The organism is Roseibium algicola, from assembly GCF_001999245.1.
Classification (GTDB): Bacteria; Pseudomonadota; Alphaproteobacteria; order Rhizobiales; family Stappiaceae; genus Roseibium; species Roseibium algicola.
Window position 1 is genome coordinate 390,798 of record NZ_CP019630.1, and the last position, 57,671, is coordinate 448,468.

Here is a 57,671-nt window from a genome sequence, read left to right on the forward strand (position 1 = left end):
TTCAACTCGATACCTGCTTCCAGCGTATCTTCGATTTCGAAATTGAACCGGGCTTTCCGGTTGTCGGAAATGATTGTCCGCCCCGGATCGCCCCCTTTTCTCGGAGCCATTTTTTTCCTTCCGGCGCCAGCGCCTTGAAGTTCGGTTCGTCTCGAAAGGGCAAACAATCGAGACGAACGTCAGTTCCCGGCAGCCAGTGCCATTCCTTTTCCGGTCAGTTGATCAGCCCTGCGTGTGCCATTGCAGCTCGGATCTCGGCTTGTGCTTCTTCCGTCACCGGCAGAAGAGGCAGCCGCAACTCTTCGTCCACCTTGCCAAGCAGGGAAAGCGCATATTTTGCACCGCCCGGGCTCGGTTCCAGGAACATGGCCCGGTGTAGCGGCGCGAGGCGGTCCTGATATTCCAGCGCCTTCTTGTAGTCACCAGCAAGCGTGGCAGCCTGGAACTCGGCACACAGGCGCGGTGCCACGTTTGCGGTTACCGAAATGCACCCGACACCGCCGTGAGCATTGAAAGCAAGTGCGGAGATATCTTCACCGGACAGCTGGACGAAATCCGGTCCACACAGATGGCGCTGACGGCTGGCCTTTGCCATGTCAGCCGTTGCATCCTTGACACCCTTGATGTTCTCGCAGGTTTCAAACAGCTCTGCCATCGTTTCCGGCAGCATGTCGACAATCGACCGGCCAGGAATGTTGTAGATGAAGATCGGGATGCCAACGGCATCGTTGACGGCCTTGAAATGGGCCTTCATGCCAGCCTGGTTCGGCTTGTTGTAGTAAGGCGTCACGACCAGCAGCGCATTGGCACCGGCCTTTTCGGCGTGTTGCGCGAAGTCGATTGCTTCGATCGTATTGTTGGAACCTGCGCCCGCCATGACGGGAACGCGGCCCGCGGCCGCTTCTACACACAGTTCGACAACGCGCTTGTGTTCATCATGGGTCAGCGTCGGGCTTTCGCCGGTCGTGCCCACTGGCACGAGACCGGAGGAACCTTCAGCGATCTGCCAGTCCACGAACTCCTGAAACCGTTTCTCATCGAGCGCTCCGTCCTTAAACGGGGTAATCAGCGCTGGAATTGAACCTTTAAACATCTCGGTTTCCTCTTGGATGACTGTCGTGGTTCCGACGGGCGGAAGGGCATCTGTTTCAGATGGAGGCGCAACATACTCATCTGCCGAACAAGGAGCAATGGTTCCAATGCTATAGAACTGCTGCTTTTCGACTTTTCTTGCCTTAACTGCGCTCTTCCAGCGACACCTGGCCTCATCTTTTCAATGCCTGATACGAAGTCTTCCTATTGGCACCCGCCCGCAATCCACTCTATCTTTGAAAAAAACAACTTTTGGATGGAAACGTTACGGGAGACACCCATGACTTCTGCGCCGCAAGAAGCGCTTGTCAGCTCCAGCACCGCCCCGATGCCGCCAGTAGTAGACTTTACCTGGAAGAGCCCGGATGGCCTTACTTTGTCAGGCTGCGAGTGGCCGTCTGCCAAACCGGCATCAGACGAGGCAGCGTCCCCAATTCCCGTTCTCTGCCTGCCGGGACTTTCCAGAAATACGCGAGATTTCAATGAGATCGCGCGTTTCCTTCAAACTTGCGGCCACAGGGTCATCGCCCTCGACTACAGGGGACGAGGCAAGAGCGACTGGGATCCCGATTGGCGCAATTACGCCTTGACCGTTGAAGACAAGGACATCGATGCTGCCATTACAGAACTTGGACTGGACCGTTTTGCCGTTCTTGGAACTTCACGGGGTGGCTTGCATGCCCTGGCAATGGGCTTACGTTATCCCGCATCCCGAATGGCGGCCGTGATCTTCAATGACATTGGTCCGCATATCGAGATGCGCGCGATCCACCGGATCGCCGCAACACTCGGCCACCACATGAAATGCGCCTCCCATGAAGACGTCGCAGCCAACCTGGAACACACGCTCGGATATCAATTCCCTGCCTTCGGAAAGGCTGACTGGCTCAAGCTGGCCGGCCAGCTTTCGAGCGAGCAGGACGGACATGTGATGATGGACTACGACCCCGCCCTCGCCCATCAATTGGCAAGTCTCGATGATGCCACGCCCACACCCGACCTCTGGCCTCTTTACGAAAAGCTGACCGACAGACCGGTTCTGGTGCTTCGCGGCGAACATTCGGATCTGCTGAGCCCGGAAACATGTCAGCGGATGACGGACAACCACCCGAACGCCACAGCAAAAACCATTCCCGGCCAAGGGCATGCCCCTGTCCTGTGGGATGGTGAGACGCACAAGACGATTTCGGATTTTCTGAAAAGCGTTTGAATCTGGCGGCCACCTGGCCTTGTTCCGCTTAGCTCTTCTGAGCTTCTGAGCTGCTGAGCTGCTGAGCTGCTGAGCTGCTGAGCTGCTGAGCTGCTGAGCTGATGCGACACTCTGTACGTCGCATTTTACAGTTCTTTTTGCCAGACAAGACAAAAGAAAACCCGGCGTTTCCGCCGGGTTTCCCATCAAACCTCGAGTGAGGATTGATTAGAAGGTGCGCTGCATACGAACACCGAAGAGGAGTTCGTCAACGTCAGATGCGTTGTCCGGGTCGGTGTTGGCGTAACCAACGTCAGCACCCATTACGAAGCCAGAGACCGGCTCCCACTGTACGGAACCGTCGATTGCCCAACGGGACAGGTCGGTTGCGCCGTTCGGCTGATCGATGTCCATGTAAGAACCGTCGAGAGCAAGACCGATCGTGGAAGTTGCCTGGATGTAAGCACCAGCCGACAGGGAGTAGCCGGTGGAGGTGCCGCTGGTCGGGCCGTAATCGGAGACTGCTACGCCGCCAACGGTGCTGCCTGCGCCGATGTAGGACAGAGCGCCGTCTGCGTAGAAGCCCTGGAAGAAGATGTTGGAGCCCGGGGAAGCCATCGGGATGTTGACAGCAACACCACCGCCGATTGCCCAACCGAAGGAATCGTCAGCACCGTTGTTGGTTGCGCCGGTCTGGTGTGCGTTTGCACGATCCGGGTAAACCTGGTGCAGAGCACCGGACAGCTGTGCAGAACCCCAGCCCTGGGAAACGCCGAGAGCAGCGACCAGGTCCGGTGCACGAGTGCCGCCGTAGGTGCCAACTTCACGATGCGAACGATCTTCCAGAGCGATCGTAGCGGAGAAGCCGTTGCCGAAAGCTGCGGTGTAAGCGATCTGGTTGACCGTCTGGTCGGACCAGTTACGGCTAACAACACCCATGAAGGTCTGACCGGTGAAGATGTCGAAGTTCGAGGTCAGAAGACCTGCGGTCAGGCCGCCCCACTGGATGTAGGCGTTATCGAGGCTGGCAGAGTTAACTGCGTTCGTAACGGTCGAGTACATGGAGACGTATGCACGCAGGGTACCGAATTCGGTTGCAGTGCGAGCGTCCAGGTACAGGTAGCCGCGAGACAGCCAGGAGTAGCCGTCAGAATCACGGTTGCCCCAAGCGCCGTTGTCCAGCGTGTTGTTGACGATTACCTGGGTACGAACACGGCCGCCAACGCGGAGGCAGGTTTCGGTGCCCGGGATGTAGTAGAAGCGTGCGCCGTAAGCGTCACAGACGCGAACGTAATCAACCGGCTCCGGAGCAACCGGAAGATCGGCTGCCTGTGCGGTGGTGGCAGCAGCAGCAGCTGCAGCGCCGAGCATCAAGCTCTTGAGTTTCATATCTGACCTCCAATCAGTCATTTCAATTGGCACCAAAGAAAAGCGCCATTGTCCCCGCGAATTGTTTCTGAGTTTGCCACCGACCGGAGGTTGGACGTCCGAGGCAGACAAATCAGTGCGGCTCGAAGCCGCTCGCAAGGATGACCATACGCATCCAATTTCCCGGTTCAATACAGAATACGGTTTGCACCTACCGCAGCGGCTGTTTTCAAAAACCGGTGTTGCGCGAATGTCACAAAATCAGATCGGAAATTTAGAAACTGTTAGGAAACTCGGCAAAATCGCCGGTTTGACCGGTACTTGACCGGGAGGCTAGAGGCCTCGCCCCATGCGGATTCTCGGGGAATCAAAATGGGGACGGCCCGGCAGATTGAAGCCTGCCGGGCCGCGTGACTGACTGGAGTTCAGAGGATCACAGCCAGAAATCTAATCAGATGATTAGAAAGTGCGCTGCATACGAACACCGAAGAGGAGTTCGTCAACGTCAGATGCGTTGTCCGGGTCGGTGTTGGCGTAACCAACGTCAGCACCCATTACGAAGCCAGAGACCGGCTCCCACTGTACGGAACCGTCGATTGCCCAACGGGACAGGTCGGTTGCGCCGTTCGGCTGATCGATGTCCATGTAAGAACCGTCGAGAGCAAGACCGATCGTGGAAGTTGCCTGGATGTAAGCACCAGCCGACAGGGAGTAGCCGGTGGAGGTGCCGCTGGTCGGGCCGTAATCGGAGACTGCTACGCCGCCAACGGTGCTGCCTGCGCCGATGTAGGACAGAGCGCCGTCTGCGTAGAAGCCCTGGAAGAAGATGTTGGAGCCCGGGGAAGCCATCGGGATGTTGACAGCAACACCACCGCCGATTGCCCAACCGAGGGAATCGTCAGCACCGTTGTTGGTTGCGCCGGTCTGGTGTGCGTTTGCACGATCCGGGTAAACCTGGTGCAGAGCACCGGACAGCTGTGCAGAACCCCAGCCCTGGGAAACGCCGAGAGCAGCGACCAGGTCCGGTGCACGAGTGCCGCCGTAGGTGCCAACTTCACGATGCGAACGATCTTCCAGAGCGATCGTAGCGGAGAAGCCGTTGCCGAAAGCTGCGGTGTAAGCGATCTGGTTGACCGTCTGGTCGGACCAGTTACGGCTAACAACACCCATGAAGGTCTGACCGGTGAAGATGTCGAAGTTCGAGGTCAGAAGACCTGCGGTCAGGCCGCCCCACTGGATGTAGGCGTTATCGAGGCTGGCAGAGTTCGCACCGTTAGTGACGGTGGAGTACATGGAGACGTATGCACGCAGGGTACCGAATTCGGTTGCAGTGCGAGCGTCCAGGTACAGGTAGCCGCGAGACAGCCAGGAGTAGCCGTCAGAATCACGGTTGCCCCAAGCGCCGTTGTCCAGCGTGTTGTTGACGATTACCTGGGTACGAACACGGCCGCCAACGCGGAGGCAGGTTTCGGTGCCCGGGATGTAGTAGAAGCGTGCGCCGTAAGCGTCACAGACGCGAACGTAATCAACCGGCTCCGGAGCAACCGGAAGATCGGCTGCCTGTGCGGTGGTGGCAGCAGCAGCAGCTGCAGCGCCGAGCATCAAGCTCTTGAGTTTCATATCTGACCTCCAAAAGTCAATTTTCATTGGAACCGAACCTGACCCTCAAGGACCTGGCGGGCTCCATCCCCGCGATTTCGTACAAAAACAATTCAGTCGAAAAAGTCCGAACTATTTTTTCTGGCGATTACTCGCCGTCGCAGGGCTTAAGAACCAAACTCGAGTTGGCACAGCAAGTCCAAACTGCTGACTGGCAGCACTGTCAGGCAGCTGTGTGTTTTTTCTGCAACATGCTGTTTTGCAACCAGTTTTCCATTACCCAAGGGAACCATCAAACAAAAATTCGCGGAAAATCCCGGGAAAATCACTATTTCGCGATGAGACACCCCAACCCCATCCCTCCGAAACACAACACAGAAAAACAAAGAACTTCTATCTAAAAAGATAATACTCAATCAAAAAATAGATCATACTTCTAAAATAGAATATACATGTCTTTCTTATTTAAGATATTTTCTTAATTTATACTTTATTAACACCTGAAAACAAGTTCAATGGAGAATTTGAACACCCTTCCCTTAAGGAAAATACGACACCACTCAGACGAGTAGAGAAAATCCGCTAAAACCTCGCCAAGGTAGGTGTTTCTTGTCTTCCACATACTTTGTCGCGGGATTCGATGCTGAAAGATTCGCCCCACGGCGATGAAAACCGCATGTTTTTCGGAAGATTCGCTCATTCCATGCGAACTCTCGCAAAACAAGCGGATGCGCAGGCGGGGCGTGTCGATCCGCATCTTTGATGCAGACCGGTCGGCAGGCCTTTATGTGATGCCGACAATGAAAGGGTTCGATTTGGAGCGCTGTTGTGCGATTAGCGCAAGAGTACCGTTATTCCTGCACTGTTGCCGTTGGCATCGAGCACCGTCACATCCGCAAAACCAGGCGTGTCCGGCTGCCAGACAAGTTGCCTTTCCCGCTGCCCTGTGTGGAGGGGGCGTCCGTTGACAAGGAAGGAGAACGGCCCTGCACCGCCCTTGAACTTGACGACCAGAGGCTGCGCCGACTGTTCCAACGAACTGTCCCGTGCGAACCCAAGATCCAGCTCGGCTCCGTCCGGCGGATAGGATATCTGCAAGGTGTCACCCGTGCGAACCGTGCCGCGGTTTTGTGGCAAGCGGGCAAAGCGAAGCGGTTCGGGAACCTGTTGCCCGGCGACACTCATGGCTTCCGCCGGACCGTCCGGAAGCGGAACCCTGTCGGGTCCCAGTATCTGAAACGCCTCGAAGAGAATAGGTACGGCGACCGAAGCTCCCGTCGCCCCGGGCACTGGCGTGCCATCCGGGCGCCCCGACCAGATCGCCACCACATGATGACCGTCATAACCGACAGCCCAAGCGTCACGATAGCCGTAGGCTGTGCCCGTCTTGTAGGCGACGTGGTGTGTTTCTGCACTTTGCGGCTGCGGCAATCCGGAAAGAATATCGCCCACCATCCAGGAGGCCTTTTCCGAAAGGACACGGGCTGAAGACACCGGCGCCGTACCCTCTTCGCAGTCTTTGCGGCACACGGACAGGGCTACCGGTTCGCCACCTCGAGCCATTGCGGCGTAGGCCTGGGTCAGGTCCCGCAAGGTCATGCCGAGACCGCCAAGGCTGATGGCAAGCCCCGGTGCGATGCCTTTCTCCATGACGGGATTGGCACCGGCACGTTTCAGTCGGGCAATCAGCCGTGCCGGCCCGACCGCTTCCAGCAACTTCACGGCCGGTGTATTGAGCGACAACTGAAGGGCTTCGCGCAGGGTGACCGTGCCCTGGTAGGACTGGTCGAAGTTCGTCGGCTGGTAGCCACCAATGTTGGTCGCCCGGTCTTCAATGAAACTTTCCGGCAGACCGACACCTTCTTCAAAGGCAAGGCCATAGATGAACGGCTTCAGCGTTGATCCGGGCGAACGTGTGGCGCGGGTCATGTCGACATGCCCCTGGCGGCGCGTGTCCAGAAGGTTCGGCGCGCCAACGCTTGCCAGAATTTCTCCGCTCTGGTGATCGGCGACCAGAATGGCCAGGGAAACTGGCGATGGCATCGTCTCGCTCTTCCGTCTCGCCAGGGATTCGATCGCACGCTGAAGCTCAAGGTCGATCGTCAGCCGGTGGACAGGCAAGAGAGGCGCATCGGCACGCGCCTGCCGGCTTTCGTGCGGCGCCAGGAATGGCATTGCATAACGTATCGTCCGGACCGGTTCATTCGCAGCCGACGCCGCATCCTCTTTGCCGAGGACACCAGCCACTGCTGCGCGGTGCAAGACACGGTTGCGGGCCTTGCGCGCCTGCTCTGGAAAACGGTCCGGCCGCCGCGCCTCCGGGCTTTGCGGCAATGCCACCAGCAGCGCAGCTTCCGCCGGCGTGAGACGCCCAGGTTCCTTGCCGAACCAGGTAAGGCTTGCCGCCCGAACCCCCTCCAGGTTGCCGCCAAACGGCGCCCTGAGAGCATAAAGCCGCAAGATATCTTCTTTCGAAAACTCCGCTTCCAGCTGAACGGCCCTGAGTAGCTGCTCGTATTTACGCTCAAGCGACTTCGTCGGCTGCTCTTCCAGCAACCGCGCAACCTGCATGGTCAGCGTAGAACCGCCGGAAACTATGCGGCCGTTCCTGAGACTTTGCAGGGCAGAGCGAGCAAGCGCCAGCGCGTCAAACCCGCCGTGTTCGTAAAACCGCTTGTCCTCGAACGCCAGCAGCATCCGGAAATAAAGCGGATCTATTTCTGGCAATTCCACCGGCAAGCGCCATTTGTCGTCCTGGCTGGTGAAAGCCCGCAGAAGGCGGTCGTTCCGGTCCAGAACGACGACAGACAGAGGCAGGTCGCCGACACGGGGCGGCGCGGACAGCGACGCATAGTCATGCCCGACCTTTGTAATCAGGCAGACAGACAGCGCGGCGGCACCAAGACCGGCGGCAGCGAACCACCGCCGGATCATGAGCCAATTCCGCCGCGCCAACGTTTTCATCGTACGGTCGCCTTACCGTGTCGGGCCGAGAACAACCAACCTGCCGGTTGCCGTGATGGCGCGACGGTCCGGACGATACATATCCTCTACCGACGCCGGCGGGTGCGAATAGTCGCCCGGGGTTGCAGCCCTTGCAAGATAGGCAAAGGTCAGTTCCTTGCTGCTCCAACGGGTCTGGTCCACGGCCACTTCGAAACGGTCCCTGTAGAACGCCGAATATTCCGGCTGATCAACCGTATCGAGGAACGACAGGCCACCGATATCGCCGGAACGCACAAGCCGCGGATTGTCGATCACCAGGCCGGCAGGCAGGCGGTCAACGACCATCAACCGGCCCGGATGATCCGTCAGGGCCCGTACTGTGACGACCACAGCAAGCCGGGTGTTGACCGGAACCGCGGCCGGATCGATCGGATTGCCGTCAAGGTCGTAGACCGTGCGTTCAACCGCATAGTCCTTGCCACCTGCGGGCTCGGGAACCAGCGGCTGGCCCGCCACCGAAACAAGAAGCTCCGTTCCAGCGTCACCGTTGTTCTTCACCTCCACCGGGAAGTCGGCAACCTCGCGGCCAGCCAGCGACCAGGCGAGCCGTCCGGGCGTTACTTCACCACGAACGGAGATCCGGGCGTCTTGCGCGGATTCGTTGAGCGCATTCGCTGCCAGGAGCATCCAGGCCATATCCTGTGTCGACCGGTATGGCTTGTTGGCCTGGGCAGTTTTCAGGAAGTCGATGGCTTCCGTCTTCAGACTGTCTTCCATGGACGCCGAAACGACATAGTCCGTCACGCCCGCGCTGTCGCGCAGGACGGAGCCGTAGTCGTCGCGATAGTACTTCGGAGCCTCCTTCGGCAGAGCGGCAAGAGCCGCCCGGAAACCGGTGGCCGCCCGGTCACGCTCGCCATAAAGGGCAAGCCCGGCAGCAACCTGTGCCTTGGCAAGCGGTGTTGCGAAGTTCTGCAGCTTGGCATCCAGGTAGTAGCGAAGATCGCCCATGGAGGCGCGGCCGTTGCGGGCCAGCACGTAGAGCGCATAGGCGATGTCTTCGCCGCCATCCTGGAAGTCGGAGGAATAGGCCAACCTGTTTTCCAGATTGTCCAGTGCCGAAGTGAACGCAAGATCAGGCACCAGATATCCCTTTTCGCGTGCACGGGTCAGGAAGTCGGTGACATAGGCATCCAACCAGGTATCACCGCCGCCATAGCTGTTCCAGAGACCGAAATCGCCGGAAGAGGACTGGTTCGACAGGATCTTGGCAATGGCCTTGACCACCCGTTCCCGAATGGCACTATCGCCACCAAGCCCCGCAGCCTCGGCAACTTCACTGAGGTAAAGCAGCGGCAAGGCACGACTGGTCGTCTGCTCGGTGCAGCCATAAGGATAGCGGTCAAGTGCCGCCAGCAGGCCGGCGACATCGATGCTTGCTGCACCACCGGCAGACAAGGTGATGTCAACCGTATCCGCCCGCAGGCCGTCGAAGGTGTCCGCATCCAGCGAGAGGCTGTCTCCGGATGCCAGTGAGAAGCTGGACTGACGGACAACTTCAGGCTGGGTATCTTCAACCTCGAGGCTGAAACGCTTGACGAAAACTTCGCCCTGCGGCCCGGTCAGCGACGCCACGACTTCCGACTTCGTCAGCATGTCTTCTGCCGAAACCGAAAGCAGCACCAGGGCTTTCTTGCCGTTTTCCAGATCCAGCGTACGCGACTGATCCGTGCTGCCGCCTTCCAGTCGAAGGCCGTCAGCGACCGAGACTTCGAGCGCATAAGAACCGGAAGGGCCATCGACGTTGTCGATTTCCAGGGAAATTCGCGACTGGTCTCCCGGTGCAAGGAAGGCGGGTGCGCTTGCCGTCATCACGACTGGTGAACGCACTTCCACTTCCTGGTCGGCATGACCGACGCCATCCTTTGTCCAGGCAACCACCATCAGTTTGACGGCGCCGTTGAAGGCCGGGATATCGAAGGAGACAGTTGCTTCGCCAGTATCGCCCACGGTTACAAGTCCCGAGAACAGGGCAAGCGGTTCTTCATCCGGCGGAGGTGCATCGAGCCGCATGCCTGCGGCATCTCCTCCGGAACGGACGCGCCCGCGGGTTCCAGCCATCCGGTCGATCAACTGGCCGTAAAGATCACGGAAGTCGGTGCCGAGACGCCGCTGGCCGAAGTACCATTTCTCCGGATCCGGTGTCTTGAAGCCGGTCAGGTTCAAAATGCCGACGTCAACCGCGGCAATCGTCAGATACGCCTGGTCTCCTGCTTTCAGGTTCGCGAGTTTCACCGGAACGTCCAGTGTCGTCTCGGGCAGGATCCGGTCAGGCGCAGACAACTGCACGTCAAGCGCCCGGTCACCCGGGTCGACCTGCAGCCAGGACAGACCGACTGCCCGTGACGGCATTCGCTTCTGGTCCAGGTCCATCGGTCGGTAGAGGCTGGCCGTGATATAGGCCCCTGCCCCCCAATCGTCGCTGACAGGAATCTCGACCTCGGTTTCCTCGGCAGTCACTTCAACGGTCTTGCTGGCCAGCAATCCGCCGGAAACAACATTGACCACGGCAATACCGGCTATCTGCGGCTTGAGGCGCAGCTTGGCGGTGTCGCCGGGCCGGTAGCTGGTCTTGTCGAGGCCAACGTCCAGATAATCAGGCGTATCGGAGGAGGCATCGGCAGAATACCAGCCGGCATTGAAGGTGACCCGCGTCGAGGTCTGCAGCGTTCCGCTGCCTTCAACGTCGAGACGGTACTCACCCCATTCGACCGGAAGGGAAAGCTGTGCCGGCTGTCCGGCGGTCACCTGCACGGTGCCGGTGGCAACACGGCGGGTGGTGGTGATCGGCTCATAGGACCAGTTGCCGTCATAGCGGTACCATTGATACCGGCGATCGACCTTGGACAGGGTCCAGCCGATGTCCGTTCCGTCGACTTCCTTGCCGTCTTCATCGATGACGATTACGGAGAAATCGGCCGGACCGCCTTCATCGACACCGCCGTCGAAGGCGGGTTTCACGCCAATGCGTGGTCCGTCGATGGCAACAGGCAGGTCCATGTCCCGTTCAACGTAGCGGCCCCCCGCCTCCACCAGGCGTGCGATCAGCTCGCCAGTATAAAGCATGGTCGTCTCGGGAAGTTCGGGCATGAAGACGTCGAAGGTAAGCTTGCCATCTTCATCGGTCTTCAGGCCCGACGACAGGGAGCCACGCTGTGTATAGGCATCCGCATCGGCAATGCCGAACTGATAGCCTGGGTGGGCTTCAAGCGTGCGGATGGGCCGCACGATGACATCACCTTCCAGCGTCTGGCCGCTGGCCGGAGAGCCGTAGAGATACTTGGCGTCCAGCGATACTGCTGTCGGTCCGGTACGGTTGAAGGCCTTTGCATCTGTTTCAAGTTCGAAATCGACTCGCTCGGGCTGATAATCTTCCACCAGGAAGGTCTGCTCGGTGAGCGCCCTGCCCTTCGGATCGGCAAAAACCTGCCAGGACCAGATACCCTGCTGAGCCGACGCTGCCAGCGTCACATCCTGAAGGTGGCCACCAAGCCCGCCGTCGTTCACGGTAAAGCGGGCGTGCTCCACACCGTCAGGCCGGTTGAAGATGAAGGTGAGCGGAAAGTCTTCCTGAGCGGTTGCGCTTGCATTGCGCAGCAGAGCCTGTGCGTGAACGGTTTCGCCAGCCTTGTAGATACCACGATCGGTCCAGGCAAAAACGTCTAGCGGTCCCGGTGCTGCACGTCCTTCAACACCACGGTCGGACAGATCGAACGCCGGTTTGCGCAGGTCGAGGAAGGAATAGTCGCCCTCGGACGTTTCAGCCACGAGAATACCGGGGGCCTGACCGCCTCTGCCACGGGTGAGGCCGACGGCAAATTCCGCAAAGCCTTCCGCGTTACTGACAGCTTCACCGAGAATGTCATTGTTGACGGCCAACAGGCGTACGGTCACGCCCTCCAGTGCCTCAGCGCTTGTGAGAGACCGGATATTGGCGGCAATGCCGTTATCGCCTGAAAGGGCCGTCAGGCCCAGATCGGACACCAGGAACCATTGCGTTGCCAGCGTGCCCCAGCGGTTCTTCTGATCGAGCTTGGACCGTGCAGTCATGGCATAGACGCCCGGTTTCAGCTCGATGCCGGTTTCCGAAATCGGTATGGCGGTCGTGATGTCCTGGTTCAGGTCGTTGCCGGTCTCGACGATTCCGGACCAGACCTTCTGACCCAGTTCGTCCTCGATCTGGTCTGCCCGCCAACTGTCGAGCTGCCGCAGGAAGCGGTTGTCACGCAGAATGTCGGCGATGGAGCGGTTGCCGATGCGGTAGATCGAGGTCTCGACTTCGGAGGTGTTCACGGAAACGATCGGAATGGTGGGGTCGCCACCAGCAGGAAGAACGTAGGAACGGCTCAAAAAGCTGACGGAAGGAGACCGGTCCTTCACATAGACAGTCAGGTCCGCGGTCTTTTCCAGCTTCTCGCCATCGGCTGCCGGCAAGCCGCTGCGTGCGGTGATCTGATAGCGGCCGCCATGCTTGAGACCGTCCGCACAGATTTGGCTGCCTTCCGCCTCGATCGCGAAAGTACCCTCGCCGCTTACGCTGACATAAGGGCTCATGTCTTCGCCAAGCGGCAGTTTTTGCGAGAAGACCAGACAGATCCGTGGCGACGCGCTGTCGGAATCGACTTCGTGATCAACGATCCGGAAGCCGTGCTCGGCAACCAGATCCGCGTATTGCCGACGGACGCTGGAATTTTCCTCGACCGCCAACGATGCCCGCAAGGCCTTGATCGCGGTCTTGTATTCGCTGCTGCGGGTCATCGCGCGGCCCACAAGTTCAAGCGCCAAGGCACGCTCAGGTGCGCTGACCGACCGCAGATAGGCATTGATCGAAGCTGATATCGCGTTCTTGCGCTTGGTTTCCCTGTCCTGCCAGTTGTCTGGATCCTGCAGCAGCAGGGCGGTGGTGAGCTGGGTCCAGGCATCAAATTCTCCCGGTTCCAGCTTGATCAGCTGCAGGAAGTCGGCTTCTGCAAGTGCGCCGTTACGCTCGCCGAGTGCGTCCTGACCGTTCCGGCGCAGCTGATCCGCAGTCTGCCCGTTCGGGCGCACCGAATTTGCAATGCTGAGGGAATAGGTCTGTGCGCTTTCCAGCTGGGATTTGGGAATAAAAACCAGCTCTGCCTTTCGGTCTGCGCTCTGGTCGGCGCGTGGCGCCTTGACTTCAACGACCCGTCCGGCGATCGCACCGGCAAAACTCTGCAGTTCGCCATAGTCGGTCTTCAGGAAACACCAGCCCGCAGAGGTGTTGAAGGTGAAGGCGCGGCACTGATTGTCGCTGAGGCAGACGGATTTGCACCCGTCCAGATCCACGTCTTTCACGGTGCGATAGTCACCACCGAAGAAATCCGCATCATCGATGGTGACAATACGCCGGTCCTGCGCGACTGCTGCGGTGGCCATGACACCGGCGAAACCGGCGCTTGCCACAAGAAGCAGCGTGCTTTTGGCAACCTTCTTGAAACGATGCTTGAAATTGAGGGAAAGCTTTTGGGAAACAAACGAAAAAACGAACATGGCCAATCCTCCGGGGCCTATAATTTCCCCTATCAAGTCACTGGATCGTGACAAGGACAAGGCAAAATAGTTTTTAGAGTGAACTCTCCTGACACAAGGGCGTGGTCTCGCAAATGCAGACGAGATGGTCTGAGAGCTCAGCCGATCCTGCTGACCAGTTCCTCGATCAGCAACGCAACTTCCTGGGCCGCCTTGCTGGATGGTGCGTCCTCGGTCACGGCGCGGCCTCTGCCCATTGCAGAGGCAAAGACGGTCCGGTTGCCCAGGCGGGCATTGAGCGCGTCATATCCCGAAGCGGCAATGGCGTCCGCCATCTCGCCTGTCAGGGACGCGCGGGGCGGCACGCGGTTGAGCACCAGAAGTGCGGGTGTATCTTCACGCGCAGCCATCTCGATCGTCTGCGAGGTAGCCCAGAGATCGACCGGCGTCGGCTGAATCGGAACGATCACGAAGTCAGCGGCGTCGATTGCCGGCTTGGCATCACTGTCGGTCTTGGGCGGTGTATCGATGACAACGTACCCATGGGACTTTGCGAGCGAACGCGCCTCACGCCTTGCGCCCCAGCCTGACGCGGTGCGGAATTCAAGACCGGTATTGTCTTCACCAAAGTTGTCTTCGCGTGCCTCGAACCAGGTCCCCAAAGAGCCTTGCGGATCCACGTCGAGGATTGCCACCGGTTCGCCGGACTTTTTGGCAAGCGCAACGGCAAGATGGGCCGCAAGGGTTGTCTTCCCCGACCCGCCTTTTTGCTGTGCAACCGTCAGAATCCGCCCGGACATGCCTAAACCTCCAGAATTTCGCCAATATATTGCGCTGATGTTTTTCGCAACGCAACAAATCTATGTCTTATCCAAATGAATTTACGTTGCGTTTCCGGAATTATGGCTATGATCACCAGTGGTATTTTTTAATAACTGCCGTCAAGGGAGGCGCACCTGAAGGAACTGCAAGAGCGAAGCTGGGCCTTGCGATGGCGCAATCCGGCGTTCTGCAAACGCCTTTTGTATGACGCGCTGAAACGGCAGCCGGAACCGGATCCCGGCAACCGTCCCCTTCAGTTCAATCTTGCATGGCTGGAGCGTTGGTCCGGTCATTTCGATGCGGCGGCAAAGCTTGCAGACAAAGCCTTCTCGATGATGGATCCCAGGCAGGATCCCGAAGGCTGGTCCGAGCTTCTGGTTATCAAGTCGGTTTGCGTCTACAGCCTCGGTGAACTCAGCCAGGCCGATGCCATTCTGGGAGAAAGCCTGGAGATCCTCGGGGCGGCAACTCACGGACGCGCCGGTATCGAGCCGCTGACCGTGCTCGCCAACATGTGCGCCTATTATCATGACTACGAAAAGGCACAGTCCAAGCTTCAGGAAGCCATGGACATCGCCGATCGGCTGGGCCTTGTTTACGAGCGTTCACACATCCTGCAAACCCTATCGCGCACCGAATTGCGCTGTGGCAGTCCCGAGGCAGCCGTCGAAGCGGCAAAGGCGTGCCTGGAAGATGCCCTGGAGCATCGCAACGCCGTGAACCTGCCTTACGCTTATGAAGTGCTGGGAGCGGCGCTGGTGGAAACCGGGGCATTGAAGGAGGCGCGCGCCTGCGCCGCCAAGGGCCTGGCAGCGGCACAGTTCAGCCAGGATCACCGGGTCGCCTGCCACCTTTACTACGTGCTCGGATTGAGCCTTTTCGAAGAGAAGCGCTATGACGAAGCGCGTGCCGAACTGGAAAACGGTCTGCTGAACGCTGCCGGTGCCGACTATCACCACTGGACACGAAACTTCTACCTCAAGCTCTCGCAGACCCACGAAGCCCTGGAAGAACACCGCAGTGCACTCGACTATCTGAAGGCCTATGTGAAACTTCAAAAGAAGATGTTCACCGAGGAAACGGAACGCCAGAGCAACGATTTCCGGAACCGTCTGGAATTCCGGCTTGCACACAGCAAGGCTGATTACGAGAGGGAATTGCGCACCAGAACCGAAACCTTGAACACGGAATTGCAGGAGGCAAACACGAGCCTTCTTGAACTCAACGCCCAGATCGAATTCAACGCACTGCACGACGCGCTGACAGGTGTCGGCAATCGGCGCATGATGTCGAAATTCTTCGAAACGACCCGGCTCACCGTGGGCCCCGGCGTCAAAGTTGCCGCCATTCTGATCGATCTGGACAGGTTCAAGACCGTCAACGATCACCATGGCCATTCGGTCGGTGATCAGGTCATCAAGGCAGTGGCCGAACGGTTGTCGGATTTGCTGCAACAAGATGAGACGATCATCCGGATGGGCGGCGACGAATTCCTGATCCTGTCGACACGGCGCACTGACGCGGACAGTCTATCTGCCCTGGCAGACAGGATCGTTTACGACATCAACCTGCCGATCCCGATCAAAGGGGCGGTCGACAGGACGGTCGGCGCAAGCGTCGGGGTCTCGGTTCAGGCGAACGGCCCGGACCTCGAATATGAGCTTCTCAGGACCGCGGACGAGGCCATGTATCAAGCCAAGAAAACGGGCAGAAACAGAAGCTGCCTTCATTCCAGTGTGCCGCTTTCCATTCCCCAGAACGCTTCCTGAGCGGCACCTGTCAAGCAGGGTTCACCCTATTTCAGCCGGTTGCCCGTGGGCTATTTCCCCCCCAGCACCGAGTACACATTCCAGGACGGACGTCCTGTTACCGGGAGGCCGTGGCGTGCCTCGGCCTTGCGGATGCCTTCACGTGTGGCCGGGCCGACTTTCCCGTCCGGTTCACCGACGTTGAAGCCGTTGCGGTTGAGAAGCTTCTGCAGCTCCACACGCTGAGCACGGGAAAGACCGGGGTTGTCCGTCGGCCAGGGTGTCTTGAACGGATCGCCGCCTGATACGAGTTCCGACAAAAGGGCGATCGCCAGACCGTAGGACGTTGATGCGTTGTAGGAGCGCAGGGCCCGGAAGTTGCGGGTCACCAGGAAGGACGGGCCACCCGCTCCTGCCGGCTGGATCAGCGCTGCATCCAGATTGCCGGAAAGACCGCCGCCGTCGATTTTGGTGAAGCCTCTTTTGGCCCAGGTCGACAGGGAGGAATAGTTCTTCAGACCCGACGGCCCACTGTAACTCTTCGGTGCCTTGACCTCGTATCCCCAGGGCCGGCTGTTGCTCCATCCGGCATTTTTCAGAAAGTTTGCCGTTGAAGCCAGGGCATCGGGGACGGAATTCACCAGATCCTTGCGGCCATCGCCGTCAAAGTCGACCGCGAGACTGTTGTAGGTGCTTGGCATGAACTGGGTTTGCCCGAAAGCCCCTGCCCAGGAGCCGACGAAGTCTTTGGCCGGTACATCCCCTCGTGAAGCAATCTGCATGGTCTTGATCAGTTCGCCCTGGAAGTATTTCTGGCGCCGTTTGCCGGCGCAAACCAGATTGGCCAAAGCATGTGGAGTGTAGAAATCGCCGCGGAAGTTGCCGTAGTCACTCTCGATGCCCCACACCGCCAGAACCACGTGCCGGTCGACACCGTACCGCTTTTCGATGGAGGTGAGTGTGCTGTTGTGTTTTTTCAGGTTTGCCTTGCCGTCCTGGATCCGCTGCGCGTCGACCAGAAAGGCCATGTAATCCCAGATTTCGGTCTTGTGCTCGGGCTGGGACGTCGAGAACCGGATGACCTTCTCGTCAAAGGTTGCACCTGACAGCATGCGCTCGGCGATGTCCGGCCGGACGCCTGCGGCAACAGCCTGTTTCTTCAGGGATGCAACACAGCTTTCGATCGCAAAGGCCGATCCTGCCATGGCCATCATGGACAGACCGGTTCCAAACGCAACATTCACAAGATGATTTCGCATGCCCTGGTGCACAGCCCCCTCCGCAGCTTCGAAGCAATTTCTGAACGCTGACACGCTAGCGCGACATAAATGCGGCAAAAAGGGGGTACCTGCAGTTATCAAGATAAACCCGGTGCCGTTACCGCGCCGGGTTTATCACTTTCAGGTCAGACGGACCTATTTGCCTTCAATCAGCTTCCGGCGCAGCCAACCTGAGGTCTGATCCATCAGGATCACGACAAAGATTGTCAGGATGATGATGTAGCTGGTGTTTTCCCAATCGCGCGAGGTCTTCATGGTTTCGACCAGCAAGAGACCGATCCCCCCCGCCCCGAGAGCACCGATGACCGTGGCTGACCGAGTGTTCGATTCCAGGTAGTAGAGGACCTGGGACACGAAGACCGGCAGGATCTGCGGGATCACACCGTAGCGATACCGCTGGATCTGATTGGCGCCGGTCGCCCTAACGCCCTCGACCTGCTTGTTGTCGATGTTCTCCAGCGCTTCGGAAAACAGTTTGCCGAGCGAACCGGTATCGGTGAAGGCAATTGCCAGAGCTCCTGTCAGCGGCCCGAGACCGAAGGCGCGAATGAAGATCAGCGACCAGATCAGCATGTCGATGCCGCGCAGGAAATCGAAGAGGCGGCGTGTTCCGAACCGAAGCAGCTTCGACGGCGTGAAGTTGCGAGCTGCAAGAAACGCCAGCGGCAATCCGAAGAATGCGGCCGTAAGAGTGCCGAGAACGGCCATCATGATGGTTTCGAACAAGGCGGTAAGAACCTTGCCGTGCTGCCAGTCAGGGTTTTCCAGAAACTCGTTCACGATGAACCAGATGTTCGACGTTTCCGGATCCATTCGGTCCGAGCTCAACGCCAACGCATAAAGCTGGCTGAAGGACATGCCGTAAAGTGGTGAGCGGAACGGAAACCAGAAGTTCTCCCAACCCCCGAAATAGTTGTGAACCTCGATCTTCGTCTTGGTGACCTGAAGGCGCCGATCAAGGGTCGGGCGAACATCGAGCTTGCGCGGGTCGATCTTAATCCAGTCCGGTGCCGGCCCTGCCGGCAGAACCGTTTCGACACCATCGGCAGTCGCGGTGCCCTCCACCACGCCATAGCCCGGGATGGTGAACAGGGCTGCCCTGCCATCGATCTCGACCTTGTAGCCATCGCCGAGGTCAACCACACCATTTTCGCCGCTGAGCTGCACCCAGTCAGGCACCTTGGCGTTGTCGTAGGTAGCGGTGCGCTCGCCTTCGATCGCAACTTCGAACTCGTTGTCCCGGAAGCTCTTTGTGACGTGAACTTTGTAGGCGACGCTATCCGTTGCCAGGATCACCGCCCGTTCCGGCTGGGCACGAGAGAGCAGTTCCGGCACCCCGAAGGCGAACCAAGTGTAAACGAGGTAGGTGAAGATCGCGAGCGGTACGACGACAGTGAGCCATGCGCGCCGGCGGACCTGGTTCCAGACCAGAGCCTGGGTGACGGGTGTTTCGAGCGTATCGACGGTCATGAGATTTCCCCTCAATGCGCCCGGCCGGACCCGACCAGCTTGCCGCGCAGATAGGACGACAGTTGGTCGATGGCCATGATGGTTATGAACAGAAGGACGAAGATAGCGGCGGTTTCATCGCCTGCACCCTTGCCCCAGCCGATCGTGCGGCGAAGTTCCTGGCCGATGCCGCCAGCGCCAACGAAGCCGAGAATGGCAGAAGCACGCACATTGATTTCAAGGCGCAGCAGGAAATAGCTGAGATAGTTCGGCGCCACCTGAGGCAGCACCGCAAACCGGATGCGTTGCAGCCAGCTGGCCCCACAGGCCGACAGGCCCTCGATGGGCTTGCGGTCGATGTTCTCGTTCACTTCGGAAAAGAGTTTGCCGAGCGCACCTGCGGTATGAAACGCAACAGCGATCATGGCTGGTACAGGGCTGGAGCCGAGCACGAAGATCAGGAACAGCGCAATAATCAGTTCGGGAAAGGCACGTGTGATGTCCATGATGCGGCGAACCACCGGGATCAACGGTCCCCAGCTGTCGACATTGCGTGTGGAGGCCATGGCCAGCACCACCGCCATCGCGCCGCCCAGAAGGGTCGCAACCGCGGCTATGTTCAAGGTTTCCAGCATGGCCGGAACGAACTGCAGCATCAGCGAGAAAAAGGCCGGGCCGGCTTCAAAGGCCTCAACGACGATCTCGCCCGGATAGTCGAAGAACTTGGAAAGACCCTGAATAAATCCGCCGGAATTCATCGAATTGGATTTCGAATAACCGGAGACCAGAACCGCTACGACCAGCAGCAACCCTATCAACGAATAGAGCTGGCGGCGTTTGCGCATGGACAGGATTTCCTGCTCGAGTGCGGCAACAGCCATTGTTTGGGACCTTTACTTGATGCTCACTTCATCTGAAGCGGGGTGGCTTAGCTGGATCAACCCTTCGAAACCTGGCGATCCTGGCCCTGTGGAGCCACTTCTGGCGGAAAGTCGATTCCGCTGGCCGATACTTGAGAAAACGCGGGCCGGAGACCGGCCCGCGCGGAGATCGGAACTTCCGATTACTCGCTCTTTGCCTTGCGGGCAGCGACGATGGATTCGTAAGCCGCATGGGTGATCGGTTCGAAGCCGCGTGCTTCACCGGCCATCACGCCGTAACCACATTCCTTGTCTTCCTTGACGAGGTTGGCCATCAACTCGGTCATCTTTGCCTTGATGTCGTCCGGCAGCTTCTTGGACAGGACGACCGGACCTTCCGGGATCACCGGCGAACGCCAGATTTCCTTGATCTCGGTCATGTCGACCAGACCCGCATCGGTTGCCTTGCGCAGAGCGCCGGAATTGTAGCCGTCTTCCCATTCGCCAAGACCGTCAGCCCAGGTCACGCCGCCTGCGATGTCGCCGTTGAATACGGCAACGATGGTCTGCTCGTGACCGCCAGTGAAGACGACGTCGGAGAAATACTCACCCGGCTTCATGGAGTAACCGAGTTTCGGGATTTCGATGGACGGGATCAGGTAACCGGACGTGGAGTTTGGGTCGCCGAAGCCGAAGGTCTTGCCCTTCATGTCTTCCAGGGAGTTGATCTCGCTGTCGACGCGGGCAAACCCGATGGAGTAGTAGCCGTAGCTGCCGTCGTTGTTGACCTTGACCAGAACCGGCTCAACGGCTTCCGGGTCGGTCAGGAAGACTTTTGCGTAGCCGGAAGCACCGAGCCAGGCCATGTCGAGGTTACCGCCGAGCAGGCCTTCGATAACGCCGTTGTAGTCTGCCGGAGCAAACAGCTTTGTCGGAACGCCGAGCAGTTCCTCGGTCTTTTCGCGCAGGCATTCGTTGGCACGCAGACGGTCGGAGGCATTTTCGCCGCCGAGCAGGCCGATACGGAATTCCGTGATTTCCGCAGCACCGGCAACAGAAGCGTTCAAAGCGATTATGCTGACGGCAGCAAGCGCAGCAACTTTAGCAACGAGTTTCATTTGGGACACTCCCCGAGAGTTCTCAATTTTGATGACGTTAAGCGGGTGCGCAGCCGGATCAGACCGCTGCTGCCGCCGGGGTCATCGCACCGGCGGATTCTCTGGAACCGGGCTGGCCGGCATCGATGGCGGTGGATGTCGCCGCCTCGTTGAAGCTTTCATCGGCACCGTAGATTTCGCGTGCGACAGCCGTGGTCAGCGCTTCCGGCGCCCCGTCGAACACGAGGAAACCGTCGCGCATGCCAATCACCCGGTCGCAATAGGTCCGGGCAGTGTCGAGCGTGTGCAGGTTGCAGATGACGATCTTGTTGTCGCGCTCGTGAATTTCACGCAGCGCATCCATGACGATCTTGGCATTCATCGGATCGAGCGAGGCAATCGGCTCGTCCGCCAGGATCATGTGCGGGTCCTGCATAAGAGCGCGGGCAATCGCAACACGCTGCTGCTGACCACCGGACAGCTCCTCGGCCCGCTTGGTGGCTTCCTGGGCAATGCCCAGTCTGTCGAGCGCACCAAGCGCGGAATTGACGTCTTCCTGGCTGAAGATGTTGAAGAGGCTCTTCAAGGTGCCGTGACCGTTGAGGCGCCCCAACATGACGTTGGTGACAACATCCAGGCGCGGCACCAGGTTGAACTGCTGGAACACCATGGCGCAGTCGCGCTGCCAGCGGCGCATCATGCCGCCTTTCAGGCTGAGAATGTCCCGGCCATCGAACAGGATCTGTCCGGCGCTGGCGGGGGTCAGCCGGTTGATCATGCGCAGCAAGGTTGACTTGCCGGCACCGGACCGACCGATGATCCCGACCATCTGCGGTATTTCGATATTAAAACTTACTTTGTTGACCGCGGTCCGAGACCCGAAGGTCTTGGTGACTTCCTGAAATTGAATCACGCGCCAGCCCTGTCCGTTGTGTTCGTCGTGCTGCGCGACAAGAGCCACCGGACCATTACAGAAAAATGACATTCCTTTGTCGGGGAGCCCAAAATTTTATGACAAATCAATGACATCCCTGCCTGAAGCATTGGCAGAACAACCATCTCCGGCGGGAATTCCGCAGCGCTCTCAGCGCTTTCCGGGCCCCCTCGGCGTCACACATGCCTGGCTGAAATTCACTCGGAAATCAGTGCTCAAATACAAGGCTTCTACCCGCCAAATGCCGTTTTCACCGCTGTGGATGCATGCAAAAAAAGTGACGGGAGTCACGCCAGTGTCATCAAAGCGTCACGACCGGTGCCAGCAACACGGCTACAAACCGTTTCCGCACTCCTTCCAACGCTATATGGAGCATCCATGTCCGCCCCGACCCAGAAGCCTTCCCTGACCGAAGCCCCAAACATTCACCCGGAGGCCAGGGTGCTGAATTGTGATCTCGGCATCTGGACCGAGGTTGGCGCACGCACGGAAATGCGCGAAAGCAGCATGGGGGACTATTCCTATATCGTGCAGGAAGGCGATGTCGTCTGGTCGACCATCGGCAAGTTCTGTTCCATCGCCCGTCGCGTCCGCATCAATCCGGGAAACCACGCAACCTGGCGCGCCTCTCAGCACCACTTCACCTACCGCGCTGCTGCCTATGACCTTGGCGAAGACGACGCGGATTTCTTCCAGTGGCGCAAGGACGACTGGGTCACCATTGGCCATGATGTGTGGATCGGCCACAACGTCACGGTGCTTGCCGGCGTCTCGATCGGCACCGGAGCTATTGTTGCAGCCGGGGCAGTCGTCTCCAAGGATGTCGCCCCTTACACCGTTGTTGGCGGTGTGGCCGCCAGGGAAATCAAACGGCGTTTCACCGAACAGCAGGAACAGGCGCTGATCGATATCTCCTGGTGGGACTGGTCCCATGAAGAGCTGAAGCAACGGCTACCCGATTTTCGCAAGTTGTCGATCGACGCGTTCATCGAGAAGTATCGCTGATCCCGCAGGTGGCGCGGGCACCTGCTCTGGTGAGCCGTGCCCTCTTTTCCCGCTGCACAAAATTCCCGGGACGCGTTACACTTGCACCATGCAAACAGAAACCGCCGTTCTTGAAAGCAGTCTTGGACCGTCGCTGCGGCGCTGGCGCGTACTGAACCGGGTCAAGCAAGAAGCTCTGGCGCATGAACTCGGCGTCTCGCAGACGAGGATATCGCGCTGGGAGAGTGGCATGTCGCAGCCGGACGACAGCGACAGGGCGAAGATCACCCGTCTGCTGAGGGCACGTCCGGAGAGCGCCGCCGACAAGGCCCTGCTTGATCTTGTCTCCCGGTCCGCAGTTCCCGTGCATCTGGTCTGCGACCTCACACACAGGCTGCTGGCCATGTCCGTACCGCGTGCCTGCGAATGGCGCGCACCGGTGAACGAGTTTCTGAACCGGCCCCTGTGGCGTTTTGCGTCCGAAGGCATCCGGGCAACGGAGCACAGACTGACCGACTATGGCTGGTTCGAGCCGGATTCTCCGGACATTGTCTACCGAACAGAACACGTTGATTTTCCGGAAATGACCATCCCGGAGAGCATCATCCGGATTTCGCGCCTGCCGCTGTCAGACGGACGGTTTGCGCGGCTGGTCCGTGAAGAACAGGATTCCGCATAAATTATGCGGTAACTCGTCTGGCGCGGTGGCCCGCAATAATCTGGCCACCATGACAAAGACGCCCCCTTCCCTCGATCTTCCTGAAATTCCCCACACCAGACTGACGGGCCTGCTGGACTTCCTTCAGGCTGCAGAGCAGCTGAAAGACACGCTTCGCTCGGGAACGACAACCGGCGGCAGGCCGGAGAGCACTGCCGAACATAGCTGGCGACTGGCCTTGATGGTTCTGTTGTTCGAACCAGAGCTGAAAGAAGTCGACTTGCTCAAACTCCTGAAGCTGACGCTTGTGCATGACCTGGGCGAAGCCATCTCCGGAGATGTCCCCGCTCCACTCCAGACGCCGGGTGACGACCGGCAGGAACGCGAGAGGCGGGACTTCCTGACCTTGTGTGAACCGCTGCCGGGTGACGTGGCTGGGGAGCTAACCTCTCTCTGGGATGAGTATGCAGCGGCACGAACCGTCGAAGCCCGACTTGCCAAGGCGTTCGACAAGCTGGAGACCATGCTTCAGCACGTTCTGATGCCAAGGCAAGCGCCTTCATTTTATGAGTTCAACCTGGGTTACGGCCGTGATCGTACCGATTGCAGTGCTCTCACGCGCCAGTTGCGGGACGAAGTCGACGAGCTGACCCGCACCATGATGACGGGCGCCGGACGGGAAATCGCCTGATTGCACCAGAGACTTTGCCGCTCAAGGGTGCCTGGTGCCTTGCCGGGTGGTCAGCAAAAAAGGTCATGCAGGTTCTTATTTTTCGTGTTTGGGTTTACCCTTCTGGTTGTGCCGTCCAGTCACTGCCGGAGGAACCAGCATGTACACCATTCTGCCCCGCAGCCAGGGTGCCGTTCTCGGTGTCGAGATTTCCGGAAAAATCGATATTGATCAGGAAAAGAAACTGATCGCCAAGGCCGAGGAGATGATTGAAGATCAGGGCAAGATCAGCGTTCTGGTCGTTCTTTGTGATCATGTCGGCGTTTCCTTCGAAGCCGCCAAGGCGGACATCCGGTGGGTGCTTGCCAACATGCAGCATCTCAACAAGATCGCCATCGTTACGGACAGCAAGCTGCTTGCCGCCCTCGTTGCGATCGACGCCACGTTTGCACGGATGGTCGGCATTCAGGAAAAGCACTTCGACCGGGATGAAATCGATATCGCCTGGCACTGGATCGAAACGCCAGTCTGAGGTCAAGCCCTTGGCGATTTCTGCCACTGAGGCTGCCGTCCAGCCTCATCTGGCAAATCAGTGCTGGCAGGTCAGTGCGGAAACTCAGGCGTCGGCGAGCTGTTCATCACTCAGGAAGGCAACCTGGTTCACCTTGCCGTCCCTGACCTCGATCATCTGGCCCTGAGGCACTTCCATCCAGCATCCGCGGGCTTCATCCAGCGGTTCGGACACCACCATCACACCGTCGTCATACACCCGGTAATAGAGCGTCGGCGCCAGGTTGTCCGAAGCATAGCGGGCGGCATAGAGCGTTTCACCATCAGACCAGCCGGCAGCAAAACGCATGTGCGGCGTCGTTCCGGCGTATTTGGACAGGGCTTCTGCTTCGAACACAGCTCTCGCCATGGCCGCGCGCGGGTGCAGATTGAGTCCATAGGCGAGCGCGACCAGAAACAGACTTTCGCTGTCGGTGCCGCCAATGCGGTCGCGGTAAAGGTCGTCCGGGATCATGTTGTCGAGGCGGCGCTTCACCTTGTCGTAGCCGCCGACCTGACCGTTATGCATGAAGGTCCAGCGCTGGAACGTGAAAGGATGGCAGTTGTCCCGCGTAGTCGCCGTTCCGGTTGAGGCGCGCACATGTGCCAGGAAGTGGCGAGACCGGATGTGCTTGGAAATCTGCAACAGGTTTGGATCCGACCAGGCGGGCCGGACGTCCTTGTAGACACAAGGGGTGTCCCGGTCGCCGTACCAGGCAACGCCGAACCCGTCGGCATTGACCGATGTCTTGCAGGACAGCGCGTTGCGGCTCTGGTCGATCAGCGAATGCGCCGGATCGCAAATGACTTCTTCCAGGTATTTGGGAGCTCCGCTCCAGGCAGCCCAGCGGCACATGTCGACTTGGTGTCCTTCAAGCAGCGTCTTGCATGGCCTTGAACCGGGCCGTGGTTTCATCGCACGCGTAGTAATCCGCGGCCGGATAAGGATGCAGCGCCAGATCTTCGACGGCGGCAATGATCCTGTCCGCCTTGTCTACTGTCATGAGCACTGAAAAATTGAGCCGTGTCCAGCCGGGTTTCTTCAGTTCTTCACCGGAAAGAATACCGGCCCTCAACGCTTCGGACTGTTCCGGACCGATATCCAGCAACCGATGGGCATAGGGCCCGGCACAGGCGCAGCCACCACGGGCCTGGATGCCATAGATGTCCGATAGCATGCGGGTGACGAGCTGCTGGTGCACATAGCCTCCGCGTTCCAGATCCTTCACACGGAACGAGAACACGGGTAGCACGTGACGGGCCTTGTCGTTTCCGAGGATCTCGATCGCCGGATTGTCACGCCAGACCGCCAGCGCCTTGGCGCGCCAGGCGGCGTTCCGCTCGTCCATGAGCCGCTGCCCAATGGCTTCCTTGACCAGAAAGGCGAGCGCCGCCCGGATATCGCCGATCACGTTCGGCGTACCGGCTTCCTCGCGGGCTGAAAGATTGTCTGAATAATCGTGAGCCCAGGGCGAGACGAAGCGTACCGTTCCTCCGCCCGGAAAGACCGGTGTCGCCTTGCTGACAGCTTCCTTGCGCACGATCATGACGCCTGACGCGGCTGGCCCACCGATGAACTTGTGCGGCGAGACAACAACCGCATCTTTCTGGGCATCCGTGCCGGCTTTCATATCTACCGGGAGGTAAGGGCCGGAACCCGCGCAATCCCAAACGCTGAGTGCGCCGTAACGCTTCAGAACGCGTGTGACCGCCACGTCGTCGGTAACGATGCCGGTTACGTTGGACATCAGCGAGAATGCTCCAACAATCAGCCGGCCGGCCCCCGCCTTGCGCAAGACAACCTCGAGCTCCGCAAGATCAGGACCACCAGTCTCCGCTTCGTCTATCTCGATCACCTCCGCTCCGCTCTCGCGCCAGGGCAGAATGTCTGAGTGATGTTCATAGGGACCGATCACAACAAGTGGCTGTTCTCCCCGCTCTGCGGCGGCCGAAACACCAAGAAGATGTACAAGCCGGTTAAGGCCTGCGGTTGCCCCCGAGCCGCAAAAGACCGTCGCGTAGCCCTGGTCAGCCCCACAAATGCGGGCGATTTCAGATCGCGCAGCCTCCCGCATTCGTGTCATTGCGCTGCCGCAGTAGGAGGCCTCGGTGTGGCTGTTCGCGTAGACCGGCAGGATTTCTTCCAGAACGAATTCCTCGACCTGACGCAGAGCCCGCCCGGAGGCGACGTAGTCGGCATAGATCAGCTCGCGCTCGCCGAACGGACCTGAAATGGTTGCCCCCTCGCCGATCAATCCCGCGCGTAGGCGGGAAATCAGGTCCGGAGATTTCAGTTCCTCGATGAAATGATCGAGTGCCGTGCCTGTTTTTTGGGTCATTTTGTGCTCCGAAACGCCTTTTTCGGATCATACGACCCCTTTCACTGGGATATCTTCACCTCATTCGATTGTTTTAGGCTCCAGATCGTGTCAATTGATCGAACATGGAGAAAAAATTCGATCATATTGATCGCGCGCTGCTGCGCGCCCTGCAACGCGACGCACGTCTTTCGCAAAGAGACCTTGCCGACAAGGTCGGTCTTTCCCAGAATGCCTGCTGGCGCCGGTTGAAAACGCTGTACGACAGTGGATTGATTGAAGGACATACGATCCGGCTGGACCCGGCGCAGCTCGGGTTGAACCTCACGGTCTTCGTGATGATCCGGACCCGGCACCATTCCAAGGAGTGGCTGGAAAGGTTCAGGGGCGAAGTGGTGGCCATTCCGAACGTGATCGATTTCTACCGGATTGCCGGAGACTACGACTACATGCTGAAAGTGGTGGCCGAAGACATGAATGCCTTCGACCGCGTCTATCAGCGCCTGATCGAGAAAGTTGATCTGGATACGGTCACGTCGTACATGACCATGGAATCGATCGCGGATGCCCGCGACCTTCCAATCTAGGTTTTCTCAGCGGCGGCGTCCGCCGCCTCCCCTGCGCGCACCGCCGCCGCCGCCATGACGTTGCGGGCGTGCCTGCGGACGTGAGCGCTGAACGTTGCGCTGCCGATTGACCTGCCGGTTGCCTGCAGTTCTCGCCCGGTTGTCCCTGCTCAGGTGTGCAGGCGCCTGGGGCCGGGCCGCCGGACGTGTGGCAGGGCGGGTCGCCGGTCGCTGCACATTCGGTTTCTGGATATTCGGGCGTTGCACATTGGGGCGCTGAACGTTGGGCCGCTGCGCCGGGCGTTGGACGTTTGGGCGCTCCACATTCGGCTTTTGAACATTCGGGCGTTGGACGTTGGGACGCTCGATATTCGGACGCTGGCCAGCAGGCAGGTTGGTCGGGCGTTGAACATTCGGCCGGTTCTGGATCTTGTCGCCAAGGGGGCGGTTGGCAAGGGCTGTTCCTGCGCCGGCGCCGATCGCTCCCCCGGCCAGTCCGGCACCAATGTCACCCATGCGGTCCTGGATTGCCTCGCGGGAGGGCGCAGCGACTTCGCCCCAACGACCACCCTCGAATTTCTGCCATTTCTCACCATCGCGGCGATAGACGCTACCATCCCGGCCGGCAAAGACGTCACCACGGCGATCAAGATTTGCCACACGGCCCAGATTGCCGTCCTGCTTCCAGCGCTGCACGGCGCCAGCCTGGATATCGCGCGTGCGTGACCATTCCGGCCCGCTTACGACCTTGCCACCCCAGGAGCCGTAAATGCCCCGGGCTCCGCCAACCACGACACGATTGCCGGTCCGCGGATTATAGGCGCTGATGAAGCCTGCACTGCCGAGCGGGCCGCTGATGGCGGCACCGCGAATGTAGCCGCCCGTACGCGGATTATAGATGCCACCGCCGGCGATGCCGCGCAGCGGACCGTAGGCATAGCCATAGCGTCCGAAAGTGCCACGGACCGGATTGTAGAAGGCACCGATCCCGTAGCTCACCGGACGCGGGAAGTAGATCGGGCGCAGCCCCGGACGGTACCAGGGCCGATAATAATAGCCTGTGCCGTAAACGAAGACGCCCCAGGACAGGAACCCAGCCAGATAGCCCATCGTGTAGCCGTACCAGACCGCTCCCGGTTCGCTGTCGTAGATGCGCACATAGGTGGTGTTGTAGACCGGGGAAGACGGCGGAATGGTGTAGATCTCGTCAGGAACCGCCGTGGCAACCGTAAATGGTCCTTCCGGGCTGTCTCCGACAAACCAGACACCGTCCTGCAGCACGTAGTATTTCGCACCGACCTGGATCACCTGGTCGCTGGTATTGACCGCGTAGGACATCGACGTGCCGTCGATCTTCTCGAATTCCGGATCGCCGGCATAGGAGACATCCGCACTGACGGAACCGACCTCAACGCGAGCCGTTGTCGGAATGCTGGCTTTCAGCCGTGCCTGCGAGGCTTCAGAAGTGCCTGGAATGGACGAACGGACCGAATAGTAAGGCGCGTCTTCCGGCAGGTTCTGAAAATCGGAGGGCATGTCCGGAGTGGTGAAAGTCCACGGCCCGTCGAGCGAGGTCGACTTGAACCAGCGGCCGGATACCAGAATGTACCAGGTGGACGTCGATTTCAGGAAGAACACGTCGCTTTCGGTGTTGGACGCCCATTCCAGATCGGTGCCATCCACCGGTTCCAGAGCCGGTTCGCCGTCAAAGACGATCATTTCGGCCGGTGTGTCTGAATAGATCACCTTCGGCGGAGTATTGTCCGCGAACGGTTCCCCCGGGATCGCTTCCCGGGTTTCCTTCCAGTTATCGTCATCTGGAAGAGACCCGATCAGATCCGGCAGCTTGTCGACCGCTTCCCACCCTGCCGAGACGTCCTTGGTTTTCATCCAGGATTTTTCATCGCGCAGATAGAGTTCGCCGCTCTCGTCGATTTTCAGAATGTCCCAGTTGCTGTTGACCACGAAGCTGAGCCCCTGATCACCCTTGACTGGCGCAAAGATCGGCGTGCCTTCGGTCTGCACGAGAATGGACGGCTCGGTCGAGACATAGATAGGTGGTGCTTCCGAACTCAGGCCCTGGACATCCTCCATGCGCTGGTATTCGGCAAGGCCTGCGGTGATCCGATCCTCTTTCACGGTGATCGTACCTGTCGGCATGATCTTGCCGACCTGAAGCGACAGGTCAGTGAGGGATTCCCGGTCCAAGGCCGAAAAGTTCAGTTCCGTTACCTGGATCTGGTTGATGTCAACTTCGCTCTTGTCGGTGTCGGCCACGGTCGCGCCGCTGACACCGATCACACCAAAGACAGGCTTGGCATCCTTGTCCTTGATGTATTCCGCTGCCACCATCGCCTTCAGGGTCTTGAAGTTGTCCCACTCGGTGAATTGCGGCTGGTAGAGCACCAGCGTCGCCCCGGCGTCGGTCTGGAAAGACCGCGGCCAGCCGGTCGTCTGTTCCGGTTCGCTAAGCTGAAGATACTGTCCGCTGACAAACCCGTTCTGGCCGTTGTAGCTGATTGAACACCAGGCCCCGCTGTCATCGCAGTTCTCCATTTCGACCTGCGTGCCGGACGGCACCGTTCCCAGTGAGCCGAAGTTCGTTCCCGGGCCTTGTCGGAAATTCACGTTGGCGGTCGTCAGGGCCGGCGCGGCAAGCACGCCGTTTACGAAAACCGTTTGCAAAATCAAAGTGGAAGACAAAAGAACGGAAAGAGACTTACGCATTGGGACCTCCCGGGGGCCGGTTCAACCAACCCTGTCGATGTCGGTGCATGTGTCTGTGCACGTGACGGGAACCTGTGCGTTCCCGAGGCAAGCTAAATTTCGTCGTCACGCCTATTCCCTGTGAGGGGCGTCACGGGTAAATCTTACGTGGAGTGATATTCTGTCCGCAAGATCACGTTGAAAAAAACTGCATTTCGACCAGGAGTTTAAGGGAATGGTGAAGCGTTACGCTCTGGCAGCCGTATTGGCGGGCTTGGTCTCGATCGGCTCTTTCCCGGTCGCTGCTCCGCAGAAAGCCTGGGCAGAAATATTTTATTGCCAGAGCACGCGCACACCCAACGGCAGCGAGCCCTACTGCAACTTTATGCTTTTCGACAAGGCCTTCACCCGCCACATGCAGGTAATCGTCGCCCAGGGCGCGCGGCGGGACGTGGCCGTGAACGGCCGCTACGACGTCTTCTGCGTCCTTGTACAAAACCACAGGAACGTGCCGGACAATTTCGCCTACCGGAAACAGCAGTGCAAGAAGTCGGACACGGGCCGAGAATACCAGGTGCCGATCCGCGCCATCAACCTGCGGCGCGGACGGGATGGCTTCAGTTCCAACAACGTGCAGTCCCTGTTGCCAAAGGAACGCTGGTAGCCCTTTCTCGCCTGCCGGACTGGCAAGAAAAAAGCCGGCACGACAAATGTCGTACCGGCCAGGTTTCCAGAGGAAAATCGTCTTGTCAGCAGGCGACGGAGGAAAGCGCCTGAGATCGTAGCGTCACGGACTGACCCGTACGGGCAGACTGCTGTGCCGCCAGCCCCATTTCCACAGCCCGCCATCCGTCTTCAAGCGTCACTTCAGGTGTCGACTTTTCACCGCGTACGACAGCCACGAAGCCTTCGTGCTGATAGAATGTCGAGCCATTGTGGTCGCCTGCATCGAGGATCATCGGGTCAACCGGAATATCGATCTGGCGCGGTCCCTTCGGGTACCTGGGCGACACGACAAGCTGGGGCACCGGCGGCTCGCCGAGGTGTTCTGGCCAGAAGCGTCCGGGACCCGGCACGAAGGCTTCGATCTTGCCTTCCGGGCCAACGGCCGACACTTCTTCCTGGTAGCGCGAGCCTTCGGCAAACATGCAAAGTTCCAGCATGGCCCGAGCACCGTTTTCGAAGTCGACGATCACATAGCCATTGTCGAGTATGTCCGGCTGCTCGCCATTGTAGACCTCGTCCTTGTGGTTGGCATCCTGGCCGGCCGACGCCATCACGCGGACTGGTTCGCATTGCATGATCAGCCGCATGAGATCGAAGAAATGGCAACACTTTTCAACGAATGTACCACCGGAGTAGCGGTTGAACCGGTTCCATGCGCCGACCTTGTCGAGGAAGGGAAAACGGTGTTCGCGGATGGTCAGCATCTTGATGCCGCCAGTGGCTGCTTCCGCCTGCTCGATCAACGCCGCGATCGGCGGCATGTAGCGGTACTCCATCGCTACCCACACGGGCGCCGGATAGGACGCCTTGAAAGCCTCCAGCTCGGCAACATCCTTGGGATCGGTGAAGAGAGGTTTTTCGACGAGAAGCGGCAACGGGCGCTTGCGGCGAATTTCTTCCATCTGCGGCACATGGCAGTGGTTCGGACTGGCAATCAGGATGCAGTCCAGTTCGTCCACTTCCAGCAGTTCCGAAACGGAATTGGCAAATCGCGCAAGAGGCGCAAATCTTGCGGCCGCTTCCGCCATTCCGGCGTCCGGCTCGAAGATCACCGTTACTTCGGTGTCCGGCAGGAGTGCGATGTTGCGCAGGTGCTCCTGCCCCATCATCCCACAGCCAATGACACCATATCTTACCTTTGCAGGCATTCAGTCCTCCATGCGCGGTGGCATTTCTCGTCCACCTATTTCAAGCGCTGCACGTAATGCGCCCGGTCCGTGTCGAACCAGGTTCGCGAATATTCGACCGGCTTGGGGCGATCCGCCCAGCTGAACCGTTCGACAAAGCCTGTGAGAGTGCCCGGCGTCTTCTGAAAGAGTTCCGGCGTCCAATCCGGCAGCGCACGGATGGTCACTCGGTCTTCTGCACGCACGATCCAGAACCCGAGGTGTTTCTGGTAAAAGCGGTAAAGCGAGTCCGACAGAAGCTCGCGCCGCACGAATCCCGCGTCGCCGTCGAGCCAGATTTCCTCCACCGCGATCATCACGTCGTTGAGAAACCTCAGCCGGCGGATACGGGTGCCTTCGGCGCTGGTACCGAAAAGCGGCAGATCGTCCGGCTTGTCCAGGCGCTTTACGTCCAGAATATCCGCGCGAGGCAGACCACCTCCTGTCAGGAGTTCCAGACGGAACATGGCGTAGACGCTCTCATGCGTACCGCCCTGCCGTATGTAGTTTCCCGACCCCTGGATCCGCTCGAGTAAGCCTTTTTGCGTAAGGTCGGCGAGTGCCTTGCGAAGGGTTCCGATGGAGATGCCAAGCTCCTCTGCCATGTCCCTTTCAGGCGGCAGCCGCTCCCCGTCGATCAGCCGCCCGGCCGCGATATCCCTGATCAAAAGCTCGCTTATCTGCACATATAACGGCAGCGCGGTAGAGGTTTGCGAGGCGGTTGGCATGGCGGTTCGAAGGTCTCGTTTTCAAAATTGATACACTATTGATTTACATCAAAACGGGTGATATGCAAGAAGAAATCGAAGGCAGAATGAAGCCATTCGAAAACAAACGAAAATAGCGAAACCTCAATCGCACCCATGTCGGCGCATGCGGGTTTCGGTATTCTACAAGATGGTCCAAGGGAGGCACTTCATGACCGTAGTCCCAGTCACGTCACCGGATCTTGATGCAGCGGAGGTATCCTGGTTCGCCGCATTGTGTTCCGACGACTATCAGTTTCTGGGCGTACCCGAAGGCCATCTGCGTTCCTCCTGGGAGCATTGCTCTTCGATCGTGAAAACAGCCGAGCAGCAGGGCTTCCGCAACATCCTGTGCCCGTCGTCCTATCAGGTGGGCCAGGACACCCTGTCCTTCGTCGCCGGCTGCGCGCCGATCACCGACAAGATCAACCTGCTGGCAGCGGTTCGCTGCGGCGAGATGCAGCCGATCATGCTGGCGCGGACCATTGCCACGCTGGATCACATGCTCGAGGGCCGGTTGACGGTCAACATCATCTCGTCCGACTTTCCTGGCGAGCAGGCCGACAGCAACTATCGCTACCAGCGTTCGCGGGAAGTGGTGGAGATCCTGAAGCAGGCCTGGACGCAGGACGAAATCAATTACGAAGGCCAGGTCTATAACTTCAAGGGCCTGACCACGGACCCCGCCCGGCCTTACCAGACCGGTGGCCCCCTGCTCTATTTCGGGGGTTATTCTCCGGATGCGCTGGACCTTTGCGGTCAGCATTGCGACGTCTACCTGATGTGGCCGGAAAAGATCGAGGAACTGGAAGGCCGCATGAAGGCGGTCAACGCAGTCGCCGAGAAATACAACCGTACACTCGACTATGGCCTGCGCGTGCACATGATCGTGCGCGACACGGAAAAGGAAGCGCAGGAATACGCGGACTATATCGTCTCCAAACTTGACGAGACCCAGGGAACCGCCATTCGCGAACGGGCACTGGATGCCAAGTCGCTGGGGGTGAGCCACCAGGCAAAGAACCGCGAGATCGCCGATGAATTCGGTTACATCGAACCGAACCTGTGGACGGGTGTTGGCCGGGCGCGGTCCGGTTGCGGGGCAGCGCTGGTCGGGTCAACCGATCAGGTGATGTCCAAGATCGAGGCCTATCAGAAGATGGGCATTCGTGCCTTCATCTTCTCCGGCTATCCGCACCTGGAAGAAGCCAGGCATTTCGGGTCCAGGGTCCTGCCGAATCTGAAGACATGTTCCCTGCCGCACGCCTATGGTCGTGTACCGGCTCAAACGCCGGCAACCCCACTTGGCCAAGGAGTGCGCCGCTAATGGACCGCGTGAAACTTTCTGAAACCCTGGACTTCTCCCGGCTGATCTATGGCATGTGGCGCATCGGCGACGACAGCGACACGTCCCCCGCTTACGTGGAACGCAAGATCCAGACCTGTCTCGACCAGGGCATCACAACCTTCGATCAGGCTGACATTTACGGCGGTTATGCCGCAGAGGCCGTGCTTGGCGGGGCGCTGAAGGCCAATCCGGCCCTGCGTGGTCAGATGGAAATCGTCACCAAATGCGACATTGTCGCGCCGATGGGACGGTACTCGGATGCCAGGGTGAAATACTACGACACGTCCCGATCTCACATCGAGAAGTCGGTCGAGTTCTCCCTCACGGAGATGGGCATCGAGACCATCGACCTGCTGCTGATCCATCGCCCGGACCCGCTGATGGATCATCACGAGACCGGCGCCGCGCTCGATGACCTGGTCAAGAGCGGCAAGGTGCGGAATGTCGGTGTCTCCAATTTCCGCCCGTGGGACTGGGAGCTGCTGCAGTCGGCGATGTCGAACCGGCTTATGACCAACCAGATCGAGATATCACTGAAGGAAATAGCGCCGTTCACCAATGGCGACCTCGCGTTCCACCAGCGCCTCGGCACCCGGTTGATGGCATGGTCTCCCCTCGGCGGCGGCTCGCTGATTTCCGAACGTGGCAAACTTGGCACCGTGATGGACGAAATCGCTGCAGAGGCCGGTGTAGACCGGTCCGCAGTCGCGGTCGCCTTCCTTCTGGCTCATCCGGCGCAACTTTTGCCGGTCATGGGCACGAACAATCTGGAGCGCATTGCCCAGATCTCCGACGCGCTGAAAGTCAGCCTGGATCGCGAAACCTGGTACCGTCTTTACGAAGCGGCGCTTGGAACAGAGGTGCCCTGATGACCATGCAGAATGCCAATCATACCGTGACCTTCGAACCGGACGCCGAAAACACCCGCCTCTTGCGGGATGCGTTCGGTCGATTTGCCACCGGTGTTACGGTGGTGACCACCGGCTCGGCCGACGGCCCCGTCGGCATTACAGCCAACAGCTTCTCATCCGTCTCCCTGGAACCGGCACTTGTCCTGTGGATGCCGGATAAGGGATCGCGAAGGTTCAGGTATTTCGAAACGGCCGAACATTACGCCATTCACGTGCTCAGCAACGAACAGGCTGAAGTCTGCAACGGTTTCGTGCGTAATGCCCATGCTTTCGATCAGCTCACCTATACGATCGACGACAACGGCGTGCCCCTGATCGAAAACTGTCTCGCCCGCTTCGAGTGCAAGCGCTTCACCGCCTATGAGGGCGGCGATCATCTGATCGTTCTTGGGCAGGTGTTGCAGGCCGAGATGCGTTCAGGCGAGGCCCTGACGTTTTATGCAGGCAAACTCGGACAAATCGCTCCAAAATAAGGGCGGAAAACGGGGCGGCGACCGGCCCGTTCTGGAGGAAAGTGAGGAGCCTTCTGTCTCAGGAGAACGCAGAAGACCGCTTCACCACTTTTTACATGATCAGCTTCACGGTTCTCATGTTCGCGCACATGACGGCCGGTTGATCCAGGGAGGAGCCCGAATGGGCATTTTGCTGGCGGTTCTTGCACCGCTCGACTTCGTCAATTCGCTGCTGTTGCGAATTGGCCGGGGCATCGGCATCGTTGCCGTCGCCCTGATGGTGATCGCGATCCTGGTTCAGGTCGTGTTCCGCTATGTCTTCAACAATGCCCTGCCCTGGCCGGACGAAGCAGCCCGTTTCTGCATGCTCTGGATGACAGGTCTTATGGCACCAACAGCGTTCCGCAGAGGCGGTTTCGTTGCCATCGACATGTTCACCCATTCCCTGCCTCGCCTGCTGGGAAGCGCCATATCCCTGCTCCTTCTGCTTATTTCACTTGTGGTGCTCGTCGTTGCCCTGAAGATCGGCTTTTCGGAAGTCACCGGTTTCGGAGGCCGTTTCGCAACCGCCTCGCTTTATGTTCCGGGCAACCTTTCCTTCAGCGAATGGATCCGCGTGCCGCGCAGCTGGATGATGGCTTCCATCCTCGTCGGCGTATTCCTGCTGACGCTCGTCAACATCGAGCTGATCCTGCGCAACATCATCGCCAGCTTCGGTGGCGCCGACCGCATGCCGGTCATTCCCGATCCCGACATGGCAGGAGCTGACTGATGCTGATCTGGTTCCTTCCCGTTTTCCTCGTCTTCCTGCTGATCGGACTGCCTGTCTTCTTCGGCCTTCTGGCGGCCCCTGGCCTGTTGCTCTGGCTGAACGGCCAGGAAAAAGACATCACGCTGCTTTACCGCAACGTCTACAACGGCATGGACAGTTTTCCTCTGATGGCGATTCCGTTTTTCATGCTCGCAGGCGAGCTGATGAACAAGGGCGGCATCACCATGCGGCTGGTCGAGTTCAGCCAGGCCCTGATGGGACATCTGCGCGGCGGCCTTGCTCATGTGAACATCCTGTCGTCGATGCTGTTTGCAGGCCTATCCGGTTCCGCTGTTGCCGATACCTCCGCTCTTGGATCAATGCTGATCCCGGCAATGGAGAAGCAGGGTTACACAAGGCGTTTTGCTGCGGCAATCACCGCGGCGAGTTCCGTCATCGGGCCGATCATTCCGCCGTCGGGCATCATGATCATCTATGCCTATGTAATGGGCGAGAGCGTTGCTGCGCTGTTCCTGGCCGGTATCGTACCCGGCATCATGGTCGGCATCGGCCTGATGCTGATGGTCAAGGTCATGGCCAACAAGTACGACCTTCCCAAAGCACAGAGGATCGTCAACCCCGGCCAGACCATGGCACCGGTGGAATACTGGTTCTCCTTTGTCGTGCTGAGGGCAAACCTGGCTGCCCTGTTCACGGTGATCGCGGACCTTGTGATCAACCTGACCGGGTTCGCGTCCCTTTCAACGATGACCTCGTTCATCCTGTTCGCAGTCTTCCTGGCGGTTTCCCATGTGCTCTTGTGGAAGCTCAGAAGTGCTGTCTCGGAAGATTTTCGGGTCGTGTGCAAGAAAGCAGTTGCTCCGCTTCAGACGCCGATCATCATTCTCGGCGGCATTCTGCTGGGGGTCTTCACGCCAACGGAAGCGGCCGCGGTCGCAGTTGCCTACGCGCTGGTTATCGGCTTCTTCGTTCTGCACTCCATCAAGGTCTCCGAGATCCCGGGTGTCCTGAACAGGGCTGGCATAACCTCTGCAGTGGTGCTTCTCCTGGTCGGTGCGGCGATGGCCTTCAAGACCGTCGTCAGCCTCAGCCACGCTCCCGAAATCATGGCGGAGTTCGTTCTCACCCTGTCGGAGAACCCGCTGATCCTGCTGTTCCTGATCAACCTGCTGCTCTTCGTTGTCGGCATGTTCCTGGATGCAGGCCCCGCGATCATCATTCTCGGCCCCATTCTTGGACCGATCTTCGTCAACCTTGGCGTCGACCCGATCCATTTCGCCATCATCATGAGCGTCAACCTGACCATCGGCCTGGCAACGCCGCCCATGGGACTGGTGCTCTTCGTTGCGGCTTCGGTTTCAAGGGAACGGGTTGAAACCATTGCCAAAGCCATCCTGCCGTTTCTGGCGGTGGAAATCGCGGTGATCTTCCTGATCACCTACATTCCGGCACTTTCGATGACGATCCCGCGTCTGACCGGATTTGCCAACTGATCCTGAGCTTTCTAAGGGAGGAACCTAATGCTCAAAACTGCACTGAAAACGCTCACCGTCGCGGCGATGCTTGCCGGATCGTCGCTGAGCGCGCTTGCCGCTGACTACACGCTGCGCGCAACCGCCAACTCCAACGAAAACGACGAAGACTACGACGGTCTTGTCGTTTTCAAGAACTTCGTTGAGGCCGCTTCCAACGGTGCCATCGAGGTCGAACTGTTCATTGGCACGCAGCTTTGCTCCAACGGCGCTGAATGCCTTCAGGGCATTTCCGACGGTGCGATCGACATCTACATCTCCACCTCCGGCGGCGCGGCGGGCATCTTCCCGTATGTCCAGGTTCTCGACCTGCCCTACATGATGAGCGACGACCGGATTGCAGAGCATGTCCTGTCGGGTGAATTCACCCGCACCATGCGCACGATGGCACTGGAAGATTCCGGTGACACCATCCGCCTGATGACCATCGGCAACACCGGCGGCTGGCGCAACTTCGCCAACACCAAGCATCGTGTGGCCAAGCCGGAAGACCTGAAGGGCCTGAAGATCCGCACCGTGGTGGCCGACCTGCCGCAGGAACTGGTCAAGGCACTTGGTGCTGCTCCGACGCCGATCCCGTGGCCGGAACTGTTCACCTCGCTGCAGACCGGCGTTGTCGAAGGTTCCAAGAACGGCATCACCGACATCATGGGCATGAAGTTCCCGGATGCCGGTCTTCAGTATGTCACCCTCGACGGGCATGCCTACATGGGCGCGCTGTGGTGGATGAACAACGAGAAGTTCCTGTCCATGCCGGAAGACCTTCGCCGCGTCGTGGTGGATGGTTTCTACGCCCTGCAGCAGGCAACCTTCGCCTCACCGAAGCGCAAGTCGATCAAGGCTTATGAGGACTTCGTTGCCGGTGGCGGCGATCTCTACGTCCCGACCCCGGAAGAAAAGGCAGCCTTCAAGGAAGCAGCCGCTCCGGTCTATGACTGGTTCAAGGGCAATGTCGGACGCGGCGGCGAGATCTTCGGCGCCCTGGAAGAAGCCGTGGCTGCGGCCGAAGCCGACATCAACGCCAATCGCTCTGCCGATCTGAACTGACGAAACACCGTGTCACGCCTTGCCACTGCAGGGCGTGACACATCCCAGCACATGCACCGGTCCGGAATCGTGCCTGCCGTAAACTGGACAGGGATCGGCACGCGTCCCATGGTGAAGCCGTGGGAGACCCGGGAGAGCCAGAACTCAATGGTCCGGTCCGCCCAGCACTCGATCACGCGAGTTCTGCGCCGATCAGGAACGAACCGCCGGCTTTCAATTGAACGGATACATCCAGACCTTGTAATCACCGACCAGAATATGCGCCTTCTCAATCTCGTCTTTGGTCATCTTCTTGACCACCTCTTCCAGAGAGATCGCGGCGTCGGGGTCCCCCCCGATGGCAGAGAGCGTGTACCACATGTAAGCCCGCACGAGATCCGGAGCCGGCATGCCCCGGCCCACCTCATAGTACCAGCCGACACCGGACTGGGCACCCGGATGCCCCTTCATCGCGCTTCTGAGATACCACTCGAATGCCCGCTGGTCGTCGCGCTCGACGCCCAGACCCATTGCGTACATTACACCGATCAGTTCTTCCGCATCCGCGTTGCCGGAACGTGCAGCCGGCCAAAGTTCCTTCATCGCCTCTTCGTAGCGATTGGCCTCCATCAGGTCGCGCGCGGCTTCGATTTCGGCCTGAGCAGAACTCGTGCACAACACAAGAGTAAAAAGAGCGGCGGTCAGCGTGGTTTTCATGTGTTGCGGTTGCTCCCTCTGGTCTTCGGCTTGTCGGCACCGGCGATTGCTTCCGAATTGCCACCGCCCTTGAAGGAAGACGATTTCATCGCCTTCGACAGAAAGCAGGCAGCCCTCGGCCAGTTGCTTTTTTACGACAAGATCCTCTCCGGCAACAGGAATATTGCTTGCGCCACATGCCACCACCCGACCCTTGGCACCGGAGACCGGTTGTCGCTCGGCATCGGCGAAGGCGGCGATGGGTTGGGGCTCATGCGGATTGCCGGAACCGGTGACAGCCGCATTAAGAAACGGATTCCGCGAAACGCTCCAGGCCTTTGGAACTTGGGAGCAAAAGAGCTCCACGTCCTGTTTCATGACGGCCGCCTGTCGATTGCCGACACCTTCGAAAACGGCTTCAATTCGCCGGCGGAAGAATGGCTGCCCACGGGCTTCAATTCTCTGCTCGCCGCCCAGGCTGTCTTTCCGGTGACGGCCCAGTTCGAGATGGCGGGCAATCCGAAGGAAAACGAGATCGCCGGGGCCATCTACGATCGCATCGACAACGCCTGGCCGATCCTTGCCAAACGCGTCCGCATCATTCCGGAATATGGCCGCCTGTTTGTCGAGGCATTCGATCATATCGACGCGCCTGAAGCGGTCACGATCGTTGAAATCGCAAATGCGCTGGCAGCTTTCCAGGCAATTGAATGGCAGAGCTTCGACAGCCCGTTCGACGCGTATCTCACCGGCGACGAAAGCGCTCTGGATCTGGCTCAGAAGCGGGGTCTCGATCTCTTCTACGGCAAGGCCGGGTGCTCCTCCTGTCATTCGGGCAAACTGCTCAGCGATCAGAAGTTCCACGCCCTGGGCCTGCCCCCCTTTGGTCCGGGCCGCACCCGCAGCTTCGATCCGATGGTGCGCGATGTCGGCGTGATGGGAGAAACCGACCGCCTGGAAGATGCCTACCGGTTCCGGACCCCGATGCTGCGCAATGTCGAGCTGACCGCCCCTTACGGGCACAATGGCGCATACCCCACGCTGGAGGGGATCATCCGGCATCATCTCGACCCCGATGGAATGCTGAAAGCCTGGACACCGGACACCGCAGCCCTTCCACAAGCGCCCTGGCTGCAGGCGATCGATTTTGTGGTCTGGAATGACGCTCGTGAGATGGCGCGTCAGGCCCGATTCAGGGATATTGAACCTCTCCCCCTTTCGGATGCGGAGATTGCCGATCTGGAGGCTTTCCTGAAAAGCCTGACCGGCACGCAGTCCGTCACGGCCCCGCCCTTCGGCATCCCTGCCACTGTCCCGAGCGGCCTTCCCGTCGACCGGTAAACATCAACAAGGACTAAGAACGTTTCATGGTTGCTCCATTGAAAGACCGGGCTAACCGGCTGTTCCCGGGTATTGCGATTGCCGGGCTTGTCGCCATTGCTGCGCAATTCCTCAACGAGCACTACGGAGCACCGGCCATGTTGATGGCCATCCTGCTTGGCATGCCGCTGAACTTTCTGTCGGAGGAACAGCGCACGGGCGAAGGCATCGCCTTTGCAGCCCGCACGCTGCTTCGTGTCGGCGTTGCCCTGCTCGGTGTCCGCATCAGTGTGGAAATGGTGCAGCAGCTGGGTCTGCCGTTTCTGCTTCTGGTGATCCTCGGCGTCCTGGTTACCATCGGCTTTTCCCTCTTGATCGGTGGGTTGTTCGGACGAGACAGGTTGTTTTCGTTTCTGACCGGCGGCGCAGTCGCCATTTGCGGAGCCTCCGCGGCCATGGCCATCGGCTCTATCCTGCCGAAACGCGAACATGCCGAACGCGATCTCGCCTTCACGGTGATTACCGTGACCGTCCTGTCCACACTGGCGATGATCTTCTACCCGATCCTCACCTCCTCCCTGGGCCTTTCCATGGACGCGACCGGTGTCTTCCTTGGCGGCACGATCCACGATGTTGCCCAGGTTGTCGGCGCCGGTTTCTCGATCTCCGAGGAAACCGGAGACCTTTCGACGCTGGTGAAACTGATCCGCGTCACCATGCTGGCGCCCATCGTTCTGGTCGCGGCGCTCATCCTGCGCAAGAGTTCGGAGCCGGGCAGCGCCCGTCCTCCGATCATGCCGGCGTTTGTTGTCGCCTTCCTGGTGCTTGCCGCACTCAATTCCTTCGGCCTTATTCCGGACGTTGCCAAGGAGGCGGCCGGACACGTTTCCCGCTGGGCGTTGCTGGCCGCAATTGCGGCAGTGGGCATGAAAACCTCAATCCCGAAACTGCTGGAAGTCGGCGGCCCGGCCATCTGGATGCTGGTCACGCAGACAGCGTTTCTGGCGCTCTTCGTTCTGGGTGGCATCTGGCTGATCGGCTGACCTTTCAATCGGCCTTGCCGCACCCCATATAACGAAGCAGAACCCCGGTCTTTTCAAAGGCCGGGGCTTTTCTTGTGCGGGCGAGTATGGAATATAGCTCGCACCTCTTTAGGCGGAACGGCAGATGCGCCGCAACAGGCCGGACCGGACTTGTTTCCGCCCAAACATTTCGAAAGCGTTTGGATGAAAAGCTACATCACCACCCCGATCTACTACGTCAACGGTTCTCCGCATATCGGTCACGCCTTCACCTCCGTGATGGCCGATATCCTGAAACGCAACCGACAGGCGCTGGGGTATGACATGATGCTGTCCACCGGCGTGGACGAGCACGGACAGAAGAACCAGGAAGCAGCGGAAAAAGAGGGAATGTCGGTTGAAGACTACCTCAACATGCGCTGTGCAGAATTCCGCGATGTCTTCGACCGTCTGGACGTGGCTTACGACTATTTCGTGCGCACCAGCCGCGAGGGCCACAAGACGGCCGTCGCTGGAATGGAGCAGTCGATCTTCGACAAGGATCTGATCGTCAAGAAGAACTACACCGGCACCTACTGCAAGGGCTGCGAGGAGTTCAAGAAGGAATCCGATCTGACCGAAGAGGGCCAGTGCCCGCTGCACCCGACAATGAAGGTGGAGCAGACGGAGGAAACCAACTACTTCCTGAAGATGGAACCGTTCCGCGAGCGCCTTCTGCAGCACATCGCCGAAAATCCGGACTTCGTCCAGCCCGAAGCGTTCAAGAACGAACTGAAGCAGATGCTGTCCGAACCGCTGGAAGATCTCTGCATCTCCCGGCCGAAGGCCCGTGTAACCCTGGGTATCGAACTGCCTTTCGACACCGACTTTGTCACCTATGTCTGGTTCGATGCGCTGGCGAATTACCTCACCAACATCAACTGGCCGGAAGCAGGCTACGAGAGCTGGTGGGCGGAATGCGAGCACCTGATCGGCAAGGATATCCTCAAGCCGCATGGCGTCTACTGGCCGATCATGCTGATGGCCGCCGGACTGCCGTTGCCGAAGAAACTGTCCGTTCACAGCCACTGGGTTGGTGCGGGCGGCGTCAAGATGTCGAAGTCCATCGGCAACGTTGTTGATCCGATCGAGGTCATCGAGAAACTGGGCGTCGACGCCTTGCGCTGGTACCTTGCCCGGCACATGCGTGCGGACAGCGACAGCCAGATTTCGGTCGACTTCATCACCCAGTCCTACAACACGGAACTGGGTAACAAGATCGGCAACCTGCTGTCGCGGGCGGCCAAGTTCTCCAAGGCCCGTTTTGACGGCAAACTGCCGGCACCGGGTCCGCTGTCAGCCGAGGACGAAGCGATCCGCAAGTCCGTGCTTGAAGCCACCAAGGGCATGGGCGAATGGGTCAACCTTGCTGAAATCCCGGCTCGCATGCAGTCGATCATCACCGTCGCCGACGAGATGAACAACTACTTCGCCGAGCAGGCTCCCTGGGATCTCATCAAGAACGAGGAGACCCGCGAGCGTTGCCAGACGGTGATCTACGTGACGCTGGACTGCCTGCGCGTCGTCATGGAAGCGCTGACACAGGTCATCCCTGCGTCTGCCGGCAAGGCTCTTGCCATGCTGAACGCACCGGCTGTCGCCTGCCCGTGGAAGCCGGAACTTGACCGGCTGGAAGGCAATAGCGATCTCGGCGAAATCGAGACGCTTTATCCGCGGGTTCAGTAAGCCCGTCACGGCTTGATCAAAAAAATGAAGCGCCCCTGCTCGGGGCGCTTCAGATAACCAATCGCGCGGAAAGCGATTTCCAGCCACAAAGTGTATGGCGAATGAGCTGGGACTCTAGAGCAGACCGGCGATTTCCATGGCTTTGTCGATCTCGCGACGGGTTGCCTCAGTCACCGGTGTCAGCGGCAAGCGGACATCTTCGTGGCAAAGCCCCAGTCTGGACAGGCCGTATTTGGCGCAGGCTGCGGGTGGCTCGAGGAACATCGCGGAGTGGAGAGGCAACAGGCGGTCCTGATACTCCCGGGCAAGTTCGAGGTTTTCAGCAAGTGATGCGCTCTGGAACTCGGCACAAAGGCCTGGAGCCACGTTGGCGGTCACTGAAATGCACCCCTGCCCGCCATGGGCGTTGAAACCCAGTGCAGCGGCGTCCTCAGCACTGAACTGCATGAAAGCCTTGCCGCAAAGTGCCCTTTGCTTGCTGACCCGCTCCATGCTGCCGGTGGCATCCTTCACGCCGATAATCCGCGGCCAGCGTGCCATCTCGGCCATGGTTTCCGGCAATATGTCGATCACACACCGGCCCGGAATATTGTAGAGGATGATCGGGATCGCGCTGTTGTCGTGGAGAACCTTGTAGTGGCTGAGCAGGCCTGCCTGGTTGGGCTTGTTGTAATAGGGCGTCACGACCAGCGCCGCATCTGCGCCAACGGCTTCAGCGTGCTGAAGCATGTCGAGGGATTGCGCCGTTGCGTTGGAGCCAGTCCCGGCAACAACCGGAATGCGGCCGGCCACAAGATCGACGACCCGCTTGATGACGTCCTTATGCTCGATCTTGGAGACAGTCGGGCTTTCGCCCGTCGTCCCGACAGCAACCAGCCCGTCGCTGCCCTGGGCAATGTGCCACTCAACGAGACGTTCCAGCGCTTCGATGTCAACGCTTCCGTCCCTGAACGGTGTGACAAGGGCGGGAATGGATCCCTTGAGTTCGAGCATTTGGCGTCCTCCCGGATCCGCGCTGTCTGAAAGCACGGTCCCATCTCCATCGATAGTCATTCCAGATCGATGTGCCACCAAAAACCCGTCACTGGCAACCTGCCCCGTCCCTCATGAACATCTTACTGCATCATGATCCGCGATCAGGCAGCCAAAAACTCCAGGCGATCATCGAACCGCGCAGGTGTTATTTCCAGAATTTCGGCCGTCACGACACCTTCAGCAACGAAAGGGTCTTCGGCAACAAATCCTTCAAGTTTTTCCAGGCTAGCGCCGTGCGCTATAATCCCGCCGCCGCGGTTCGGCTGCAGGCTGCCGACCATCAGGAAATATCCTTGCTCGAACCCGCGTTGGATCCAGGCCTTGTGGCCTTCCATGAGTTCGCCTGCCCGGGATTTGTCAGCAAAGGTGAGTGTCACGACAAACATGTCATTCTCCATGAAGGTTTTTACGAAAGGCAAAGGCGAGTTACTGGATCTTGTTCTGCTGTGTTCCGGCAATGACACCGTCCAGCCAGCTCAGGATTTTCGAGACTTCACGCTCGACATAGTCCTTGTCCTTGAATGCCTGGGCGAGTGTCGCGACGCCCTGGCTCCAGCCAAGGACATGCATCGCATTGTCCCGCGAATTCTCACCGCAGCCGATTTCGCGAAACTGTGTTTCAAGCCAGTCGCCGAACAGGGCCATGATCTCGTTGGCCTTGCCCCGTGAAGGATGATCGATCTTTGCCAGCTCCGTCGTCAGCGTACCGACGGGACAGCCGTAAGCCATGATCTTCGTCTGATTGACGATGACAATCCGGATAAAACATTCAATCCGTTTCCGTGCTTCATCCGCCGTCTCGTCCCATTTGGCGAGCAGCTCTCTTCGATCCGACAAACGCTTGTCGATCACGGCATCGAGGATCTCGTCCTTGGTCTTGAAATGATAATAGAAGTTGCCGCGCGAGATTTTCACCGCTGCGGCAATGTCCGCGAAGGACGTCTGCGTAAAACCTTGGGCATAGAAAAGGCTGTCCGCCGCATCCACGATCTGACGCCGTGTCTCGCCTGCCGCAACCATATCCATCTCCCTTCGTATTTCCGCATAATTCATTAGGACAAGTGACCTATTGACGAATTAGGACGGTCGTCCGAATAAGTCAAGTGAAGTTCATCAGGAAAACACGGAGGCCGCCCGAGACAGGCAGTGCGGCGCTGCTGCGAAGGGCCATTTCAAGCTGACGCGAAACGATTTTCGCTTCCCTCACATCAATGTGAACTCTGGTTGCAGCAACTCCTGACACACCCTGTCAGTAGCTGTTTTTTAGGATGGGTTTCGACGGTCACACCTGATCTGCGGGAAGGCAAAACGCAAAACTTCCATCACTCTCAACGACTTGGTGACTTTCCGCACCCGATCCAACCGATTGAAGATCAATCTCAACATCGTTCTTTTTTATCAATAATACGCAACCAAGTGCCTTGATCGCGCATTTGTGCACAGGACCGGTGCAATTTCCGACATTGGAATGCCCCGTTCGGTGCCTACCTAGAAGTCGCTTGGTGGCAGACACAGGTCCGGCTGGAGGCACAGCAGCCGGTTCCCGCGTGGAGGGATTTAAATGACATTGCTGGATGAGCGGACGCATGAAGCGCCTCTTTCCGCCGTTGCCGACCTGTTCGATCGGGTCAGGGCACAGACACTTGCTCTCGCCGCCCCCCTCAGTCCGGAGGATATGGGGTTGCAATCCATGGAGGATGCCAGCCCGCCCAAGTGGCACATGGCACACACCACTTGGTTCTTCGAAGAATTCATCCTGAAGCCTTCGCTGCCTGGCTATCAGCCACGCGATGATCGTTTCGCCGTGCTCTTCAATTCGTACTACGTACAAGCCGGCCCGAGGCATACCCGGTCGAGACGGGGCCTGCTTTCGCGGCCCAGCGCCACCGACGTGCTTGACTACCGCTCACACGTCGAAGACGCCCTGCGTGAAGGAGTTGCCCGAAACGCCTTTTCGCTCGAACAGGACAAGCTTGAAGAGCTGATTACCCTCGGCTGTCATCATGAGATGCAGCATCAGGAACTGCTGGTCACCGATCTCCTCCATGCGTTTTCCTTCAATCCGCTGCTGCCCGCCTATATCGAGCCAAAACCGGCACCGGTCAGCGCGGTTGAAACCGCCGAATGGGTTTCCTACGACGGTGGTCTTCTCGAAATCGGCCACGACGGGACCGGCTTTGCTTATGACTGCGAAGGGCCACGTCACAAGGTCTGGCTGGAGCCCTATCGTCTTTCGGATCGTCCCGTAACAAACGGCGAGTGGATCGCCTTCATGGAAGATGGTGGTTACTCAGCCCAAACGCTCTGGCTGATGGAAGGCTGGGCCGTGCGAGAGAAGAACGGTTGGGACAGCCCCCTCTACTGGTGGCAGCAGGACGGTCAATGGTGGACCTATACCTTGCAGGGTCCAAGACCGGTTGATCTTGCGGCACCGGTTGTCCACGTCAGTTACTACGAAGCGGAAGCCTTTGCCCGCTGGGCAGGTCGCCGGTTGCCGACGGAAGCAGAGTGGGAAGCCGCTGCAGAGCCGACCCCGATCGAAGGCAATTTCCTGGAAAGCGGAGCCTTTCAGCCTGTTGGCCGCAGGCCCGGTCTTTGGGGCGATGTCTGGCAATGGACCAGCAGCGCTTTCAGCCCCTATCCGGGCTTCAGACCACCCGAGGGGGCCATTGGCGAATACAATGGCAAGTTCATGGTCAACCAGATGGTGCTGCGCGGCGGGTCCTGCGCGACCCCGAAGGAACAGTTGCGGTCGTCGTACCGCACCTTCTTCTATCCACACCAACGCTGGCAGATGCTCGGCCTGAGGCTGGCGGGAGATCAATGATGACCAAGCATGTTTCTCCCGAGAACCAAACGGACGAGAACCAGTCGGATATGTTTCGCGACGACATTCTCTCCGGTCTCCTCAAGGACCAGAAGGCGATCAGCAGCAAATGGCTCTACGACGATGTCGGGTCACATCTGTTCGAAGCGATCACCGAACTGGATGCCTATTACCCCACCAGAACGGAGATCTCGATCCTCGCCCAGAATGCCAGGAAATATCGCCGTCTACCGGGCGCACGCGGAGCGATGGTCGAACTGGGCAGCGGGTCCAGCCGCAAGACAGACCTGTTGCTGAATGCCTTTCCAGACCTGTCCGTCTACATGCCGATCGACATTTCAGCCAATCATCTGAAAGCTGCTGCCGAACGGGTGCGCCGCGCATACCCGTCATTGGCGGTAATCCCGGTTGCTGCCGATTTCACACAGCCCTTCGGACAACTGCCGTTGCTGCCCGAGTTGCCAGTGCTGATCTTCTTTCCCGGTTCCACGATCGGCAACTTCGAGAAAACCGAGGCAGCGGCACTCCTGTCGAAAATTCGCTCAGCCATGCCGGAGGCCAGCCTAGTTATCGGTGTGGACCGGCCAAAGGATGCAAAAGTCCTGCAGGAAGCCTATGACGATCCAGCCGGGATTACAGCAGCCTTCAACCAGAACCTTTTGCAGCGGATCAACAGGGAACTGGATGGCGATTTCGACCTCGCCGCCTTCGCACACAAAGCCATCTGGAACGACGGCGAAAGCCGTATCGAGATGCATCTGGAAAGCCTGGTTCGGCAGCAGGTCTCCATCGCCGGGGAAACCGTCGCATTCGCAAAGGGCGAGACAATCCACACGGAAAACTCACACAAATACAACGAGGAAGCGTTCGAAGGCATCGCCCGCGAGGGTGGATGGCAGATCACGGACGTCGACAGCGACGAGAACAAATGGTTCTCGGTCTATACGTTGCAGGCTGCCTAAAGCCCTTCGACTTGGGTCACCTAACAGATGCGGGTGAGGCAGAGTTTCAAGGCCTCACCCGCCACTTACTCAAAGGTTCAGCCTGAAGCTTATTCGATCTGTGCGATGAATCCGGCCAGCACCCTGTTGAACCGGTCGGGATACTCCCAGAACATCATATGGCCACCAAAGGCCTGCACCGAGCTGTTGGGCGTATGGACGGCAAGGTAGGCCTTGGCACTGTCGGACCAGTGATCGGCGATCACGAAGGCCGACGGCAGCTTCGCGTCGACCTCCTTGGCCGTCTCCAGGTAATTGCTGAAATTTCCGGCTGCCAGATAAGCCGCGGCCACGAATGGTGGCGACTTGGTCGACTGGTCAACAATCCAGCGGGACAGTTCCGGCGTGTAGTCCTGTTCGATCATGACCTCGTCGGCATACCAGTTGATGACGTTGCGTTGGCCTTCAGCTGACTGAATGCCGCTGTAAAGTTCCGCAATTTCCGCGACACTTCCCTCAGCCCAGTCGCCGTCGTTACCGGTTAGCGGTGTCGGCGAAAGATCGATGCACATATGGGCGGACGCAGCATCCACAGACCTTGTCTTGATGAATTCCCAAGTGGTCAGGCAACCGAATGACCACCCCACCAGCACCGGCTTTTCGACCTTGAGATGATCAAGCAACTTTGCAAGGTCAGCCCCCTGGGTAACGTAGTTATTGCCTTCCAGTGTCAGCGTCGAGCGGCCGTGGCTTCGAGGATCGAAGGTGATGACCCGGTGGTCTTTCGCAAAGGCCTCGATCTGATGTTCGAAAACCTGTGTGGTGAAGGTCCAACCGGGAACAAACACGATCGGAAGTCCCGATCCGTGATCCTCGTAATAGAGATCGACCCCGGGCTCGACTTCAAAGAAGTCACCGGCAATTGCCGGAGCTGCCATTGCAAGTGTCAACAGCACCGACCGGGCACATGTGGCCAAAGTTCTCGATGTGTAGTCAGTCATGTCTCTCTCCCCTTATGGTCACAGGAAAAGTGCAATGCCCCCAAGGGATTATATCATTAACAAAACCTTAACGTGTAAAAAATTTCAAAAATCTATTTATACGTGTATTTTTACCAGTGACGTTTTGAGCAGGTTCCGAGAACCGTCATCGCCGCGTCAAACCACTTGGACAGGGACATTTTACTGCCTTGCGAGTGCGGGCAGGACGGGCAAAACCGTAGGGATTTCCGGTAGAAAGGGAGGGATCGTTTTCAACGCGAAACATTTGTTTCACAAATTGACAATGTAAAAAACAAATGGAACAGTAACCGGATGGAAACCATTTCGCCGCCCCATCTTCGCACAGCAATTTCGGCCAATTATGCCGACCTGAGCGATGCATTGCGTACGGCAGCGGATTACATTGCGGAAAACCAGGTGGAAATCGCCACCCGCAGCCTGAGGTCGGTCGCATCGGCCAGTGGCGTTTCGCCGGCGAGCTACACCCGACTTGCAAGGGCACTGGGTTTTTCAGATTACGAAGCGTTGCGCGAACAGGCCCGGAACGAGTTGAGCCACCGTGGGCGGGACACGTTTCAGGACAAGGCCAGGAAGCTGCGCTCGGATGCCGACCTGCCTTTGCTGCCACGGCAGGTCTCCGCTTGCATCGACAACATCAAGGCACTGGTGGACGACATTGACCCGGCCGTTCTGGATGCTGCCGTCGACCGGCTCAGCCAGTCCCGCAAGATCATCCTGATAGGAGCCCTCGCCTCAGCAGGTTTTACCGACTATTTCGCCTATCTGGCCAAGTGGTTCGATGACAGGTGGGTCGTTGCCGGGCGCAATGGTGCCACTCTGGGCAGCACACTTGCCGGCATTACATCGGCCGACACGGTCATCGTCCTGTCCAAGCACCCTTATGCCCACCGTTCGGTACGCGCGGCAAAAGTGGCGGCAGGAAATGGTGCACAGGTGATCGTCCTGACCGACAGCCACGCCTTTCCAGGGTTGCAATTCGCGAATTACCACTTCATACAACGCACTGAAAGTCCACACTTTTTTTCGTCTTACGCAGCCACGCTTGTGCTTATCGAAACCATTACAGGCATGCTGGTTGCGCGGGCCGGAGCCGAGGCGGAAGCCCGGATCCAGGAGGTCGACAGACACAATCGTCTGCTCGACGAATTTGAAAACGTCTAGCGTGGATCGCCATGCCGGACACAAGAATTCAAACAAAGGGAAGCCAAGTCAAATGATGATGAAACTGAACCTTGCGGGCGCCGTCATGGCGACCAGCATCGCATTCACCGGCGCAGCCTCTGCAGAGCAATTCATCACCATCGGCACTGGTGGTGTGACTGGCGTTTACTATCCGACCGGCGGAGCCATTTGCCGGCTCGTCAACAAGGGCCGCAAGGACCATGGCATTCGTTGCTCCGTGGAATCTACCGGCGGGTCCGTCTACAACATCAACACGGTGCGTGAAGGCGAACTGGAGTTTGGTGTTGCGCAGTCCGATTGGCAGTATCACGCTTACAACGGCACCTCGCAGTTCGAGGAAAAAGGCCCGTTCGAAGACCTGCGAGCCGTTTTCTCCGTGCACCCCGAGCCGTTCACCGTCGTTGCCCGCGCCGATAGCGGCGTCACGTCCTTCGAGGACCTGAAAGGCAAGCGGGTCAACATCGGCAACCCGGGTTCCGGTCAGCGCGGCACCATGGAAGTTCTGATGGAAGCAATGGGCTGGTCCACGGATGACTTCGCGCAGGCGACCGAGCTGAAGGCTGCAGAACAGTCTGCCGCCCTCTGCGACAACCAGATCGATGCCATGGTTTACACGGTCGGCCACCCGTCCGGTTCCATTCAGGAAGCAACCACGGCGTGCGATTCCAAACTCGTGAACGTTGACGGCCCGGTTGTCGGAAAGCTGATCGAAGACAACAGCTACTACCGCAAGGCCACTATCCCGGGCGGCATGTATCGCGGCAATGACGAAGACGTCACCACCTTCGGTGTCGGCGCGACCTTCATCACGTCCGCCAAGGTAGACGATGAAGTCGTCTACACGCTGGTCAAGTCAGTGTTCGAGAACTTCGATGCCTTCAAGAAGCTGCATCCTGCCTTTGCCAACCTGAAGCCGGAAGAAATGGTGAAGGACGGCCTGTCCGCACCGCTTCATCCGGGTGCTGCGAAGTACTACCAGGAACAGGGCTGGATCAACTAATCCTTGCCAACATTTCGGGTCCGGACCATGTCCGGGCCCGTTTCTCTGCTGCGGCCCATTGAACGACACTTTGGCCAAGGCATTTATTGAATGAATTAACAGATGCCACGGGCTGCGTGGCTGTCGGGTGCCAGCCGAGCGCAATGCCGACGTTGCGCTTCAGCCGGAAGACCGGGGGAACTTCATGTCTGAACAGAACCAGCCGAACGGACGGGACCAACGACAGGGACTATCCGAAGAAGAACTTCAGGAACTCGTCGCCTCCTCCGATTCCGGGTCCAGGAACCCTGCCGGATCCGTCGGGATGATGATCGCCACCGTGGCCCTGATCTGGTCCTGCTTCCAGGTTCTGCTCGCCTCCCCCATCGTCTACTACGTCCTGCCGTCGGACATCATCAACAACAGCCGACAGGTGCATCTGGCGTTTGCGATGTTCCTGGCATTCATGGCCTACCCCGCACTGTCGAGCAGTCCGAGACACCGCGTGCCGATCCAGGACTGGGCCCTGGCGTTTTTCGGCGCCTTCATTTCGCTTTACGGCTTCTTCTTCTACGACAAGATCGTTGCCAACGGCGGTCTGGCCGACGACACCGACAAGTGGTTCGCCCTTGCCGGTATCGTGGTCCTGTTTGAAGCCGCGCGCCGGGCACTCGGCCCGGCCATGGCCATCGTCGCAACCGTATTCCTGCTCTACGTCTTCTTCGGCTCCTCAGAATGGGTCCCGGAGGTCATCCGCTGGAAGGGCGCTTCGCTGCAAAAGGCGATGAGCCACATGTGGATCACGTCGGAGGGTGTCTTCGGTATCGCGCTCGGTGTCTCCACCAAGTTCGTCTTCCTGTTCGTGCTCTTTGGCGCCTTGCTGGACAAGGCGGGCGCGGGCAACTACTTCATCAAGATGGCCTTCGGCGCGCTCGGTCACCTGAAAGGTGGCCCGGCCAAGGCAGCCGTTGTCGGCTCTGCAGCCACCGGCCTCATCTCCGGCTCGTCCATCGCAAACGTCGTTACCACGGGCACATTCACCATTCCGCTGATGAAGCGCGTCGGCTTTACCTCTGAACAAGCGGGATCGGTCGAGGTCGCATCATCCGTGAACGGCCAGATCATGCCGCCGGTGATGGGCGCCGCCGCCTTTCTGATGGTCGAATATGTCGGCATTTCCTATGTCGACGTGATCACTCACGCCTTTCTGCCGGCCGTGATTTCCTACATCGCGCTGGTCTATATCGTGCACCTTGAAGCCGTTAAGCGGAACATGCCAACCATCGGGCACAAGACCGTTTCAACCCTGCGCACGATCATCGGAATGTTCGTGTTTTTCGCGGCCTTTGCCGCTCTTTGCTATGGGGTGCAATACCCGGTCGGCTGGATTGTCGCCCTGGTACCGGAAGGCGCGTCGTGGATCCTCGCGCTACTGGTTTTCCTTGCCTATATCGCTCTGTTGAAACTGGCTGCCAGCGTCGATGACCTTCATCCGGACGACCCCAATGCCAAGGAGATCACGCTTCCGGATATTTCCCAGATCTACAAGGCTGGTCTCTACTACCTGCTCCCGATCGTCGTGCTCGTCTACTTCCTGATGATCGAGCAGAAGTCACCGGGCCTTTCAGCCTTCTGGGCAACGGCTCTGCTCTTCGCGATCCTTTTGACCCAGCGTCCGATCAAAGCGATTTTCCGGGGCGAGAACGAGACGGTCGAAGCCTTCAAGGAGGGCGTCAACGACCTCGTCCACGGCATGATCGACGGTGCCCGCAACATGATCGGCATCGGCCTTGCGACTGCGACAGCCGGCATCATCGTCGGCACAGTCACCCTGACCGGCATCGGCCAGGTGATGGCAGATCTCGTCGAGTTCGTATCCGGTGGCAATCTGGTGCTGATGCTGGTCTTCGTTGGCGTCCTGTCGCTGATACTTGGCATGGGTTTGCCAACAACGGCCAACTACATCGTGGTGTCTTCACTGATGGCCGGGGTCGTGGTCGAACTTGGCGCGCAATCCGGACTGATAGTTCCGCTCATCGCCGTGCACCTGTTCGTCTTCTATTTCGGCATCATGGCGGACGTAACGCCACCCGTGGGTCTAGCCTCCTTTGCCGCGGCGGCGGTGTCAGGAGGCGATGCCATAAAGACCGGGTTCACGGCATTCTTCTATTCTCTGCGGACGGTCGCCCTGCCCTTCGTCTTCATCTTCAACACCGATCTTCTCCTGATCGACGTCACGGTGACCCAGGGCATACTCGTCTTCATCATGGCGACGATTGCCATCCTTGTGTTTACCGCAGGCACCATGGGCTATTTCCTGACCAAGAACAGGATCTATGAAAGCGTCGCGCTTGTGCTGATCGCCTTCGTGCTGTTCCGTCCGGATTTCTTCATGAACCGGATCCAGCCTCCGTTCGAGATCGTCTCGCCGGACCGTTTCGTCCAGGCAGTTGGCGATGCACCTGCAGGCAGCGAGATCCGTCTGGTGCTGAGTGGTCCGGACTTCGACACCGGCAACACGATGGAAACGCGCATTGCGATCACGCCCGGAAGCGAAGACGGGGGCGAAGCCAGATTGCAGGCGCTTGGCCTGACGACCCTCGAAGAAGACGGTGTTCTGAAGCTGGAGGAACCCTTCCCGGGGACGCCCTACTTCGAACAGCTGGGAACGTTCGACTTCTACGGCGACGAACCCGTGGTCGTTAAAGAAGCTCGCCTCGAGGCGGATCAGTTGCCGAAGGAGCTGATCTATATTCCGGGGCTTCTGCTTCTGGCCCTTGTCTTCATGCTCCAGCGCGCCCGCGCAGGCCGGACCAACCGTGAAGAAGGAGTAGCGGCATGACGAAATCCATCTTGTGCGCCGTTGACGTCCAGCAGGTCGACGACACCAAGGTTCTGGAAACGGCCGACAAGCTCGCCCGTCTGGACGGTGCCCAACTCGATGTAATCACGGTCGTCCCGAGCGCCGGCATCAATCTTGTCGCTTCCTATTTCGACGAGAACTTCCAGGGTCAGATGGTGGCGGAAACCCAGAAAAAGCTGGTCGAGAAGGTCTCAAGCGTCCTCGGGGCGGAAAGAAACAGCGAAATCCGGCATCTGGTCGCCACCGGCTCCATTTACGAGGAAATCCTGGAAGTCGCGAAAAAGACCGGGGCAGACCTCATTGTCATTGGCGCCCACCAGCCGCATCTGAGCGAATTCCTGCTCGGACCAAACGCAGCTCGGGTCGTCCGTCACTCGAAATGTTCGGTCTATGTGGTGAGGAACTGACGCCTCAGCCGGCTTCCAGCAGCGCGGATTTCAGTCGCTCGGCCTCCGTGCCGAGCGGCCGCATGTTTGGCCAGGCGATGTAATAGCCCATTCCCGTCTTGAGCGTAGCGCCGTCCAGCGGCACGAGCCTTCCTGAAGAAATCTCTTCCCGCAACAATGGCAAGGCGCCAAGCGCAATGCCGAGCCCCTTCAAGGCCCGCCCTATAGACTGGTTATAGCTTGCACATGACTGAACAGGCCAATCTTTCAGATCCAATCTCCCTGTCCGCTGGATCCAGCCAGTCCAGTCGATCCAGTTCGGAGCAAGACGCGGGTAGTTGAGAAGCGCCGGCTGTTTACCGCCACCTCCTGACCGCAGGGCGTCAATAATTTCCGGCATGCCGACAGGTGTCAGGACCTCCGGAAACAATAATTCCGACTGCCAGCCCGGAAATCGGCCGTCCCCGTGCAGGATGACAAGGTCGTGCTCTGGTTTGAGCAGGTCTCCCAGATCGTCTGCTGTTGCCAGATTGAACAGGCAGGCTTCGTCTGACAGTGCAAATTCCTTGAGCTTAGGCTGGAGCCAGAAGGCAGCAAGTGCCGTCACAGACGCAATCCGCACGACGGGCCTCTCCGGCACTTTCAGCGCACTCAGCGCCTGCGTCAGATAATCCAGCGTCATGCCGGTCTTCTCGGCAAGATATGTTCCTGCTTCCGTTAGCTGAAGCCTGCGGCCGGACCGCTCGAACAGGTCGACGCCCAGCCAGTCTTCCAGCTGCCGGATGCGTTTGGAAACGGCTGCCTGGGTCACGAAGAGTTCTTCGGCAGCCTCTGTAAAGTTCAGATGACGCATGGCGGCTTCAAAGAAGACCAATGTGTCGAGCGGCGGGAGTGATTTTCGATAGGCTTGCATTACTGGAGGTTATCCAATGACCCGATTTTTTCCAGTCTTTTAAAGAATCGAAGCTCGCCCGATATTCCATCCAGTTGAACTGGAGACGATGACAAATGGCGGAACTGGACTGGCACGCGGAGCGCAGCGACCTTCAGGGACTGGCGCAGCTTGACCGCGCACCCGAGGTGGAAGGGATCGATCTGGTGGCCGTGCGCACATACCGGCAGCAGCGTGTGCGGCAGAAGATGGCCGAATATGGTGTTGATGCGGTAATTCTCTCCGACCCGGTCAACATCCGCTATGCGACCGGCACGCGGAACATGCAGGTTTTTTCCATGCGCAATGCCCCGTCGCGCTACCTGCTGCTGACCCAGAACCGCTCCATTCTTTTCGAGTTCACCGGCTGTCTTCATCTTGGTGAGGGCTATGAAACCGTCGATGAGGTCCGCCCCTCTAAAACCGCGAGCTTCGTCGCTGCCGGTCCTCATATTGCAGAGCGCGAACGCGCCTGGGTGGCGGAGATGGCCGATACCATTCATGAGCTGACAGGCTTGAAGGACGCCACGGTGGGGCTGGAACGGCTTAATGCGGGAACAGCCATCGCGCTGAAAGAAGCCGGGCTCAACGTGGTCGACGCGCAGCAACCCGTGGAGATGGCGCGCGCGATCAAATCGCCGGAAGAAATGAAATGCGTGATTGCTTCGTTGCGCGCGACGGAAATAGGCGTCGGCAAGCTGCGTGAAGCAATTCGCCCGGGGCTTACCGAAGCCGAACTCTGGTCAGTGCTGCACAAGTCGATCATCGCGCAGAACGGCGACTATGTCGAAACGAGGCTGCTGAATGCTGGCGCGCGCACCAATCCATGGTTCCAGGAAACATCTGACAACGTCATCGGCGCGAACGAGCTGATAGCCCTCGATACGGATGTTGTCGGCTGCCACGGTTATTATGCCGACTTTTCTCGCACCTTCCACTCCGGCCCGGACCGGCCGACGGACACCCAGCGCGAACTTTACAAGGTCGCCTACGAACAGGTTCACTACAACATGGGCATTCTGAAGCCCGGAATGAGCTTCCGGGAATATGCCGACCGGGCGTGGAACATCCCCGACCGCTACTATGCCAACCGCTACTACCTGTCTGCCCATGGCTGCGGCATGACCGGCGAATACCCCTACCTCTATCACCATGGCGACTTTCCGGACGCCGGTTATGACGGTGTCGTGGAACCGGGCATGACACTGTGTGTCGAAAGCTACATTGGCGAGGATGGTGCCAAGGAAGGCGTCAAGCTGGAGCAGCAGGTCCTGATCACCGAAACCGGCATCGAGACCCTGTCCAGGTTTCCGTTCGAGGCACATCTGCTGACCTGATGAGCAGCTCAGCTCCGGAGCGCCAGGACAAGGGCAAACAAACCGACGAAAACGAGGCTGGCTGCCCAGACCCTGTCCAGGTTGAACCACGCCTTTTGCAGGAACCGCAGGCCCAGCCAGAAATAGACGCCGATGGCCAGCAGGCCACCGGCAAGCGCCATGGCGAGCGTGTGGACCGCGGCCACGAGCAACGCCATCCTCAAATCTGCCCCCATGAGAGTACCGGCCGCCGCGTGGCCGGCCCCCTGCTCCATTGCGCAGATACCCAGGTAGATAGGCACCAGCATGAGCCCTGCCCCATGAGCGATCGCCACCAGAAAGGACCAGAGGCCAAGCTT

At 58.9% G+C, this 57,671-nt stretch carries 48 protein-coding genes (2 of these 48 cut by a window edge); 24 read left to right on the plus strand and 24 right to left on the minus strand.

The window, feature by feature from the left end:
• Together smpB and dapA (B0E33_RS01975) are read right to left on the minus strand one after the other, a co-directional pair.
• Window positions 1–110, minus strand: partial view of an SsrA-binding protein SmpB gene (gene smpB, locus B0E33_RS01970; RefSeq protein ID WP_023003773.1) — the 5' end (the start) only. The gene continues 370 nt to the left of window position 1, outside the view; only the first 110 of its 480 coding nucleotides appear in the window; its start codon is at window positions 108–110; its stop codon lies off the left edge, out of view.
• Window positions 111–214: 104 nt separating this feature from the next.
• Entirely contained in the window at window positions 215–1,093 is an 879-nt protein-coding gene (gene dapA, locus B0E33_RS01975) for a 4-hydroxy-tetrahydrodipicolinate synthase (protein ID WP_077290279.1), read from the minus strand.
• 279 nt (window positions 1,094–1,372) lie between these two features.
• Here dapA (B0E33_RS01975) and B0E33_RS01980 point away from each other — a divergent pair, with 279 nt between their 5' ends.
• A complete protein-coding gene (locus B0E33_RS01980; protein ID WP_077290280.1) occupies window positions 1,373–2,302 on the plus strand; it encodes an alpha/beta fold hydrolase in 930 nt (309 codons plus the stop codon).
• A gap of 207 nt (window positions 2,303–2,509) precedes the next feature.
• On the opposite strand, the gene B0E33_RS01985 is transcribed toward B0E33_RS01980, so the two are convergent.
• The 5 genes from B0E33_RS01985 to parA all read right to left on the minus strand — a co-directional run bounded on the left by B0E33_RS01985 (window position 2,510) and on the right by parA (window position 14,547).
• The gene (locus B0E33_RS01985) at window positions 2,510–3,670 is read right to left on the minus strand and encodes a porin (protein WP_077290281.1); all 1,161 of its coding nucleotides are present in this window, start codon (window positions 3,668–3,670) and stop codon (window positions 2,510–2,512) included.
• 438 nt (window positions 3,671–4,108) lie between these two features.
• Window positions 4,109–5,269: a porin gene (locus B0E33_RS01990; protein WP_077290282.1), complete on the minus strand. Its 1,161-nt coding sequence runs from the start codon at window positions 5,267–5,269 to the stop codon at window positions 4,109–4,111.
• 813 nt (window positions 5,270–6,082) lie between these two features.
• A complete protein-coding gene (gene pbpC / locus B0E33_RS01995) occupies window positions 6,083–8,182 on the minus strand; it encodes a penicillin-binding protein 1C (RefSeq protein ID WP_208997744.1) in 2,100 nt (699 codons plus the stop codon).
• 42 nt (window positions 8,183–8,224) lie between these two features.
• Window positions 8,225–13,768, minus strand: a complete 5,544-nt coding sequence (locus B0E33_RS02000; protein WP_077290284.1) for an alpha-2-macroglobulin family protein — start codon at window positions 13,766–13,768, stop codon at window positions 8,225–8,227.
• Window positions 13,769–13,905: 137 nt separating this feature from the next.
• A complete protein-coding gene (parA, locus tag B0E33_RS02005) occupies window positions 13,906–14,547 on the minus strand; it encodes a ParA family partition ATPase (protein ID WP_023000188.1) in 642 nt (213 codons plus the stop codon).
• 186 nt (window positions 14,548–14,733) lie between these two features.
• Here parA and B0E33_RS02010 point away from each other — a divergent pair, with 186 nt between their 5' ends.
• Window positions 14,734–16,338: a tetratricopeptide repeat-containing diguanylate cyclase gene (locus B0E33_RS02010; RefSeq protein WP_156912328.1), complete on the plus strand. Its 1,605-nt coding sequence runs from the start codon at window positions 14,734–14,736 to the stop codon at window positions 16,336–16,338.
• A gap of 50 nt (window positions 16,339–16,388) precedes the next feature.
• Here B0E33_RS02010 and B0E33_RS02015 read toward each other — a convergent pair whose 3' ends face one another.
• From B0E33_RS02015 to phnC, 5 genes are all read right to left on the minus strand, one after another.
• On the minus strand, window positions 16,389–17,576 hold the full coding sequence (locus tag B0E33_RS02015) for a lytic murein transglycosylase (RefSeq protein WP_055659212.1): 1,188 nt from the start codon (window positions 17,574–17,576) through the stop codon (window positions 16,389–16,391).
• 156 nt (window positions 17,577–17,732) lie between these two features.
• Window positions 17,733–19,067, minus strand: coding sequence for a phosphonate ABC transporter, permease protein PhnE (phnE, locus tag B0E33_RS02020; protein ID WP_077290286.1), 1,335 nt, complete (start codon window positions 19,065–19,067; stop codon window positions 17,733–17,735).
• Window positions 19,068–19,078: 11 nt separating this feature from the next.
• The gene (gene phnE, locus B0E33_RS02025) at window positions 19,079–19,927 is read right to left on the minus strand and encodes a phosphonate ABC transporter, permease protein PhnE (RefSeq protein ID WP_023000192.1); all 849 of its coding nucleotides are present in this window, start codon (window positions 19,925–19,927) and stop codon (window positions 19,079–19,081) included.
• Window positions 19,928–20,109: 182 nt separating this feature from the next.
• A complete protein-coding gene (gene phnD, locus B0E33_RS02030) occupies window positions 20,110–21,024 on the minus strand; it encodes a phosphonate ABC transporter substrate-binding protein (protein ID WP_077290287.1) in 915 nt (304 codons plus the stop codon).
• A gap of 58 nt (window positions 21,025–21,082) precedes the next feature.
• The gene (gene phnC, locus B0E33_RS02035; protein WP_077293107.1) at window positions 21,083–21,916 is read right to left on the minus strand and encodes a phosphonate ABC transporter ATP-binding protein; all 834 of its coding nucleotides are present in this window, start codon (window positions 21,914–21,916) and stop codon (window positions 21,083–21,085) included.
• A gap of 399 nt (window positions 21,917–22,315) precedes the next feature.
• Between phnC and B0E33_RS02040 the strand changes: the two genes are divergently transcribed.
• From B0E33_RS02040 to B0E33_RS02055, 4 genes are all read left to right on the plus strand, one after another.
• A complete protein-coding gene (locus tag B0E33_RS02040) occupies window positions 22,316–22,942 on the plus strand; it encodes a DapH/DapD/GlmU-related protein (RefSeq protein WP_055659209.1) in 627 nt (208 codons plus the stop codon).
• An 88-nt stretch (window positions 22,943–23,030) separates the two neighbouring features.
• Window positions 23,031–23,600 carry a helix-turn-helix domain-containing protein gene (locus B0E33_RS02045; protein WP_077290288.1) on the plus strand — a complete coding sequence of 190 codons (570 nt, stop codon included), beginning with the start codon at window positions 23,031–23,033 and terminating at the stop codon, window positions 23,598–23,600.
• Between the two features lie 49 nt (window positions 23,601–23,649).
• Window positions 23,650–24,270 carry an HD domain-containing protein gene (locus tag B0E33_RS02050; RefSeq protein ID WP_077293108.1) on the plus strand — a complete coding sequence of 207 codons (621 nt, stop codon included), beginning with the start codon at window positions 23,650–23,652 and terminating at the stop codon, window positions 24,268–24,270.
• A gap of 139 nt (window positions 24,271–24,409) precedes the next feature.
• Window positions 24,410–24,781 carry a SpoIIAA family protein gene (locus B0E33_RS02055; protein ID WP_077290289.1) on the plus strand — a complete coding sequence of 124 codons (372 nt, stop codon included), beginning with the start codon at window positions 24,410–24,412 and terminating at the stop codon, window positions 24,779–24,781.
• A gap of 84 nt (window positions 24,782–24,865) precedes the next feature.
• On the opposite strand, the gene B0E33_RS02060 is transcribed toward B0E33_RS02055, so the two are convergent.
• The gene (locus tag B0E33_RS02060) at window positions 24,866–25,654 is read right to left on the minus strand and encodes a class II glutamine amidotransferase (protein WP_023000199.1); all 789 of its coding nucleotides are present in this window, start codon (window positions 25,652–25,654) and stop codon (window positions 24,866–24,868) included.
• A 16-nt stretch (window positions 25,655–25,670) separates the two neighbouring features.
• Entirely contained in the window at window positions 25,671–27,137 is a 1,467-nt protein-coding gene (locus B0E33_RS02065; RefSeq protein ID WP_077290290.1) for an aminotransferase class V-fold PLP-dependent enzyme, read from the minus strand.
• 104 nt (window positions 27,138–27,241) lie between these two features.
• Between B0E33_RS02065 and B0E33_RS02070 the strand changes: the two genes are divergently transcribed.
• The gene (locus B0E33_RS02070) at window positions 27,242–27,703 is read left to right on the plus strand and encodes an Lrp/AsnC family transcriptional regulator (protein ID WP_023000201.1); all 462 of its coding nucleotides are present in this window, start codon (window positions 27,242–27,244) and stop codon (window positions 27,701–27,703) included.
• Window positions 27,704–27,709: 6 nt separating this feature from the next.
• Here B0E33_RS02070 and B0E33_RS02075 read toward each other — a convergent pair whose 3' ends face one another.
• On the minus strand, window positions 27,710–30,409 hold the full coding sequence (locus B0E33_RS02075; RefSeq protein WP_077290291.1) for an SH3 domain-containing protein: 2,700 nt from the start codon (window positions 30,407–30,409) through the stop codon (window positions 27,710–27,712).
• Window positions 30,410–30,623: 214 nt separating this feature from the next.
• Here B0E33_RS02075 and B0E33_RS02080 point away from each other — a divergent pair, with 214 nt between their 5' ends.
• Window positions 30,624–31,052, plus strand: a complete 429-nt coding sequence (locus B0E33_RS02080) for a hypothetical protein (protein WP_077290292.1) — start codon at window positions 30,624–30,626, stop codon at window positions 31,050–31,052.
• Window positions 31,053–31,137: 85 nt separating this feature from the next.
• On the opposite strand, the gene B0E33_RS02085 is transcribed toward B0E33_RS02080, so the two are convergent.
• Complete coding sequence (locus B0E33_RS02085; RefSeq protein WP_077290293.1) at window positions 31,138–32,262, minus strand: Gfo/Idh/MocA family protein; 1,125 nt, start codon at window positions 32,260–32,262, stop codon at window positions 31,138–31,140.
• Between the two features lie 35 nt (window positions 32,263–32,297).
• Window positions 32,298–33,008 carry a GntR family transcriptional regulator gene (locus B0E33_RS02090; RefSeq protein ID WP_055659191.1) on the minus strand — a complete coding sequence of 237 codons (711 nt, stop codon included), beginning with the start codon at window positions 33,006–33,008 and terminating at the stop codon, window positions 32,298–32,300.
• Between the two features lie 190 nt (window positions 33,009–33,198).
• On the opposite strand from B0E33_RS02090, the gene B0E33_RS02095 reads away from it, so the two are divergent.
• From B0E33_RS02095 to B0E33_RS02120, 6 genes are all read left to right on the plus strand, one after another.
• On the plus strand, window positions 33,199–34,353 hold the full coding sequence (locus B0E33_RS02095; RefSeq protein WP_077293109.1) for an LLM class flavin-dependent oxidoreductase: 1,155 nt from the start codon (window positions 33,199–33,201) through the stop codon (window positions 34,351–34,353).
• Window positions 34,353–35,243: an aldo/keto reductase gene (locus B0E33_RS02100; RefSeq protein ID WP_077290294.1), complete on the plus strand. Its 891-nt coding sequence runs from the start codon at window positions 34,353–34,355 to the stop codon at window positions 35,241–35,243. Before B0E33_RS02095 ends, B0E33_RS02100 begins: the two co-directional genes overlap by 1 nt.
• On the plus strand, window positions 35,243–35,758 hold the full coding sequence (locus tag B0E33_RS02105) for a flavin reductase family protein (RefSeq protein ID WP_062489207.1): 516 nt from the start codon (window positions 35,243–35,245) through the stop codon (window positions 35,756–35,758). The genes B0E33_RS02100 and B0E33_RS02105 overlap by 1 nt, the downstream gene beginning before the upstream one ends.
• A gap of 160 nt (window positions 35,759–35,918) precedes the next feature.
• Window positions 35,919–36,509 (plus strand): TRAP transporter small permease, encoded by a 591-nt coding sequence (locus B0E33_RS02110; RefSeq protein WP_023000211.1) that lies wholly within the window; start codon window positions 35,919–35,921, stop codon window positions 36,507–36,509.
• Window positions 36,509–38,002, plus strand: coding sequence for a TRAP transporter large permease (locus B0E33_RS02115; RefSeq protein ID WP_077290295.1), 1,494 nt, complete (start codon window positions 36,509–36,511; stop codon window positions 38,000–38,002). The genes B0E33_RS02110 and B0E33_RS02115 overlap by 1 nt, the downstream gene beginning before the upstream one ends.
• 27 nt (window positions 38,003–38,029) lie before the next feature.
• Window positions 38,030–39,088, plus strand: a complete 1,059-nt coding sequence (locus B0E33_RS02120; RefSeq protein ID WP_055659181.1) for a TRAP transporter substrate-binding protein — start codon at window positions 38,030–38,032, stop codon at window positions 39,086–39,088.
• 213 nt (window positions 39,089–39,301) lie between these two features.
• Here B0E33_RS02120 and B0E33_RS02125 read toward each other — a convergent pair whose 3' ends face one another.
• Window positions 39,302–39,784 carry a tetratricopeptide repeat protein gene (locus B0E33_RS02125; protein WP_077290296.1) on the minus strand — a complete coding sequence of 161 codons (483 nt, stop codon included), beginning with the start codon at window positions 39,782–39,784 and terminating at the stop codon, window positions 39,302–39,304.
• On the opposite strand from B0E33_RS02125, the gene B0E33_RS02130 reads away from it, so the two are divergent.
• The 3 genes from B0E33_RS02130 (at window position 39,785) to metG (ending at window position 43,830) form a co-directional block, all read left to right on the plus strand.
• A complete protein-coding gene (locus B0E33_RS02130; RefSeq protein WP_208997745.1) occupies window positions 39,785–41,104 on the plus strand; it encodes a cytochrome-c peroxidase in 1,320 nt (439 codons plus the stop codon).
• 26 nt (window positions 41,105–41,130) lie between these two features.
• The gene (locus B0E33_RS02135) at window positions 41,131–42,126 is read left to right on the plus strand and encodes a YeiH family protein (RefSeq protein WP_023000216.1); all 996 of its coding nucleotides are present in this window, start codon (window positions 41,131–41,133) and stop codon (window positions 42,124–42,126) included.
• 183 nt (window positions 42,127–42,309) lie between these two features.
• Window positions 42,310–43,830 carry a methionine--tRNA ligase gene (metG, locus tag B0E33_RS02140; RefSeq protein ID WP_075283644.1) on the plus strand — a complete coding sequence of 507 codons (1,521 nt, stop codon included), beginning with the start codon at window positions 42,310–42,312 and terminating at the stop codon, window positions 43,828–43,830.
• Between the two features lie 114 nt (window positions 43,831–43,944).
• On the opposite strand, the gene dapA (B0E33_RS02145) is transcribed toward metG, so the two are convergent.
• From dapA (B0E33_RS02145) to B0E33_RS02155, 3 genes are all read right to left on the minus strand, one after another.
• A complete protein-coding gene (dapA, locus tag B0E33_RS02145; protein ID WP_077290297.1) occupies window positions 43,945–44,823 on the minus strand; it encodes a 4-hydroxy-tetrahydrodipicolinate synthase in 879 nt (292 codons plus the stop codon).
• A 143-nt stretch (window positions 44,824–44,966) separates the two neighbouring features.
• The gene (locus B0E33_RS02150) at window positions 44,967–45,251 is read right to left on the minus strand and encodes a YciI family protein (RefSeq protein ID WP_077290298.1); all 285 of its coding nucleotides are present in this window, start codon (window positions 45,249–45,251) and stop codon (window positions 44,967–44,969) included.
• Window positions 45,252–45,291: 40 nt separating this feature from the next.
• On the minus strand, window positions 45,292–45,885 hold the full coding sequence (locus B0E33_RS02155) for a TetR/AcrR family transcriptional regulator (RefSeq protein ID WP_077293111.1): 594 nt from the start codon (window positions 45,883–45,885) through the stop codon (window positions 45,292–45,294).
• Between the two features lie 541 nt (window positions 45,886–46,426).
• Here B0E33_RS02155 and egtB point away from each other — a divergent pair.
• Together egtB and egtD are read left to right on the plus strand one after the other, a co-directional pair.
• Window positions 46,427–47,692 carry an ergothioneine biosynthesis protein EgtB gene (egtB, locus tag B0E33_RS02160; protein ID WP_156912329.1) on the plus strand — a complete coding sequence of 422 codons (1,266 nt, stop codon included), beginning with the start codon at window positions 46,427–46,429 and terminating at the stop codon, window positions 47,690–47,692.
• On the plus strand, window positions 47,692–48,654 hold the full coding sequence (gene egtD, locus B0E33_RS02165) for an L-histidine N(alpha)-methyltransferase (RefSeq protein WP_077290299.1): 963 nt from the start codon (window positions 47,692–47,694) through the stop codon (window positions 48,652–48,654). The genes egtB and egtD overlap by 1 nt, the downstream gene beginning before the upstream one ends.
• 89 nt (window positions 48,655–48,743) lie before the next feature.
• Here egtD and B0E33_RS02170 read toward each other — a convergent pair whose 3' ends face one another.
• The gene (locus B0E33_RS02170) at window positions 48,744–49,634 is read right to left on the minus strand and encodes an alpha/beta fold hydrolase (RefSeq protein WP_077290300.1); all 891 of its coding nucleotides are present in this window, start codon (window positions 49,632–49,634) and stop codon (window positions 48,744–48,746) included.
• A gap of 312 nt (window positions 49,635–49,946) precedes the next feature.
• Here B0E33_RS02170 and B0E33_RS02175 point away from each other — a divergent pair, with 312 nt between their 5' ends.
• From B0E33_RS02175 to B0E33_RS02190, 4 genes are all read left to right on the plus strand, one after another.
• The gene (locus B0E33_RS02175; protein ID WP_055659167.1) at window positions 49,947–50,816 is read left to right on the plus strand and encodes a MurR/RpiR family transcriptional regulator; all 870 of its coding nucleotides are present in this window, start codon (window positions 49,947–49,949) and stop codon (window positions 50,814–50,816) included.
• Between the two features lie 52 nt (window positions 50,817–50,868).
• Window positions 50,869–51,837: a TAXI family TRAP transporter solute-binding subunit gene (locus B0E33_RS02180; RefSeq protein ID WP_023000225.1), complete on the plus strand. Its 969-nt coding sequence runs from the start codon at window positions 50,869–50,871 to the stop codon at window positions 51,835–51,837.
• A 184-nt stretch (window positions 51,838–52,021) separates the two neighbouring features.
• On the plus strand, window positions 52,022–54,658 hold the full coding sequence (locus tag B0E33_RS02185) for a TRAP transporter permease (protein ID WP_077290301.1): 2,637 nt from the start codon (window positions 52,022–52,024) through the stop codon (window positions 54,656–54,658).
• Window positions 54,655–55,086 carry a universal stress protein gene (locus B0E33_RS02190; RefSeq protein WP_023000227.1) on the plus strand — a complete coding sequence of 144 codons (432 nt, stop codon included), beginning with the start codon at window positions 54,655–54,657 and terminating at the stop codon, window positions 55,084–55,086. Before B0E33_RS02185 ends, B0E33_RS02190 begins: the two co-directional genes overlap by 4 nt.
• Before the next feature lie 4 nt (window positions 55,087–55,090).
• On the opposite strand, the gene B0E33_RS02195 is transcribed toward B0E33_RS02190, so the two are convergent.
• Window positions 55,091–55,978: a LysR family transcriptional regulator gene (locus B0E33_RS02195; protein ID WP_077290302.1), complete on the minus strand. Its 888-nt coding sequence runs from the start codon at window positions 55,976–55,978 to the stop codon at window positions 55,091–55,093.
• Window positions 55,979–56,073: 95 nt separating this feature from the next.
• On the opposite strand from B0E33_RS02195, the gene B0E33_RS02200 reads away from it, so the two are divergent.
• A complete protein-coding gene (locus tag B0E33_RS02200; RefSeq protein WP_077290303.1) occupies window positions 56,074–57,333 on the plus strand; it encodes a M24 family metallopeptidase in 1,260 nt (419 codons plus the stop codon).
• A gap of 8 nt (window positions 57,334–57,341) precedes the next feature.
• Here the strand turns inward: B0E33_RS02200 and B0E33_RS02205 are convergent, their stop codons facing one another.
• A protein-coding gene (locus tag B0E33_RS02205; RefSeq protein WP_228148100.1) for a hypothetical protein crosses the window boundary here: on the minus strand, window positions 57,342–57,671 show its 3' portion. 255 nt of this gene lie beyond the right edge of the window; 330 of the gene's 585 nt are visible here — the last part of the coding sequence; the start codon falls outside the window, past its right edge — the gene reads right to left on this strand; its stop codon occupies window positions 57,342–57,344.

Bases quoted from the DNA above. Each gene is read 5' to 3' on its own strand.
- dapA (WP_077290279.1), bottom strand. From the start codon at position 1,093: ATGTTTAAAGGTTCAATTCCAGCGCTGATTACCCCGTTTAAGGACGGA.
- B0E33_RS01980 (WP_077290280.1), top strand. From the start codon at position 1,373: ATGACTTCTGCGCCGCAAGAAGCGCTTGTCAGCTCCAGCACCGCCCCG.
- B0E33_RS01985 (WP_077290281.1), bottom strand. From the start codon at position 3,670: ATGAAACTCAAGAGCTTGATGCTCGGCGCTGCAGCTGCTGCTGCTGCC.
- B0E33_RS01990 (WP_077290282.1), bottom strand. From the start codon at position 5,269: ATGAAACTCAAGAGCTTGATGCTCGGCGCTGCAGCTGCTGCTGCTGCC.
- pbpC (WP_208997744.1), bottom strand. From the start codon at position 8,182: ATGATCCGGCGGTGGTTCGCTGCCGCCGGTCTTGGTGCCGCCGCGCTG.
- B0E33_RS02000 (WP_077290284.1), bottom strand. From the start codon at position 13,768: ATGTTCGTTTTTTCGTTTGTTTCCCAAAAGCTTTCCCTCAATTTCAAG.
- parA (WP_023000188.1), bottom strand. From the start codon at position 14,547: ATGTCCGGGCGGATTCTGACGGTTGCACAGCAAAAAGGCGGGTCGGGG.
- B0E33_RS02015 (WP_055659212.1), bottom strand. From the start codon at position 17,576: ATGCGAAATCATCTTGTGAATGTTGCGTTTGGAACCGGTCTGTCCATG.
- phnE (WP_077290286.1), bottom strand. From the start codon at position 19,067: ATGACCGTCGATACGCTCGAAACACCCGTCACCCAGGCTCTGGTCTGG.
- phnE (WP_023000192.1), bottom strand. From the start codon at position 19,927: ATGGCTGTTGCCGCACTCGAGCAGGAAATCCTGTCCATGCGCAAACGC.
- phnD (WP_077290287.1), bottom strand. From the start codon at position 21,024: ATGAAACTCGTTGCTAAAGTTGCTGCGCTTGCTGCCGTCAGCATAATC.
- B0E33_RS02040 (WP_055659209.1), top strand. From the start codon at position 22,316: ATGTCCGCCCCGACCCAGAAGCCTTCCCTGACCGAAGCCCCAAACATT.
- B0E33_RS02045 (WP_077290288.1), top strand. From the start codon at position 23,031: ATGCAAACAGAAACCGCCGTTCTTGAAAGCAGTCTTGGACCGTCGCTG.
- B0E33_RS02050 (WP_077293108.1), top strand. From the start codon at position 23,650: ATGACAAAGACGCCCCCTTCCCTCGATCTTCCTGAAATTCCCCACACC.
- B0E33_RS02055 (WP_077290289.1), top strand. From the start codon at position 24,410: ATGTACACCATTCTGCCCCGCAGCCAGGGTGCCGTTCTCGGTGTCGAG.
- B0E33_RS02060 (WP_023000199.1), bottom strand. From the start codon at position 25,654: ATGTGCCGCTGGGCTGCCTGGAGCGGAGCTCCCAAATACCTGGAAGAA.
- B0E33_RS02065 (WP_077290290.1), bottom strand. From the start codon at position 27,137: ATGACCCAAAAAACAGGCACGGCACTCGATCATTTCATCGAGGAACTG.
- B0E33_RS02070 (WP_023000201.1), top strand. From the start codon at position 27,242: ATGGAGAAAAAATTCGATCATATTGATCGCGCGCTGCTGCGCGCCCTG.
- B0E33_RS02075 (WP_077290291.1), bottom strand. From the start codon at position 30,409: ATGCGTAAGTCTCTTTCCGTTCTTTTGTCTTCCACTTTGATTTTGCAA.
- B0E33_RS02080 (WP_077290292.1), top strand. From the start codon at position 30,624: ATGGTGAAGCGTTACGCTCTGGCAGCCGTATTGGCGGGCTTGGTCTCG.
- B0E33_RS02085 (WP_077290293.1), bottom strand. From the start codon at position 32,262: ATGCCTGCAAAGGTAAGATATGGTGTCATTGGCTGTGGGATGATGGGG.
- B0E33_RS02090 (WP_055659191.1), bottom strand. From the start codon at position 33,008: ATGCCAACCGCCTCGCAAACCTCTACCGCGCTGCCGTTATATGTGCAG.
- B0E33_RS02095 (WP_077293109.1), top strand. From the start codon at position 33,199: ATGACCGTAGTCCCAGTCACGTCACCGGATCTTGATGCAGCGGAGGTA.
- B0E33_RS02100 (WP_077290294.1), top strand. From the start codon at position 34,353: ATGGACCGCGTGAAACTTTCTGAAACCCTGGACTTCTCCCGGCTGATC.
- B0E33_RS02105 (WP_062489207.1), top strand. From the start codon at position 35,243: ATGACCATGCAGAATGCCAATCATACCGTGACCTTCGAACCGGACGCC.
- B0E33_RS02110 (WP_023000211.1), top strand. From the start codon at position 35,919: ATGGGCATTTTGCTGGCGGTTCTTGCACCGCTCGACTTCGTCAATTCG.
- B0E33_RS02115 (WP_077290295.1), top strand. From the start codon at position 36,509: ATGCTGATCTGGTTCCTTCCCGTTTTCCTCGTCTTCCTGCTGATCGGA.
- B0E33_RS02120 (WP_055659181.1), top strand. From the start codon at position 38,030: ATGCTCAAAACTGCACTGAAAACGCTCACCGTCGCGGCGATGCTTGCC.
- B0E33_RS02125 (WP_077290296.1), bottom strand. From the start codon at position 39,784: ATGAAAACCACGCTGACCGCCGCTCTTTTTACTCTTGTGTTGTGCACG.
- B0E33_RS02135 (WP_023000216.1), top strand. From the start codon at position 41,131: ATGGTTGCTCCATTGAAAGACCGGGCTAACCGGCTGTTCCCGGGTATT.
- metG (WP_075283644.1), top strand. From the start codon at position 42,310: ATGAAAAGCTACATCACCACCCCGATCTACTACGTCAACGGTTCTCCG.
- dapA (WP_077290297.1), bottom strand. From the start codon at position 44,823: ATGCTCGAACTCAAGGGATCCATTCCCGCCCTTGTCACACCGTTCAGG.
- B0E33_RS02150 (WP_077290298.1), bottom strand. From the start codon at position 45,251: ATGTTTGTCGTGACACTCACCTTTGCTGACAAATCCCGGGCAGGCGAA.
- B0E33_RS02155 (WP_077293111.1), bottom strand. From the start codon at position 45,885: ATGGTTGCGGCAGGCGAGACACGGCGTCAGATCGTGGATGCGGCGGAC.
- egtB (WP_156912329.1), top strand. From the start codon at position 46,427: ATGACATTGCTGGATGAGCGGACGCATGAAGCGCCTCTTTCCGCCGTT.
- egtD (WP_077290299.1), top strand. From the start codon at position 47,692: ATGACCAAGCATGTTTCTCCCGAGAACCAAACGGACGAGAACCAGTCG.
- B0E33_RS02170 (WP_077290300.1), bottom strand. From the start codon at position 49,634: ATGACTGACTACACATCGAGAACTTTGGCCACATGTGCCCGGTCGGTG.
- B0E33_RS02175 (WP_055659167.1), top strand. From the start codon at position 49,947: ATGGAAACCATTTCGCCGCCCCATCTTCGCACAGCAATTTCGGCCAAT.
- B0E33_RS02180 (WP_023000225.1), top strand. From the start codon at position 50,869: ATGATGATGAAACTGAACCTTGCGGGCGCCGTCATGGCGACCAGCATC.
- B0E33_RS02185 (WP_077290301.1), top strand. From the start codon at position 52,022: ATGTCTGAACAGAACCAGCCGAACGGACGGGACCAACGACAGGGACTA.
- B0E33_RS02190 (WP_023000227.1), top strand. From the start codon at position 54,655: ATGACGAAATCCATCTTGTGCGCCGTTGACGTCCAGCAGGTCGACGAC.
- B0E33_RS02195 (WP_077290302.1), bottom strand. From the start codon at position 55,978: ATGCAAGCCTATCGAAAATCACTCCCGCCGCTCGACACATTGGTCTTC.
- B0E33_RS02200 (WP_077290303.1), top strand. From the start codon at position 56,074: ATGGCGGAACTGGACTGGCACGCGGAGCGCAGCGACCTTCAGGGACTG.